This is a genomic window from Erwinia sp. V90_4, assembly GCF_029967685.1.
Taxonomy (GTDB): Bacteria; Pseudomonadota; Gammaproteobacteria; order Enterobacterales; family Enterobacteriaceae; genus Erwinia; species Erwinia aphidicola.
The window spans coordinates 172,830-217,592 of record NZ_JASCAQ010000041.1 but is presented as its reverse complement, the minus strand read 5'-3'; the positions used below and the strand labels follow the sequence as shown (position 1 = coordinate 217,592).

Here is a 44,763-nt window from a genome sequence, read left to right as displayed (position 1 = left end):
GGGCGGCCCGCTTCGACGATGCGTCACCCGCCACGGGCGGACCGAAACAAAGGGTCCGCCCCGACTAAATATTCAAAACTTTCCTCAAATATCCTGTGGTAACCACTCTTCCACTTCAATCAGCACCAGCAGCGCGGCATCGCCGCCAAATAGCTTGGGTGCCTGATGAAATGCCATTACGTGCGGATGCTGTGCCAGCCACAGCGGTGTCTGCTGCTTTAGAACGTGTTTACCGTGCCCGTGCATCACGCTGGCACAAAAAATATGCTCACGGCGACAGGCGGCAATCAGCGCGCCCAACTCCTGCTTAGCCTGATTCTGCGTTAAACCGTGCAGATCGAGGAAAATCTCCGGGCTGAAATCACCGCGGCGCAGCTGCTTCAGCTTGTAGTGGTCAACATCCGCACGCACATAGCGCACCGCGCCTTCGCTGGCCAGCAGTGGCTGAAACTCGTCGGAAAAATAGTGGCTGTTATCCATCTGTTCCGACAACAGGCGTTTCTGCGGGACTTCACTTATCTTTCTACGCAGCGGTTTATGAACAATGGTGTCCTGCGCCAGCTTGCGCGTGCCGCTCATCAACCCGCGAAACAGCGCCTCATCTTCCGCGCTCAGCTTCTCTTTTTTGCTCATCTCTGTAGGTCACTATTTTCCTGGCTGCTGTTTCGCAACCGCTTTAAAGGGGCGTTTCAGTCATTTTCTGTCGCCAGTCTACCTTTTCCGCGCCCGCGGCTGAAACAAATCTCAGCTTTTTCACCCCTGCGCGCTGAATTATCACCAGCTTCATGGCAAACTAACGCCCGGGTTTAACAGAACGGCCTGCGGAGGGCACTTTGGACAAAATTTTCGTCGAAGAAGCAGTCAATGAACTGCACACTATTCAGGATATGTTGCGCTGGTCGGTCAGCCGTTTTTCTGCCGCTGACATCTGGTATGGCCACGGCACCGACAATCCCTGGGACGAAGCCGTTCAGCTGGTGCTGCCAACGCTCTATCTGCCGCTGGATATTCCTGAAGATATGCGCACGGCGCGCCTCACTTCCAGCGAGCGTCACCGCATCGTTGAGCGCGTGATCCGCCGTATCAACGAGCGCATTCCGGTCTCCTACCTGACCAACAAAGCCTGGTTCTGCGGCCATGAATTCTACGTCGATGAGCGCGTGCTGGTGCCGCGTTCACCGATTGGCGAGTTGATCAATAATCGCTTTGCCGGTCTGATCGCTGACGAGCCGCAGCACATTCTTGATATGTGTACCGGCAGCGGCTGTATCGCGATTGCCTGTGCTTACGCCTTCCCGGATGCGGAAGTCGATGCGGTGGATATCTCTACGGATGCGCTGGCGGTGACTGAACAAAATATCAGCGCGCACGGCCTTGACCACCACGTCACGCCGATCCGCGCTGACCTGTTCCGCGAACTGCCTAAAACGCAGTACGATTTGATCGTCACTAACCCGCCCTACGTTGACGCCGACGATATGGACGACCTGCCGAACGAGTACCGTCACGAGCCGGAACTCGGCCTGGCTGCGGGTCGCGATGGGCTGAAGCTGGCGCGCCGTATTTTGGCCTGCGCACCGGATTATCTCAGCGAGCAGGGCGTGCTGATTTGCGAAGTGGGCAACAGCATGGTGCACATGATCGAGCAGTATCCGGATGTACCGTTTACCTGGCTGGAGTTTGATAACGGCGGTGACGGCGTGTTTATGCTGACCAAACAGCAGATTATCGACGCACAACATCATTTCAAAATCTATAAAGACTGATTTTTAAATTTTAGCGAGGAAGCCGTATGGCGGGTAATACCATTGGACAAGTATTTCGGGTCACAACGTTCGGCGAATCGCACGGCATCGCCCTCGGTTGTATCGTGGATGGCGTACCGCCGGGGATCCCGCTGACCGAAGCTGACCTTCAGCACGATCTCGATCGTCGCCGCCCGGGCACTTCACGCTACACTACCCAGCGCCGCGAGCCGGACCAGGTGAAAATTCTGTCGGGCGTGTTCGAAGGGCGCACCACCGGCACCAGCATCGGACTGCTGATCGAAAATACCGACCAGCGCTCGCAGGACTACGGCGCGATCAAAGATCTCTATCGCCCGGGTCATGCGGATTACACCTACGACCAGAAGTACGGCTTCCGCGACTACCGCGGCGGCGGGCGCTCTTCAGCGCGTGAAACCGCGATGCGCGTGGCGGCCGGTGCGATTGCTAAAAAATACCTCGAAATGAAGCACGGCATCAAAGTGCGCGGCTATCTGGCGCAGATTGGTGACGTCGCCTGCGAGCTGAAAGCGTGGGACCAGGTTGAACAGAATCCGTTCTTCTGCCCGGATCCGTCAAAGCTGGAAGCGCTGGACGAACTGATGCGCGCCCTGAAAAAAGAGGGCGACTCCATCGGGGCGAAAGTCACGGTGATGGCAGAGAATGTTCCGGCGGGTCTCGGCGAGCCGGTGTTTGACCGCCTGGACGCTGACCTGGCGCACGCGCTGATGAGCATCAATGCGGTGAAAGGCATTGAAATCGGTGATGGCTTTGCGGTCGTCGGCCAGCGCGGCAGCGAGCACCGCGACGAAATCCGCAGCAGCGGTTTCCAGAGCAACCACGCGGGCGGCATCTTAGGCGGGATCAGCAGCGGTCAGACCATTGTTGCCAACCTGGCGATGAAACCGACCTCCAGTATTACCGTGCCGGGCAAGACGCTGACGCGTAGCGGGGAAGAAGTGGAGATGATCACCAAGGGCCGTCACGATCCTTGCGTGGGGATCCGCGCCGTGCCCATTGCCGAAGCGATGATGGCGATTGTGCTGATGGACCACCTGCTGCGCCACCGCGCGCAGAACGCCGATGTTGAAACCACTTACCCACGCTGGTAATGCAATGAAAAAGACGCTAATCGCCCTGGGCGCGCTGCTGATGATCGGCGCCACAGTCCAGGCCGCCACCCCGTGGCAGACTATTCGCCAGCCGGTCAGCGGTGCGCCGCAGTCGATTGGCGGCTTCGCCAACGGCTGTATTATCGGCGCTCAGGCGCTACCGCTGGAGGCAGCGGGCTATCAGGTAATGCGGACCGATCAGCGGCGCTATTATGGCCACCCGGATCTGATCGCCTTTATCCAACGGCTGAGCACCCAGACCCGTCAGCTGGGCCTCGGCGAAGTGCTGGTCGGCGATATGGGCATGGCGGCCGGTGGGCGTTTCAGCAGCGGTCATGCCAGCCACCAGTCCGGTCTGGACGTGGACATCTGGCTGCAGCTGCCGAAACAGCGCTGGACGCAGCAGATGCTGCTCAAGCCTCAGCCGCTCGATCTGGTGGCTGCCGATGGCAAAAATGTCGTGGCGCGTCACTGGCAGCCTGAGATCGACAGCCTGATTAAACTGGCGGCGAAAGATAACGAGGTTACGCGCATTTTTGTCAATCCGGCGATTAAAAAGCAGCTGTGTGCCGATGCCGGTAGCGATCGCGACTGGCTGCGCAAGGTGCGACCGTGGTTCCAGCATCGTGCGCATATGCACGTGCGCCTGCGCTGCCCGGCGGGTAGCCTGGAGTGTCAGGACCAGCCGCCGCCGCCGCCGGGTGACGGCTGCGGAGCCGAGCTGCAGAGCTGGTTTGCTCCGCCAAAACCGGGCAGTACGCCACCGGTGAAGCGCGAGCCGCCGCCGTTGCCGCCGTCGTGTCAGGCTCTGCTGGATAAACACTTACTGTAAGGCGTTAAAATGGAATGGGTTAGCGTGGCGCCGTGGTTGCTCGGCGTGCTGTTTCTGGTGGCGTTACTGGCGGGTTTTATCGATTCTATTGCGGGCGGTGGCGGGCTGTTAACCGTTCCGGCGCTGCTGGCGGCGGGGCTGTCACCGGCCCAGGCGCTGGCGACCAATAAGCTGCAGTCGGTGGGGGGATCTTTTTCTGCCAGCCTCTATTTCATCCGCCGTAAAGCGGTCGATCTCAGCCAGCAGAAGCTGAATATTGCGCTGACTTTTCTCGGTTCAATCAGCGGTGCACTGCTGGTGCAGCACGTCAAGGGTGATATTTTGCGCCAGCTGCTGCCGCTGCTGGTGATTGCCATTGGTCTCTATTTCCTGCTGATGCCGAAGATTGGCGAGGAAGATCGCCAGCGTCGTCTGCACGGCTTGCCGTTTGCCCTGGTGACCGGGGGCTGCGTGGGCTTTTACGATGGCTTCTTTGGCCCTGGTGCCGGGTCATTCTACGCGCTGGCGTTTGTCACGCTGTGCGGCTACAACCTTGCGAAGTCCACCGCGCATGCCAAAGTGCTGAACTTTACCTCTAACCTCGGCGGCCTGATGCTGTTTATGATTGGCGGCAAAGTGGTATGGCTGGTGGGTTTGGTGATGCTGGTCGGCCAGGTGTGCGGCGCGCGTCTCGGGGCCAGGATGGTGCTGAGCAAAGGGCAAACGCTTATCCGCCCGATGATTGTGATTGTCTCCGCGGTGATGAGCGCCAAACTGCTGTATGACAGCCACGGCGCTGAAATTGCCGCCTGGCTGCACGCTTACTGGTGATAAAATCTCCTGCACCCTGTCAGGAGATCAGTTTTTTTAGCCGCTCGATATCCATGGGTTTGCTAATAAAGTAACCCTGCAGACTGTCGCACTGCAGCATACGCAGCTGCTCAACCTGGCGCTGCGTCTCAACCCCCTCTGCAGTGACCCCCAGAGAGTAAGCTTTACCGAGGCCAATCATATTTTCCACAATCTGCCGGGCGCGCGGCGAATCATTCATTGGGAAGATAAAGGATTTGTCCAGCTTGATGCCATCAAACGGAAATGCGCGCAGATAATTCAGTGAGGCAAAGCCAGTGCCGAAATCATCAATCAGGAATTTCACGCCCAGCGTTTTGATTTGCTGCATGGCAGTCTGCGTCTTGAGAGGGTCCTTTAAGGTGACGTTCTCAGTGACTTCAATCTCGAGTCGGGTGCTCTCCAGGCCGGTTAGCGTTAGCACATCTTTAATACGCTGATAGAGCCTGTTATCCTGGAGTTCGCTGGCAGAAATGTTGACGGAGACGGAAAGCCCGGGCATGGAGAGCAGCGTATCCCGGCACAGCATGCAAAACCCAGTCGCTGAGTGCATTAATAAGCCCGGTCTCTTCCGCCAGCGGGATAAACTGGTCGGGCATCAGCAGGCCAAGGCTTGGATGCTGCCACCGCACCAACGCTTCCACGGCGGTGATTTTTGAAGTGCGCATGTCTAAACGAGGCTGATAGACTATGCGTAGTTGCCCCGCGCGGATCCCTTCACGCAGCTCCTGCTCCAACTCGCGCCGCTGGACAATCTTTTCGTTCATATCCCTGTTAAAAAATACCCACTGATTGCGCCCTTCGTTTTTAGCTTTATATAGGGCGATATCGGCAAAGCGCAGCAGATCGCTGGCAACGCACGCATCCTGCGGTGACAGGGCAATACCCAGACTGGCCCCAATAAAGATTTCGCAACCGTTGATCAGGAATGGGCGGTTGATCTCAACAATGATCTGCGCACACAGTTCTTCGATCTGTGCCGGTGAGCCAAAATCAGGCAGGATGATAATAAATTCATCACCGCCGTGACGTGTGACCATGCCTGATTCTCTCAGGCAGGCGCGCATACGCATAGAGGCTTCGTGGAGCACCCGATCGCCAAACGCGTGGCCATAAACGTCGTTTACCGGCTTAAACTTATCCAGGTCAATCATGACGATCGCCAGCTTATGCCGCACAGTGCTGGTGTCAGTGAGCTTACCTTCCAGGAACTCTTTCATCTGTACGCGATTTGGCAGCCCGGTCAGTTCATCGAAATGGGAGAGATATCTTACGCGCTCCTGCGCCTCTGTCTCTTGAGTCACATCGGTGGCTGTGCCGCGAAAACCGGTTTTATCCACTGAGAAAAAGGCCCACTTAACAATCATATTGCAGTAACGCTGATGCTGTTGGGCGGAAGCATAGCGACAGCCGGTCAGGCTGATACGCCCGCCGGAATGGCACAGGCTATTCAGTTGATAAGCCACTTGACTGTCGTTTAGCAGAAACTCAGAGACTGGCCTGCCGATCCACTCTTCAATGCTATAGCCGGTAATGATCGGAAAGCGTTCTGAAATCCAGGTAAACCGCAGTTGCGCATCCGCTTCCCATATCCAGTCGGTGGTGGTTTCAGCCACGTCGCGGAAACGACATTCACTGTTGTAAAGCGCCTGCTTACTCTGCTCAAGCATAAAGGTACTTTCGTCGTTTAGACGCGCTTTACCGAGCGCATTGTGCATGAGTGTGAAGGCGACCATCAGGCTGATAACCATCAGCAGGATCAGTACCGGCAGCAGCGCGGTGAGCAGTGTATTGCCCGGGTTGTCCCCCTGCCAGGTTAATACGACGTTCCCTGCGGTGATGGGAAAGATGAGAAAATTGCTGGCATTACCGGGTAGCGGGTTTGAGGTGGTGACCAGCCTCGCGGACTTGACACCATATTCTAGTGCCATATGGCTAATTTTTTCCGGCGTCAGGCGCTCGGCAAAAACCAGCAGGGTAGGGGGGGTATTGTCGTTCGCTACGCTCTGGTCACTGCCGGGGGTTATCCAGGCCGCGCTGAGCAGCGTGAGCTGACCGTCAATAAACAGCGTGAGTGAAGCTGTTTTTTGCCCGGTGTTTTCCAGCTGGCGTTTGATGAGGGGCAGAGGATTTTCCCCCAACCACGTCTCAAGGGGCTGTAGCTTGTTTTCGCCATTCAATACACTGTAGCGCGTCTCGCCACTGGCAGAGACCACAAAAACGCCCTCGTAGCTGAATGAATGATAGAGCGAGCTACCCAGATTCTGACTGTCCCAAGCCCATTGGGTATTCATCGTAAGATGGAGATTTTTGTAGGCCTCACCCCAGTCGGCGTAATCAGCCATCCTGGATCGCATAATCCCCTGTCGGTTTTCCATCGTTTTGATTAACAGCAGACGGCTGTGATCGTCTTCATGAATATTTTGTTGATTGGCAATAAAAAACAGCGCTGCGACCGCCGCTATAAAAGGAACGGCAATTAATAACAGCATAACCAGCATCGGCTGTTTAATCAGCCCGCTGGCCTGACCGGCGGGGAGGAGGGTGCTATGATTTGCATTAAGTTTCATATTGCTCGTTTACCTGGGCTACTGAAAATTGAATCGGTAAATCGACATCCCTGTCGCATATTATATTTTGATAATGCCCTGGTGATGGATGTATACGTGCTTTATCTACTGCTGAAAGTATTTAATCATCAGTATTCATAATTTGGTGTGATCGAGATCGTGCTGACGTCATTATTTTATTTCAGCAGGTTTTCCAATGGTTTTTACCCTGTTAAGAATGCTTTATCGGCAGGGAGGTGTGAAACTTTACCGATTAGCGTTATTATTTTTTTTGCTAGTAAATTTTCATGTGCCCTGTCATCTTAAGGCTTCCTTAATATAAAGTAGGGTTAATTAGCGCTGGGTAATGTAAATGCGCGAAATGGCCGATAGATTATCTGAATAATAAATACCAACCTAATGGTTATCTATGTCATCCAACTCATTTTGAAGTAACTTTCACAGCTGTATCAGAGGTAATTATGAATATCACTAAGCGCCTGCTGCTGACTTTCTTCCTGCTTATCGTTAGTCTGATAGCGACCAATCTCATATCCGTTTATTCACTGCGAACGATTGCCAAAGATACGCAAGAGTTTCAACAGAATACTTTGCCAAGTCTGACGTCCATTAATGATGAGATCCTTAAACTGTACTCGGTACGAGGTCAGTTGTTCCAACATGGCCTGGCCACAGATATTCAACAGATGAACGCGATCAAAGATAAAACGGCTGGGTTTTATAATGAACTGCTACAACAGCATCAACGCTATATCAATGAGCTTATCTCTGACGAGCAGGATCGGGCGCTCTCTCAAAAGACTTTGGCCGACCTTCGTGGACTTAAAAGCGTTATGGCGCAATATTACACCCTGTCAGAAACCAATAACCATGATGCTATTGCTAATGCTATGCGCACAGGCGGTTTTGTTGCTGTGTCTATAGACAGGTTAGTGAGTGATTTACGGGCTCAGATTGACTATAACAATTCGCTGGTTCATCAAGCCAACAAGGTCAGCAGTAAACTGGTCAGCAATGCCATTACGCTGTCTGTCGTGGCAACCCTGGCAGCAACCCTGGTGCTGGGGACATTCGCTGTTATCACTATTGTGACTATCCGTCGTCGCCTTAACGCGATGAAAGAGGGGATTACCACTATCAGCGAATCGATGGATCTCAGCAGGAGTCTTGAAGCCGGGCGTCAGGATGAGATTGGGCTGACCGTGAGCGCCTTTAACCAGTTGGTCACACGCGTTGCCGATGCGTTGCAGATGGTAAGTGGCGCTTCGCGATCGGTTAGTCAGTCGGCGGAGGAGATTGGCAGGGGTAATGATGAGCTTTCTGCCCGCACTGAACAGCAGTCCGCAGCCGTCGTTGAAACGGCAGCCAGTATGGAACAGTTAAGTTCCACCGTGAAACAGAACGCTCACAACGCTAAGCTTGCCAGCGAACTTGCTGAGACAGCCTCGGATACGGCGGTAAAAGGCGGCACGGTCGTCAGCGCCGCTATCGTGCGCATGAAAGATATCAGCGAAAGTTCACGACGTATTGCGGATATCACCTCTGTGATCAACGGGATTGCTTTTCAGACCAATATCCTGGCGCTAAACGCCGCCGTTGAGGCGGCGCGGGCTGGCGATCAGGGGCGGGGCTTTGCCGTCGTTGCGGGAGAAGTCAGGTCACTGGCCCAGCGCAGTGCGCAGGCTGCTAAAGAAATTGAGCTGCTAATTGCCGATTCGGTAAGGCATGTGGACGAAGGGGTTCATCAGGTAGATCTTGCGGGAGAGAGCATGAGCGGCATAGTTAATTCGGTGACTCAGGTAAAAGTTCTGATGCAAGAGATAGCTTCTGCATCAGATGAGCAAAATCGTGGCATCTCGCAGATTGCTATGGCGATGACGGAAATGGATACCACAACGCAGCACAACGCTACGCTGGTACAGGCGTCGTCTGCCTCGGCGGGAAGCCTGGAACAGCTGTCAGGCAAGCTGCAGCAGATGGTGGATGTGTTCCGCCTGCCGGCCGCGCAAAGTTCAGCTATTGGTCAATTAAAATCACCGCTCAGAGCGTCCCGGCCTGCTGCTCCGGCCGCGGGGTGGGAATCTTTCTAATCTTCAGGTTCGTCATTCTTCTTCTGGCATGAGGGATGACGGCTCATCCTCTCTGCAGGCGATCCTCTTAGCCTGCAGTGAAAAATCCACGATAGTTCTCGAAACCTGACGGGCAAAATGTAAAAATTGCCTGTTTTTTTACTTTGACGACAAACAGCTATGAGCGCGCAACACCACTATCAGGACCTGATCGACATCTTCGATCGCTGCTTTATGGATGATTTTCAGACCCGCCTGATTAAAGGCGACGACGAACCGATCTATCTTCCTGCTGACGACAGCTCGCCGTGGAACCGGGTGGTTTTTGCCCACGGTTTCTACGCCAGCGGCATGCATGAAATTTCCCACTGGTGTATTGCCGGTCCCGAGCGCCGCAAGCGGGTGGATTTTGGCTACTGGTACTGCCCGGACGGTCGTGATGAAGCCACGCAGAGCCAGTTTGAATCAGTGGAGGTCAAACCGCAGGCGCTGGAGTGGATGTTTAGTGTTGCAGCGGGCTTTCCGTTCAATGTAAGTTGTGACAATCTTGAAGGTGATTGTGAGCCGGATCGCATTGCGTTTCAGCGCAAGGTCCATGCTCAGGTGATGGAATATCTGGAAAAAGGTATTCCCGCGCGCCCGGCACGACTGATTGCCGAACTTCGCTCGTTTTACTCAACTCCCCCGCTAACGGCGGCGCAGTTTCCCTGGCCGGAAGACTTGTGCTAACGGCCGCGCGAATTGCTTACAGAGGAAAGATATGATCGATGAATTTGAGGCGCGTATTCTTGGCCTGATTGATGACATGGTGGATCACGCCAGCGACGACGAGCTGTTTGCCGGCGGCTATCTGCGTGGTCACCTGACGCTGGCCGTGGCCGAGCTGGAGCTGAGCGGCGAACACACGCCGGAGGCATTGCAGATTCAGGTACAGAATAGCCTGCAAAATGCCATCCAGGCGGGTGAACTGTCGCCGCGTGACCAGGCGCTGGTGATTGGCATGTGGGACAACCTGTTCCTGCAGGCGCGCCAGCCGTCGTAACCTCCCGCTTACATGGGGCAGCAATCTTGCTGCCCTCAGCGCCCGTTTTTTACCCGCACAATATCCGCCATAATCGCCAGCGCAATCTCCGGTGGCGTTTTACTGCCAATTGGCAGGCCAACCGGGGCTGCGATACGCGCCAGCTGCTCCTTTGTTAAATCCCCGCACGCCGCCAGCCGTGCCAGCCTGTGCATGCTGTTGCGCGATGAACCCAGTGCGCCAATATAAAACGCCGCACCGCGACAGGCTTCCATCAGGGTGAGATCGTCGATGCGCGCATCGTGCGTCAGGCAGAGGATTGCCGTGTGTGCTGCGCACTGATGCTGTTCAAGATAACGCGCCGGGAACTGCTTTATCACGGTGACGCCATCGCTCAGCGCGCTGTTGGCGAGGAACGCTGCCAGTGGCTGCTCACGATGCTCACAGAGCACAACAGCGTAGCCCAGCATCTGCGCCAGATGAATGCAGTAGTCAGCGACCGGCGACAGTCCGGCTATCAATAGCGTGGTCGAGCCATTAAGTTTCAGGCTGACCTGCTGGTCATCAAAGCGAATTTCAGACTGCGGCGTGGCCTTTTCACAAGGAGTCAGCCGGGCAAACTGGCCTGTCACGACGCGTTTCTGTAATGAGCACTCCCCGCGCTGCGCGCTCAGCAGCTGGGCGAGATAACGCTCCGCTGCGGCCGAAGGGGGCAGGTACTCGATGAGCACCTCAAGGCTGCCGCCACAGGGCAGGCTGATATCGGGTTGCAGTCCACCTGCACCATAGCGCACGCGCTGGCTGGGCTGGCGAAATTCTCCTGCCGCCAGGCGGCGCAGGAAACTCTCTTCAATACAGCCGCCAGAGAGTGAGCCGCTTACCGCACCAGCATCAGAGGCCGCCAGCAGCGCGCCGGGCGCGCGCGGGGCCGACCCCCAGGTGTGCAGAACGGTACACAGCCAGATGCTGCGCTGCTTTTGCAGCCACCCCAGCGCACTTTCCAGCACCGTAATATCCAGTGAGCGCATGCTTAACTCCCGCTGTGCCAGTCGGCGGGCCTGTCAATATCACGCACGCAGCCGGGGTCATCGACATCCAGCAGCAGCGGCGGTGCAGGAGAGATGACGTGGCGCCCGCCGTCTTCCCCCTTCAACGCCAGCAGCTGCTCGCGCAGACTGGCGTTAAAACCTACCGGATGTCCTCTGCGCCCCTGCCATAGCGGGCGTACGACATCAGCTAACTGCAGCCCGGCATAAACCTGCTTAACGGTGCTGAGCTGGAGCCAGGGTAAATCAGCCAGCATCACCAGCCAGCCCGACCACTGGGGCTGTGCTGCTACACCGGCGGCAATTGACGACCCTAACCCATCACTTTCAATCAGGGTGGTGACGCAGCGATAACGCTGTGCCAGCTCAATAATTTGACGGTCTTCGGGGCGTGCCACAACGTTTACGCGTTTTCCACAGGCGGCGATAGCCAGCTGAAGGGTATAGGCCAGCAGCAGCAGATTGTGACAGGCGGGGTGACGGATCAGCAGCTTATGCTGACCGCTTTGCTCGATATAGCGCGAGCTGCGACCGGCAGCCATCACCAGAATTCCAGCTTTCATTGCGACTCCCTGGCGCTTTGCTTACGAATTTCTGCCACTTTATCCTGCAGCCCCTGCCACGGGGTCTGCCCGGCAAACTCCGTGCGTAGCCAGTTGAGCAGCATGGCAATCTGGCTGTCATTAAGCTGGTGACGAAAACCGGGCATGGTGCCGAGATTGTCACTGGCTGGATGGTCGATGCCATCGAGTACGATGCGGATAAGATTGTCCGGCTCGTCAAGATAGAGATTGCTGTTGAGCGCCAGCGACGGGCGAACTCCCGCGAGCTGCGGGCCTTTTTGTTGAGAATGGCAGGCCATACAGGAGCCGGAATATTGTCTGGCTCCAGGTGAGTCGAGTCGTTCACTGCGCTGGTCGGCCGCTGCCGTCAGCGCTGCCGCCTGCTGCGTTTTCGGCGGCTGAAAGCTGCTTAACCAGCTGGCAAGCGCTTGCAGATCCTCGTCTGGCAGCTGGGATAACCCCCCGGCTATTACAGGCCCCATCGGACCGGTTGCCACCCCGTGTTCGGCGGAAAAACCGTGGCGCAGATAGCGCATCAGCTGCGGTTTATCCCATGCAACCGGCGCCGGAGAGCTACCGTTGAGTGCCGGCGCGGTCCAGCCCTCGGCAACGCCGCCTGCCAGACGATCGCGCCCGGTTTTTTCGGCCGCCGCGAAGTTGCGCGGCGAGTGGCAGGCGCTGCAGTGTCCGAGGCTTTCGGCAAGGTAAGCGCCGCGATTCCACTGCGCATCCCGTTGAGGATTGGGCGGCAGCGCCCCCGGCTGCAGATAGAGCCAGTTCCAAGCCGCCATGCCCTGGCGAATATTAAACGGGAACCTGAGGCTGGTCTGCGGCGGCTGATAGCTGACGCGGGGCTGGCTCATCAGATAAGCATATAAATCCTGCAAATCCTGGTCGTTGGTGTGGGTGAAGGCGGTGTAAGGAAACGCCGGATAGAGATGATTCCCCTGGCGGTCAATGCCATGACGCATGGCGCGTTCAAACGCCGCATAGGACCAGGCGCCTATTCCGCTGTCCATGTCCGGGGTGATATTGCTGGTATAGATAGTGCCAAACGGACTTTCTATTGCCAGTCCACCACTGTTCGTTGCACCGCCTTTGCGGGTATGACAGACAGCACAGTCGCCAAGCGCGGCCAGCGTTTTGCCGCGTGCGATGCTCTGCGCGGAGAACGAAGGGGTTTGCAGTGGTGAAATCGGCGCTATCTCGGGCTGCATGCTGAGCAGTGCCGCAGCGCTGCCCGCCAGCAGCAGGAGCACGCCCAGTGCGATCGGCTTTTTTTTGCCATTTTTCATGCTTCACTTCCCTGTAGTTCACGTAATACCCGATCCGGAGTAAACGGTGGCGCACGGAAGCGCACGCCGGTTGCGTCAAACAGCGCATTGGCAATCGCAGCCGCGCCCGGTACCGAGGCAGACTCACCGGCCCCCATTGCCGGTTCGTCGGGATAATCCAGCAGATTGATCTCCACCTGCGGCAGTTCATCGAAGCGCAGCAGTGGGTAGCTGCCCCATTCGAGGGAGGTGGTGCCGCTGCCATCAAAAGTGGCGAACTCTTTCAGCACTCTGCTGGCGCACTGCACAATATTGCCGTGGACCTGGTGGCGTACCCCGGCCGGATTGACCATCTGCCCACAGTCGTGGCTGACAAAAATCTTCTCAAGTTTGATCTCACCGCTCAGGCGGTTCACCCGCAGGTCACACACCCAGGCAGCCCAGGCGGCACCGAAGCCGGGAAACTGACTGTGGATGTATCGTGCCCAGGCAAATCCACGCCCGTGCAGCCAGTCACCCTGCTGCTGCTGCTGGCGATGCGGCGGGCCAGGCTGCCAGCGCGCCATTTTTTTGACCGCATCAATCAGGGCCACGGCACGAGAATCAGTGAGATAGCCCAGCCGCAGATCGATCGGATCGCGCCCGGTGTGCCACGCGATTTCATCCATCCAGCTCTCATGCGCGAAAACGTTCGGCAGGGCCGAAACGCCGCGCATCCAGGAGGCGCGCACCAGCGGGGCGGCATCCTCACAGATCATACGCATGTGTGGGAAATGATAGGCCGGAACGGCCGTGCGGTCCCCCATCGACTGCACCACGGGCAGGTTAGGGACTTTACCGGTCAGCAGCAGCGGCAGCGAGGTCGCGTTGTTGGATGGATAGCAGGTGCGCAGCTCGTAGCTGGAGATATTCATCATGCGATCCAGCCCGCCGCGCACGCGGATCAGCTGACCGGTGCCTTTCGGCTCCCATGCTGCTTCCTGCTCGCGCATCAGCTGCACCCGCACCGGCACGCCCGTTGCCTGCGACAGCAGCGCAGCATCGGCGGCGACGTCATCGGCACAGTTGCGGCCATAACAGCCAGAGGCTTCCATACGCTTAATTTCAACTGCCGCGGCATCGCGCCCCAGCAGCAGGGCAATATCTTTGCGCAGGTCGTGCGGGTTCTGCGTGCCGGACCACACCCGTGCGCGGTCGTCAGTGATGTCGGCTACCGCGCAGGAGGGACCAATGGAGGCGTGCAGCTGATAGGGCCAGACGTAATCGGCATCCACGCTAATATGGCGCTGTTTCAGGGCAAGATCGGTTCCTGGATCGTCGCGCAGCACGCGCGCTGTTTTGGCACAGTTGCTCAGCGTCTGATGCAGCTGGTCCAGCCCGAGCTCCGGCAGCCCGGCCCAGGGTTGCCAGCGTACTTTCAGCGCGTACATCGCAGCGATAGCCTGCTCCTCTCGCTGGGCCACCACGCCGACAAAATCTCCGTTAACCACCACTTTGACGATGCCCGGCAGATGAGCAATCGAATGTTGATCCACCGCCAGCAGGCTATTTCCCAGTGGGGCGCTGCTGTCGGCGCCGCCGTAAGGCGGGCGGATAACGCGGCCGTGCAGCATGCCCGGTACGCGCAAATCGTGAATCCAGGTGAGCTGGCCGCTCACTTTGGCCGGGATATCCACGCGCGGCACCGATTTGCCCACGTAGCGAGGCTTGGCAGTATGTAGCGCAATGGAGGTATCCAGCGGCAGATGAGTGTCTTCGCGGCTGGCAAGCTGGCCATAGCTCAGGCGGCGTTGCGGATGGCTGCTGTCGAAAACCCAGCCGGCTTCGCTGCGCAGCTGGCCGGGCGCAACGTTTAACACTTTGGCTGCCAGCTGCATCAGCTGTTGACGCAGCTGGCTGGCGGCCTGGCGCAGCGGCACGGCCGTAACCTGTAGCGTGGCGCTGGCGATGGTGGGCCCCTGATCCGGCGTCAGTGCGGTATCGCCAAGGATCATGGTGACAGAGTGGAAGGGCACGTCGAGCGCATCGGCAACGTATTGGGCTAAGGCAGTGCGCACGCCGGTGCCGAGATCGACGTGGCCGTTAAAGGCGGTGACTTTGCCATCGGCAGCCAGCGCGATAAAGCTGTCCATGCGATTAAGCGGGCGCTCAGGGAGCGTTAACGATTGTGCCTGCGCGAATGTTGTCTGGGGTAATAGCGTGCTGACGCTGATGACGCCCCCGGCCTTTAACAGGCGGCGGCGGGTGAGATTAAACAGGTTCAAGGCTTTTGCTCCCCGCTGATAATGTCACGGGCTTTCTGCGCGGCGCGCAAAATTTCCAGATGCGTACCGCAGCGGCAGAGGTTAAACGCCAGCTCATTTTTTATTTGTTGTTCACAGGCCTGGGGTTCGCGCCTGAACAGCGCGACCAGCGTCATGATCATGCCATTGGTGCAGTAGCCGCACTGCGCAGCCTGTTCATCGATAAAGCTCTGCTGCACCGGGTGCAGCTTGTCGCCATCGGCCAGCCCTTCCAGAGTGGTGACCTGTTTTCCGGCCACGGTGTGGGCAGGTACGCTGCAGGAGCGCGCAGCGACGCCATCGATAGTGATAGTACATGCGCCGCATTCACCGATGCCGCAGCCGTATTTCGGGCCGTTAAGCTGGAAGTCGTTGCGCAGAAGATAGAGAAGCGGGGTGTCTGAGTGCGCGTCATCAAGAGTGACGTGCTGGCCGTTAAGTGTGAAATACATAGCTTGAATCATCCGTTGATTACCCCGGCGGGGGAGCGAATTGCCCCTGAAGAACTCAAGGGTAATTACGGATTTTATGCTATTTTTTGTGCTTTAGTTAAGCTGGTTTGCTGGCGATAGCACCTTAGCGCAAAGATAATTCTTACCCTATTCCACGGGGCGCCCTTTGAGAAGTCGCCGTACCCAGAAACGATTGGGGCTGGTGGCCGCCAGCGTGGCATTGTCGAGCGGGATAGGTTCATCACACAGCTGAGCCGCCAGCACTTCGGCCGCCAGCGGTCCGCTGCATAACCCGCGAGAGCCCAGCCCTCCCAGAATAAACAGCCCCTGATGGGCCGGTGCAGTGCCTGCCTGCTGCGGCTGCTGAGCAAGCGTGACATACTGCGCCAGGGTGGCGCTGTAGTCCGGCAGTGCGCCGATCATCGGCAGATGATCGCGCGTGGCGGCACGCACCCCGCAGCGGGCCTCTGCGCCACTGATATCAATCTCTTCAGGCCATTGTTCCCCGGGCAGGCAGCGCAGCAGGCGCTCGCGGTTTTCCTGCTGGTCCTCTGCGCGGTATTCGGCGTCAGTGGCGCCACGATGATAGCTGGCGCCAATACAGTGCTGTTGGTAGTGCGGGCTGACGGGGGTGAGATAACCGTCGTAGCACAGCACCTGCTGCAAAGAGGTCAGGGCAGGCGTGGTCGGCACGTGGCTGACCTGGCCACCGACGGCATTCACCGGCAGTTTTTCGCTCTGCGTGAACTGCGCCAGCCGGTGACCGGTCGCGAGCACCAGGTTACGGTGATGGCGTGCAGGCTGGGTGGCAAAGTGCAGCTGCCAGCCCTGTTCAGCTTCATTCAGCTGTGTGATTTCGTGCTGCCAGTTGAGCTGCGCCCCCTGCTGCTGCGCCAGCTGCCACAGCGCGGCGGTCAGTTCAGCGGGGGAGAGCCAGCCGCCGAGGGGATAGGTGATGCCACCACAGCCGGTCGGCACACCGCAGAGCGCTTCCGCTTCCGCCCGATCCACCGCGTGCGCGATGCTGTGCGGCAGGCCCATCTGCAGCATTTTTTCAATTTTCTGCGCGCTTTTCTCATCCCACGCCAGCTGCGTCACGCCGCACCAGTCGTGTTCGAAAGCGAGGTCCAGCTGGTCATACAGGCGCCGTGCAAAGGTAAAGGCGGCAGGGAACAGCTGCGCCAGCGCCGGGTCGTGGTCGTTGAGCAGCGGGTAGAGTGCGCCCTGACGATTGCCTGAAGCACCCTGTGCCGGCAGGGCATCGGCGCAGTAGAGCGTCACCCGTTTGCCGCGCCGCAGCAGCGCCAGCGCCAGCAGCGCACTGGCAATACCGCCTCCGGCGATCGCAATATCATCGCCATCGGCGGCAGGGCGGGCATACCACGGAGCCTGCGCGGTGGTGACTACCGCAGCGGGCAGATAGCCTGCCAGCATGTCGCGTTTTTCACCAAAGCCTTTGCATTTGCGCACCGCGAACCCGGCCTGATTCAGCCCACGGCGCACAAATCCGGCGGCGGTAAAGGTCGCCAGCGTGCAGCCAGGGCGCGCCAGCCTTGCCATGCAGTCGAACAGCTCCTGAGTCCACATATCGGGGTTTTTCGCCGGGGCGAAGCCGTCGAGGAACCAGGCATCAACTTGCTGATTCAGGGTGTCATCAAAAGTGTGAATAAGCTGGTTAATATCGCCAAACCACAGGTCAAGCGTGATACGGCCGCCGTCCAGCAGCAGGCGCTGACAGCCCGGCAGCGCTTCGGGCCACTGTGCCTGCAGCTGGCGTGCATAATTTTCCAGCTCCGGCCAGCTGGCATGGGCTGCCGCCAGGTCGCTGGCGCTTAACGGAAACTTCTCACAGCTTATAAAGTGCAAACGCTGTAGCGTAGCGTCTGGCTGCGCTTGCCGAAAGGCGTCAAAAGCCTGCCATAGGGTGAGAAAATTCAGACCGGTGCCAAAGCCGGTTTCCGCGGTGATGAATAAATCACGCGAATGATGAGCAAAACGCTCAGGCAGACCATTGTTGCCGAGAAATACATAACGCGTCTCTTTAAGACCATTCTGGTTAGAGAAGTAAACATCATCAAATACTCGGGATACAGGTGTACCCTGATCGTTCCAGCTTAGCTCAGCGTACTCTATTGGTGCGGTTTTCACGGCAAAGGCTCATTGCTCAGGCAGTGGCGCGATTTTAACGATGTGGTTGACCCTACGCAAATTTACACAAGGAATCTGCTGATCGGACTTGTTCGGCGTACAACTGTAAGCTAGAGTGCCAGTCGAATCCTAATTAGAAGTGGAAGAGGTATTGAATGAAACGTGCTGTGATTACTGGCTTAGGGATCGTTTCCAGTATTGGTAATAACCAAGAGGAAGTTCTGGCATCATTGCGTGAAGGACGCTCTGGTATTACCTTCTCGCAGGAGCTGAAAGATTCCGGCATGCGTAGTCACGTCTGGGGCAATGTTAAGTTGTCTAAAGAAGACATTGCGGCGCGTATTGACCGCAAAATGCTGCGTTTTATGAGCGATGCGTCAATTTATGCTTTCCTCTCCATGCAGGACGCGGTGAAAGATGCCGGCCTGACTGACGAGCAGTACCAGAACAACCCACGCGTGGGCCTGGTTGCCGGTTCCGGCGGCGGTTCTCCGTTCTATCAGGCTGCCAGCGTTGACGGTATGCGCGCTAAAGGCCTGCGCGGCGTTGGCCCTTACATGGTGACCAAAGCGATGGCATCCGGCGTGTCTGCCTGCCTGGCCACCCCGTTCAAAATCCACGGTGTTAACTACTCTATCAGCTCCGCCTGCGCCACCTCTGCACACTGCATCGGTAACGCGGTAGAGCAGATCCAGCTGGGCAAGCAGGACATCGTGTTTGCTGGCGGCGGCGAAGAGCTGTGCTGGGAAATGTCCTGTGAGTTTGATGCGATGGGCGCCCTGTCCACCAGGTACAACGACACGCCAGAAAAAGCATCCCGTACCTACGATCAGCAGCGTGACGGCTTCGTCATTGCTGGCGGCGGCGGTATGGTGGTGGTGGAAGAGCTGGAACATGCTCTGGCACGCGGCGCGCACATCTACGCTGAAATCGTCGGCTACGGCGCAACCTCTGACGGGGCTGATATGGTGGCTCCATCGGGTGAAGGCGCAATGCGCTGCATGCGTATGGCGATGGAAGGCGTGGATACCCCAATCGACTACCTGAACACCCACGGTACCTCTACCCCGGTCGGCGACGTGAAAGAGCTGGGCGCAATTCGCGCCGTGTTCCCGGACAAAACCCCGGCCATGTCAGCCACTAAAGCCATGACCGGCCACTCTCTGGGTGCCGCTGGCGTGCAGGAAGCTATCTATTCACTGCTGATGCTGGAGCACGGTTTCGTTGCGCCAAGCATCAACATTGATGAGCTGGACCCGGCGGCCGAAGGCCTGGACATCGTGATGAAGCCTACCGAGCGTAAGCTGACCACCGTGATGTCAAACAGCTTCGGTTTCGGTGGCACCAACGCCACTCTGGTGATGCGCAAACTGGCGTAATCTGCCGAAATAAAAAGGGGAGACTGTAAAGTCTCCCCTTTTTTTTCCCTCTCAGGTAAATCAGCGTTTTTCCATTGGCCGTAAGCGCTTCGGCAGCCCGGCAACCACCAGGTCGTATGACTCTTCCACCAGCTGTTTGATCAATCCTTCGCTTATCTGCTCTCCGGCATAAATCGAAATCCAGTGGCGCTTATTCATATGGTAGCCGGCGTGGATGCTGTCATAAATCACGCGATGCAGTTCGCCATCTTGCGGGCGGCATTTCAGGTTTACAACCCTCTCGCCGCGCACCTGTGCCATCAGAGCAAACATCTTGCCGCGGACCTTGAACACTTCATACTCCGGCCCGAACGGGTAGCACAGCTCAGCAGCGGGTAACGCCTGTGCGATGCGCATCGCGATTTTCTGTATCTGTTGTTCGTCCATTGCCAGCATCCGTCATCGTTGAATATCAGCAGGCTAGCACAGAGCAACCGCGCTTTCCTTTTTTGCGCACTTATTCAGCAGATATAAAGCGTGAGAGACGTACTATGCCTGCGGGTGCTTGAGGCTTTCTGCCTTAAGCATGCTGTTTGCAGACGGCAGAAAGAGAAAAGCCCCGAGTGATTTTTCAATCAACCCGAGGCCTATCCTATGCTTAGCAACATCAGGTTAGCCTCTTACCCGTCGAAAGACAAGGAGAGCAACCATGAAACAGCACAAGGCGATCTTTATCGCCCTTATCATCATCTGTATGACGGCGCTGGCCGCCGTTCTGGTGACGAGGAAGGACCTGTGTGAGGTGCGGATCCGCACCGGTATCGCAGAGGTGGCTGCGTTTATGGCCTGCGACCCGCAGAAGTAAGAGCAGCCGGAGGCGGGAGCAATCCCGCCTTTTCGGTGTGGCGATGCACTGTCCTTAAGCACCCTTTCTATTGCTCTTCGCGCAGGATCTTCCCGACATTGCCGCCCGGGTGCACCGCCAGCAGTGTTTGCCTGTCATAGCCGCTGTATTCCATCAGCACGGCAATCATCGCATCGAACACCGCCAGTACGCTGATGATGGAGGTGGTCGCCAGCATGTTTAGCGGGTCGATCTCCTGCGTTTTCGGCATGAGCAGCAGCAAATCTGCCGCGTGGGCAATCGCCGAATCAGCGTTTTCGGTCACGCTAATCAGCAGGGTGCCTTTGGCTTTAAGCGTCGGCAGCAGGCGCGTCAGCTCATCGGAATTGCCGCCGCGCGACAGCATAATCAGCACGTCATCGGCGCGCAGAAAACCGATGTCACCGTGCGCAGCATCGGCGGCGCTCAGCCAGATGGCAGGGTGCTCAACGCAGGCCAGCATATGGGCGATTTTACGCGCCGCGATACCGGAAGTGCCGATGCCGGTGACGGCGATTTTTCCGCGACAGTGGGCAAGGGCATCAAGCACCGCCTGCCACTGCTGACGGTCGAGCTGCTGCTCCAGCGCGCTCAGCGCTTGCCGATAACTTTGCCAGCCCGCGCAGGCCTGCTGCCAGCTCTGTTGGGCATCCATCAGGCCTCCTGCATCATCTGCTGATATTTCATATGGTCGTGATACATCTCACGGAACACGCGGTATTTACGATCGTAGTAGCGTTTAATTTCGTTGGTTTGCGGGGTCACGGTTTTGCCAATCCGGCTCATGGCATTCATGGCTTCCGGCAGTGAGTCATATACGCCTGCAGCCACCGTGCCCATCATCGCGCTGCCCAGCAGCATTGATTCGCTCTCTTCCGCCAGCAGCATCGTGCAGCCGGTGGCGTTGGCATGCTCCTGCACGAAAATTGGGTTTTTCGTGCCGCCACCGCTGGCCATAATGGTATCGATGCTGTAACCCGTCTGGTTCATGGTCTCAATAATGTGGCGCGTGCCGAGCGCAATCGCCTGAATGGTGGCCAGATAATGGAGCGCCATATCTTCCGGGGTACGCGACAGCTTCAATCCGGTCAACATTCCGGTCAGATTCGGATTCGCCCGCGGCGAACGGTTGCCGTGGAAATAGGGCAGCATATGGATATCCTGCGTGAGAAAGGCGATCTTATCTGCTTCACCCGCCATACTGCGCAGCAGGCCATTCAGCACTTCATAAATGGTTTTATCCTGAGTTTTTCCCTGTTCGCGCAGCGTGGCGTAGCAGGGATGCGATTGGATAACGTGGTCGATCAGCGCCCCGGTTGCTGACTGGCCGCCTTCATTCAACCAAAAGTCTGGCAGCACCGCCGAGAAGTAGGGCCCCCAAACACCTTTGATAAAGCGCGGCTCGCGGGAGATCGCCATATGACCGGTGGAGGTGCCGCCAATAAGCGCGATGCGGCGGTCAAAATCAGCCAGCTCGCCGGACGGCCCGGCGGCACCCAGGGTGCCAAGGCTGCCAGCGTGCGCATCAATGATCGAGGCGCTAACCGCCGTGCCGGGCAACAGGCCAAGCTCGCTGGCGGCGCGCTGGGTCAGCCCTCGCCCAAGCGGTTCGCCCATGCTTTTCACTTCACTGCCAATTTTAGCCGCGTCGCGCTCCAGCAGGTCATCCAGCCCAATCTGTTTAAAGTAGCTGGCATCCCAGCCGTCCTGGTGGGCAAGGTAGGTCCATTTACACACCAGCGAACAGAGCGAGCGGGTTTCGTCCGCCGTGGCGCGCCAGGTCAGGAAGTCGGGCAGGTCGAACAGATGGCCGATATTCTGCCAGCTGGCGGGCATATGCTGTTTCAGCCACAGCAGCTTCGGAGTCTGCATCTCCGGGGAGATTACGCCACCCACGTAATCGAGCACCGGATGTTTTAAGGCATTAATGCGCTCGGCCTGCACGATGGCGCGGTGGTCCATCCAGACGATGATGTTCTGCTCATTACGACCGGACGGACTGACCGTCAGCGGCTTGCCTTCTTTATCCAGTACCACTAGCGAACAGGTGGCATCAAAGCCCAGCCCTTTAATCTGCACCGGGTTAATATTGCTCTGGTTAATCGCATCGCGCACCGCCTGGCAAACCGCCTGCCAGATATTGTCGGAGGACTGCTCGACAAAATTGGCCTGTGGGCGATACATCTCAATTTCACGGCTGGCCTGGCCCATCATGCGCCCGGTGATATCGAAAATCCCCGCGCGTGCGCTGCCCGTTCCCACATCCACACCAATGTAATAGCTCGCCATTTTTATCCTCAGTCGTCAGGTTCTGCGATTTTGCAACGCAATAAACAGGATCAGTACGCCACCCCAAAGTGCCATGGTGAGGTAGCTACTCACCCCCAGCAGATTCAGTCCACTTTCAATCATCTGTAACACAATCAGTGCCAGCACCAGCCCGGGAATACGGCCAAAGCCGCCGTCAGGATTGATGCCGCCGAGCACGGAGGCGAGGATGGTGACCAGCAGCCATGACTCGCCATAACCTGCCTTGGCAGAGTTAAACATCGACATCATCAGCAGCGCGGCTCCCCAGCTCATCAACGCGGAGAGGACATACACGGTGATAATCACGCGGGTGGTGTTCACCCCGCTAAAGCGCGTGGCCTTCTCATTCGACCCGATCAGCAGAATGCTGCGCCCGAGCGTGGTGCGTTCCAGCAGCAGCCACACCAGCGCAGCGACCAGCAGGAAGATCAACAGCGAGAGCGGGATGCCGGCGATATCCCCGTTGCCGAGCATCTGGATCAGCGGCGGGAAGCCAGAGATTACCGCGCCGTTCGACAGCAGGATATTCAGCCCGGCAATCAACGTCATGGTGCCGAGCGTTGCCAGAATTGGCGAAACGCCCACCACTGCAATCAGCACACCGTTAAGCACGCCAATCGCCACGGCCGTCAGCAGGCCGGCCAGCAGCGCCAGGGCCAGCCACAGCGGCTGTTCCGGATGGGCGACAATCAGTGCCGCCATCACCAGCGAGCAGGCATTGGCACTGGCAATAATCGACAGATTGATGCCGCCGGTCAGCATGGTCACTGCCATGCCTAATGCCAGCAGCCCCAGCACCGGCAGCTGGCTGGCGATAGACTGAAAGTTGCCGTTGCTAAAGAAGCGTCCGCCAAGCGTCAGGGAAAACAGCGCCAGCACCACCACCATCATCAGCAGCTGCAGCCGGATGATGCGGTCGCCCGGCAGTTTATTCAGTAATGTCTGCATCTCAGTTCCCCTTCGCCAGCTGGTGTTTCTCGTTCCACGCCGTCGCGCTGACGCTCACCAGAATAATCACTCCGCTGAACACCATGTGCCAGTAGGATGACACCGCCATCAGCGTCAGGCCGTTTTGCAGAAAGGCCAGTAGTAATACGCCGAGCAGGGTACCAATCAGCGTTCCTCGCCCGCCGCTCATGCTGGCTCCTCCCAGCACGACCGCCGCCAGCACCGTCAGCTCGTAGCCGACCAGCGAGTTCGGTGCTACCGACTGCGTGGTCTGTGCCTGAACCACGGCCGCGACGCCCGCCAGCACGCCCATATATCCGTAAACCGCCAGATGCAGGCTGCGGAGGTTGATGCCCAGGCGCGAAGCGGATTCGCGGTTACCGCCCATCGCGTAAATCTGCCGCCCGAAGCGGGTAAAGTTCATCAGTACACCGGTCAGCACAAAGACGCCCAGCAGGCAGAGCAGCGGCAGCGTCAGGCCATATTCATAGCCGTCCGAAGCGGTAAAGGAGAGCCAGTTAATGCCGTTCATAAACCATTCCGGGAAGCCGTACAGCCAGGTGCCGTTGGTCATCCACACCAGCAGGCCATAGAACAGGTTGAGCGTGGCGATGGTGATAATAATTGCCGGCACCCTCAGCAGGTATACCAGCAGCCCGTTAACCATGCCGAGCAGCAGCCCGCAGCCGATGGCAATGGCAAAGGCGCTGAAGAAATTGCCGCCGTGCGCCAGCAGGGTGCTGGCCATCACGTACTGCGCGATGGCGGTCATCGCCGGGAAGGAGATATCGATGCCTCCGGCGATCAGCACCACAAACAGGCCGCAGGCGAGAATGCCGAGAATGGCATAGCTGGTGGCCACGTCGGTCAGGTTGCCGAGAGTGAGAAATTCGCTGGTGCGCAGGCTTAGTCCCAGCGCCAGCAGGACAATTAACAGACCCAGCCAGAACTCATGGTGGCTGATCAAGTGACGCAGCTTGTTATTCATTAACCACCCCGGCAATCTCCTCTTCGCTGCACTGATGGGGCGCGAAGCTGGCAACCAGCTCGCCTTTGCGCATCACCAGTACGCGATGACTGTTGTAGTAAGCTTCCGGGATCTCATCGCATATCATCAGCACCGCCATACCGGAATCGGCCAGCTCGCGGGCAATGCGATAGATCCCCTCTTTATTAGCAATATCGACGCCGACGGTCGGCGAGTCGAGGATCAGCACTTTGGGCTGCGTCGCCACCCATTTACCGATCGCCACGCGCTGGGCGTTGCCGCCGGAAAGCGTTTGAACCGGCAGCTGGCTGTCGGACACTTTGATATTGAGCTCGCGGATGAGTGAGGCCACCTGGTGGCGCGCCTGCGCGCGATCCATCAAGCCGAGTCGACCGCGCAGGCGGCCAAACACCGGCACCAGCAGGTTGTCGAAGATCGACTGCGGCATAATCAGCCCTTCGCTCTGACGATCTTCCGAAACGTAAGCAATGCCGTGGCGGATAGCGTCGCGATTATGGCGCAGCCTGACTGGCTTACCGTCTATCAGCATTTCGCCGCTGTCCGGGCGCGAAAGGCCAAACAGCGACAGGCACAGCTCGGTGCGCCCGGCACCCAGCAGGCCGACGATGGCGGTGATCTCGCCGCGTCTTAGCTGCAGGTTAATCTGCTGATACTGGTTGCGCCGCGAGAGGTTGCGCACTTCCAGCAGCGGGGTTTCGCTGCGGTCGGCCCGCTCCGGCAGGTGGCTGAAGCTGAAGCGCTGGCCGGTCATCAGGAACGCCAGTTCATCACCGTCCAGTTCACTGGCGGCATAGGTGCCGACCAGCTTGCCGTCGCGGATCACGCTGATGCGGTCCGAAACCTCCATCACCTCATCCAGCTTATGGCTGACGAACACCACGCAGATCCCGGCGGCCTTTAGCTCACGCACCACGCGCAGCAGGCCATTAACCTCATGGCGCGTCAGTGAGGCGGTGGGCTCATCCATGATCACCAGGCTGGCATCGGCGGCCAGCGCCCGGCAGATCGCCACCAGCTGCCGGTCGGCGATCGACAGTTTTTCTACTTTGCGCGCCGGGTCGAGACTAACGCCGATACGCTGCATGGTCTCCAGCGCCAGCTGGCGCATGGCACGGCGATTCACCCAGAAGCTGCCGCCCGGCAGATAGCGGTGGACCGCGATGTTCTCCATCACCGATAAATTGGGAAACAGCGACAGATCCTGGTAGATCACCTGCACGCCGTAATACGCCGACAGGGCAGGGCTGAGCTGGTTAAAGCGCTTGCCGTCAACGCTGATATGCGAGCCTTTGTCGGGGTGATATACCCCGGAAATGACTTTGATCAGGGTACTTTTGCCACAGCCGTTTTGCCCGGCCAGGCAGTGTACTTCGCCGCGGTTCAGCGTCAGCGTGACGTTATCCAGCGCACGCACGCCGGGAAACGATTTGCTGATTTTTTCCAACGATATAAAAGGAGTTTGTGTGGCCATCATTCATCGCCCTGGAGTGGGTGAGGGCCGACAGTCGCCGGCCCGAAACAATCAAAAACCGAGGGATTTAGCGTTATCTTTGGTCACTTCCAGAATGCGGTTGAAGCGGATAACGTGATGCTGCATATCAACATCCGCTTTGCCCAGGCCGTCGATGGTCAGGTCAGGCGTCACCTGTTTGCCATCCAGCAGCCGATCCGCCAGGCTGACCAGGGCGAAACCGGCATCTTTTGGATCCCACAGCAGGGCTTTTTTGATATCGCCGCTCATCAGGTAAGGCGCAGCCTGAGCTGGCATCGCGATACCCACCACGGCGATCTTGTTTTTCGCCCGTTTACTTTTCACCGCCTGTCCGGCACCGATTGGGCCAAGCGAGCCAAAACCGATGATGCCCTTGAGGTCAGGGTAGGTGCGCATCAGGTCGAGCGTAGTGGCATAGGATTTGTCGATGCTCTCCGCCACCGGCAGGCGCGCGGTCACTTCGTGCATTTCCGGGTATTTCTCTTTCTGGTATTTGATGGCCGCATCGGCCCAGGCATTGTGCAGCGGCACGGTCAGTGAGCCAACGTAAATGGCGTATCCGCCCTTGCCACCCATCGCGCTCGCCAGCTCATCCATATTCTTTTCGGCATATTTGGTGCTGTCGATGGTTTCAATATCCCACTGACCAATCTGCTGGTCCGGGGATTCATGGGTCAGCACTACGATGCCCTGGTCACGCGCTTTTTTCAGCACGGGCTCAAGGACTTTGGCGTCATTGGGCACCACGATGATTGCGTCGACTTTTTTGGCGATCAGGTCCTCAATCACCTTTACCTGCTGCGCCGGATCGGCCGTGGAGCCGCCAACCTGGTAAGCATTGACGTCGAGCTTTTTCGCCGCTTCGTCCACGCCCACCGCCATCCGGGTAAACCACGGAATGCCTGTGACTTTTGCCACGACGGCGATATCATGTTTTTCTGCTGCCAGCACGGGTGTTGCTAATAACATGCAGGCGGATACGACACATGCATTGAGTAACGCGAGGTTAAATTTCATAGCAGTACCTTGTTATCCAGATCGTTGTTTTCGTCAGGTATGAGGGTGGATTTCACCACCGGCTCACGATAGCAATAAGATTTTGGCGAAGAAGTGGGCAATGATGGAAAGTGTGATCGGTGACCTTTAAAGTTAAATTATGTAGTTAAATCTGTTAATAAGTTGTTATTTTTGGCGTGATTGTAGGAAGTTTACTGAGATCTTATTGTTTCATTATTGTTAATTTTTTTTCCTGTTATCATTTTGGTAACAATTACCCGCAGGGCGCATCCCGGTCTGAGTGAAAGTGGTACTCTAATCTCAAACAGCCGCTATTTTTGTCAGCGAAATGCGGCGCATATCGCGATTTTATGCCTGAGCCTGGTCTGGTTGTTTAGCTACCGCAGGTAATAAGGCACGTAACTGGGTTACATTCCAGCGCGGGCGGTTAATTGCGTTGACGATTTGAAACTATTTAGCCACTCTGGTTTCCTTTGAAAATAAAATTCCATAACCATCTGTGGCACAGGCCGTGCCCCGGTTCTCTCAGGAGGAGTTAACGATGTCCAGCCGTATCGACCAACGCCCGGCGCAGGCCACGACTGCGCTGGCGCGCATCTCATTTGCCGTATTTCTCACCTACCTGACGGCGGGCCTCGCGCTGCCGGTGATCCCGCTTTATGTTCACCAGGTGCTGGGGCTGAACAACTTTATGGTGGGCGTTGCGGTAGGCATCCAGTTTTTTGCCACGCTGCTAACGCGTGGCTATGCCGGAAGGCTGGCCGATCAGCGCGGGGCAAAACGCTCAACGCTACAGGGCATGCTGGCGCTGGCGTTGGTTGGGGTTGCCTATTTGCTGGCGGCACTGCTGCCGCTGCCGGTAATGGCTAAATTTGCCCTGCTGGTGGCCGGGCGCCTGCTGCTGGGCTTTGGTGAAAGCCAGCTGCTGACCGGCAATCTGACCTGGGGCATGGGGCTGGTGGGCGCGACGCGCGGCGGCCAGGTGATGTCGTGGAACGGCATGGCCATTTATGGCGCGCTGGCTGCAGGAGCACCGCTCGGGCTGCTGTTATACAGCCACGGCGGTTTTGCACTGCTGGGCATTGCCACTATTCTGCTGCCGCTGGCGGCGCTGCTGTTCAACCTTGGCGTGCGCGCCGTAGCGGTACACGGTGGTGAGCGACCGTCACTGTGGAAAGTGGTTAGGCAGATAGCACAGCCGGGCTCTGCGTTGGCACTTCAGGGGGCAGGCTTTGCGGTGATTGGCACCTTCACCTCGCTCTATTTCGCCGATCGCCAGTGGGGCAATGCCGGGTTTGCTTTAACCGCGTTTGGCGTAGCCTTTGTGCTGGTGCGCGTGCTGTTTGGCGGCCTGCCGGATCGGCTGGGTGGTACGCGCGTGGCGCTGATTTCATTGACGGTGGAAGCGCTTGGCCTGCTGCTGCTCGGCATGGCCCCGAACGGCTGGATAGCCCTGGCAGGGGCGGCTTTGACCGGCTGCGGCTGTTCGCTGGTGTTCCCGGCGCTGGGAGTTGAGGTGCTAAAACGGGTGGCGCCGCAGGTGCGTGGCACCGCGCTAGGCGGTTTTTCGGCGTTTCAGGATATCGCTTATGGCATCACCGGCCCGCTTACCGGGCTGCTGGCCACCGGTCTCGGCTACGGTTCGGTGTACATTGCCGGAGCGGTCTGCGCCGCGCTGGGTATTGCCGTCACCTTCAGCTTTGCCCGCGCGGGGCTGCCTGCGGCGTGAGTTGATTTTTGGCTGCGTGATAACTACCCGCCGCTGCCGCTCTAAGCAACTGCGGATGTTAAATGACTTTTGAATTTGTCGAAAACTGTGACGGAGTCTACACTTTTTGCGCGACTCACCGTTTAGCGCCTTTTTCACAATAAATGTGAGCGCCACAGACTTTTCTTCTTATTCAGGGATCATATGAACATAACCTCCCCAGACTCATCTGAAGCCGATGGGTCTTCGCGCGCGACGATTGTTAAACAGCGAATTTTCTTTGTGGTGCTGGTCGCCACAATGGGTGCGCTGGCCTTTGGTTACGACACCGGTATTATCTCCGGGGCTTTACCCTATATGTCCGCGCCTGCGGCACAGGGCGGGCTGGGCTTAAACTCGTTTACTGAAGGGCTGGTCGCCTCTTCACTGGTGTTTGGCGCAGCGCTCGGTTCCTTTCTCAGTGGTTTCTTCTCCGACAAGTTTGGCCGCCGCATCACTCTTCGCAGCCTCGCCGTGCTGTTTGTTGCCGGCTCCCTCGGTACCGCTCTTGCACCGTCGATTTCGGTGATGGTGGCGATGCGTTTTCTGCTCGGTATCGCCGTTGGCGGCGGGTCGGCCACCGTGCCGGTGTTTATTGCTGAGATCGCCGGTCCGAAATTAAGGGCTCCACTGGTGAGCCGTAATGAGCTGATGATTGTCACCGGCCAGCTGGTGGCCTACGTTGCCAGCACGCTGCTCAGCTATCTGCTGCATGACGAACACCTGTGGCGCTATATGCTGGCTATCGCCATGATCCCCGGCCTGCTGCTGTTTATCGGCACCTTCTTTGTTCCGGCATCCCCGCACTGGATGGTGGCCGAAGGGCGACTGCAGGAGGCAAAAAACATCCTGAAGTACCTGCGTGAAACTCCGCGAGAGGTGCGTAAGGAGATGCGCGAGATGAAAAAGCAGGCGCGTAAGGCCGAGCGTGGGCCGGACGTGATGACCCTGATTAAGGAAAAATGGGTGCTGCGCCTGTTGATGATCGGCATCGGGCTGGGTTTCGTTATCCAGTTCACCGGGGTCAATGCCTTTATGTACTACACGCCGATTATCCTGAAGTCGACCGGGCTGGGAACCAGCGCCTCTATCGCCGCCACGATTGGCAACGGTGTGGTTTCCGTGATTGCCACCTTCGTGGGTATTTGGGCGGTTAGCCGCTTCCCACGCCGTAAGATGCTGATGACCGGGCTGTTCTTTGTTATCGCCGCTCAGCTGCTGTTAGGGCTGGTGATGACGCTGGTGCCAGCCGGTCTAACCCAAAGCTATCTGGCGCTGGCCTTTATTCTGATGTTCCTGTTTTTTATGCAGATGTGCATTTCACCCGTCTACTGGCTGCTGATGTCCGAACTGTTCCCGATGCAGCTGCGCGGGGCGCTGACGGGCACCGCGGTGTCATTACAGTGGATTTTTAATGCGCTGGTCGCTTTCTGCTTCCCGCCGCTGATGGCGTTTGCCGGCAGCAAAACGTTCTTTATTTTCGCCATCATTAACATCGGCTCACTGGCCTTTGTGGCGCTGATGCTGCCGGAGACAAGAGGTAAGAGCCTGGAGGAGATCGAGCAGATTATGCGCGACCGCTTTGGCGGCAAGCCGGTAGAGGAAGTGGCCTGAGAAGAAGAGCTGGCGCCGCGTTGGCGCCAGCCCTGATAAGGCGCTAAATCAGAACAGCATCCACAGCACCAGAACCAGCAGGATCAGCATGGCAAAGGCGGTAAACACCGGACGATTCGCCAGCGGCTGCAACATCGGCGGCAGCGTACCCCAGATTGGCGCTGCAATCGGTTTTGGATTCAGCTCGCTGTCGGCCAGCGGCTGTTCCTGCAAACGCTCTGCGCGGCGGCTGAACAGCAGATTGAGCAGGTCCTGTGCCTGAGTCGGGCTGAGCACCGTTTGTGGCGCAATGCTGAAGCGCTGCTGGCTGTAATCCTCCAGCATACGCTGCTCGCCCACATCCGGCGGCTGCTTCAGGGTGGCAATCAGCTGCGTTAGCGTCGGTGCGCTATGCTGGCTAAGCGTCTGGCTGGCCTGCAGATACTGGTTGAGCAGCGGGAAGGCGCGCGAGGGGATAGGATCACCGCTGTGCAGGTTCATCACCTTCAGTACGGAAGCCCACAGTTTGACCGGCTGCTCGCCGGTGGCGGCGGCAAGGCGCGAAATCTGCTGGTTCAGCGTCTGATGCTCGGCTGGCAGCAGGCTGCGATCGCTGCTGCGCGTCTGCTGCGGCTGTGGGATCGCCATCTGCCCGTTCTGCAGCATGGTCAGCACCTGACGCAGCTGGTCAGGGTTGAGCGAGCTTAAGACCGTATGACCAAACTGCTGACGGATAAAGTCGCTCACCGCCTGGCGGTTATTCCCGGTGGGCAGCAGGTCGGTCAGCTGCTGTAACAGCTGGCGCGTGGCGTGGGTGTTTTGCACCTGTGACAAACGCGTATTGAGAAACTGTTCCGCCGGTGGAAAATGGCGCGCCAGCAGGCCAGCATCATTTTTTACTCCGACCTCATGGCGCAGGCCAGCCCACAGCTCGGGGGATTTCAGCGTGCTGAGCGACATGATCTTGACGATCAGGCGCTCCAGCGTGGTGCGCTGTGCAGGCGTAAGAGGTTGATCGCCAGGGCCGGGGCGCGATGTGCCCTTTTGGGCATCGATCGTCGGTCGATCGCCGGGAATCGGCGCACCAGGGCCACTCAAAGGTTGCATGGCGAAGTCCTTCAGTCAGAGTCATTATCCGGGGCGCGCCGGACCACAGAGGGTAATAGAGCATGATAACAATCCCGGCCGGGGATAGGTAGAGCAGGGCGGCTTAATCGTGTCGCTTTCCGACTTTTTTTTAACGTGCACCGTTTACAGATAGCTGATTGTCCAGGTGAGTATGCCGGTAGCCTTTCCGGGAGTAATGCCCGGTGTCAATTGGTAGTAGCGTGCAAGCAACGGCACTTCTATGGTACGGCGGGCAAGAGGATAACTGCCGATTTTCCAGCTGTTGCCAATATCTACCGGAAAGCCACTGGCAGCATGTAAGATTTGTATCGCGACGCCGCTGGCGCTGTGAGCCTGGCTGTTCAGGCTGATCAATCCCTGTTTTGCCCCACCTGTTGGGGTTTGACCATCGAGCCGCAGCATCACATTAAAATTGCCCGAAACATCCGTATCGCAAATAAAGTTAAGCGCGAATGTTTTACCCTCGCTAGTGGAACCGATAGCTGAACCGAAACCCCGGTCTTGTCTGATCCTGATGGTACCTAGCGAAACGCTAAAGGACGCAGGTCCCTGAACTTTACAGCTCTTTGCTTTGAAGCTCAGCCACTTTTCGGCATCCAGCATCTGATAGTTCGCTTTTTTTCCGCCGTTGTCGGAGCCAATATCAAATAGTGAAATGCGTGAGTTAATTGGCGTTACCTGCTCAGGGCGTTCCGGCGTTTGCCCGGTTTTAACAATTTCAACGGTGACGCCAAAGCTGGCTCGTTGCCAGGTACTATGCGGGAGACCAGCCGCAGCATTATGATTGGTAATCATCACGCCGGTACTGACTACGCCATCATCGCTACCCCGATCGCCATTTAGCGTGGTGATCAGCGTTAAGCCGTTACCGAGTATTTTACTGCCGTTACGGCGAATGAATAAGGCCAGTTCATTTCCCTGCTGCTGAGGATCGCTGATACTGCACCAGGCGGTGATAGTGTAGCTCTGGTTAAACACCCTAGCTCCCATTGGCAGTGAAGAGGATAATTTCAGCGCGTTGCCGGCGTTGAACACCACCAGCGGGAAAGCACCTCGCCGCTCTGTGACACATTTCAGCGAGCCGGCTTGGGTCGGCAAACTGAACGGTGCGAGCGCAACGGCGGCAAACAGCAGTAAATAGTATCGATAATTCATCAATTTCATCTCGTTACGATCGGGCGTTAGCAGGCAGGCAGGGTGTGTTAAACCGTTCAAAGCCGTTTTCCAGCTGCTGGTGCGGGGGAAGAGTAACGCTCAGCGTGCAGACGGTTGTTTCGCCGGATTTGACCACCAGACGAGAACGTCCCTCTGGTAGACGGACATAGATCATATCGCCCTGAGCAACCAATCCGAGGTTATTCCCCCGTTCATCAGTAACGGTGGCACCCAACGGCAGGCTCTGACCATCGGAGTGGCTAGAATGGATTAACACAGCCCGACCGCGCGTGGTGGCAAACTTAACTTTAACCAGCGCACCTGCATATGGTGCGCTCTGCTGACGGGTGCTCTTTAGCTCCACATCTGGCGGTAACCCTTGTGGGTCGAGGACGATCTCATTGAGGTGGTAGGCAATCATATAGGGAACGAGTGCACGTCCCTGATCATTGAGCTTCAGGCCAGAGTGACCTTCCACCGTGGCGCCCTTAGCGTAAGGCGCATCGACCAGCGCCATGGTTTCGCTGTACCAGGGACTGAAAATTACGCCATCAGGCAGTGCTACCAGCGCCCCGCTGAGACCACCGGACCATGAGTGGCTATGGTTGCCAGCTTCAAAGCTGCCTTGCAAGGTGCTCCAGGCTGAGTGCCAGCTGGCGACCGTATTGGCGCTGGCTCCCTGCTGGCGATCCTGGCTTATTCCAACGTTGTAATCAAACTGCTGTTCTGCTCCCAGTGAACTGCTGAGATTAACCTGGCTGGATAATCCCTGGGCGTCGTGGTTAACGTTCAGGTTCATGCTGGTATCCTGCATGTCGCTGCCCAGCGGCAGTGAGAAGCCGAGAGAAAATTGAGTCTCTCCCCCATCGCGTGAACTCAAGCGGTTTACCGAGAGTGACCAACTCAGCGAGCGAAACGCATTGCTGTATCCCGCCTGAAGCTGGTTGTCATTGCCATTATTGCGCCAGTAATTCTGCCTGATTGCAGTCAGATACATTTGCCCCCAGCTTTCAGGCAGAGTCTGTGAAAGGCTGATGGAGAGACGGCTACGCTGCGCCTGCTTTGCATCATCGCAGGAAGAGGGGACGTTACGCCGCCGGTTATCTATCCAGTGCATCGCATCATTCAGGCCCAGATAACCGGAAGATGAGAAGCGCCAGGCGGCGACAGATACGCTACTGCTGCTCTGATTAAACTCTTTGCTGTAGGTCATTCGATAGCTTTGACCTGAGAGGCGCCTACTGCGGCTGACCGTTTGTGCCTGGCTGACATCCAGCGCCAGCGCCCCCATTGAGGTGCCGACAGCGCCGCCCAGCAGGAAAGCGTGGTAATTACGCGTGGCTAAGACACCGCCATAGTGGGTGAGATGGTTACTCACCCCCCGTTGCAGCGTGGCCTGGGCGACAGTTTCCGTATTGGAAAGCTTCATATCACGTAGCGTACCGGCGGTAATGCTAAACAGTGTTGTTCCCTGACGCACCAGCTGGGGAATAGAAGCGTAAGGCACTATGAATTGCGTTATCTGGCCATCGGATTCCCGTATGGTGACCACCAGGTCGCCGCCGTAGCCGATAGGATAAAGGTCGTCGAAGCTAAAGGGGCCCGGAGGGACCGTGGTTTCATACAGCAGCGCGTTATTCTGCCGCACGCTAACGCGGGCATGGGTCTGAGCCACGCCTCTAATCGCTGGAGCATAGCCACGCCGCGAATCTGGCAACATGGCGTCGACGCTGCGCAGCGTTAAGCCGCGGAATGAAAAGCTATCAAAAAGATTGCCGCTGGTATCGGCGTCTCCCACAGTAATGCGCGACCGGATTGAACTGATATCACGCTCAACATAATTGCGCAGGTTTTGATAGTGCGTGCTGCTCTCAGTTTGCCAGTTCAGTGAACCCAGATGGCGGAAATTAAAACCATGGATATTCAGGCCAATATTATTGCTGTTATAAAAGGAGTTAAACGCGCTACCATCCTGCTTTGACTGATAGTAATTAACGTTATAGTTTAAAATAAGAGCATTAACCCCTCGTTCCCACAAAGAAGGATCAACTTCATTTTGTGCCTGATGCTGTAATGCCGCTTGCGGAATAGCGATTACCATGCTCAAGGTGCTGATGTCGATATGGGCACTTGCGGCAGGAATAAGCTGTTCCAGACTCAAACAGCTTTCAGTCGTATCGAGTTTTTTTAGCTGCTGGTCGTCAATGTAACTGCTTTTAATATGTAATAAATTAAGCAGCGGGCGCGTGATACAGATAACAGTGTGGTTTGAAACTTTTTTAACCGTCACTTTTAATCGTTTAATCGATCTTTCATTCAGCACAACATTGACATCATAGCGACCGGGCTGTAACGCATGACCGCGACTAAACTGTGAAACATCAATGCTTTCACCAGAAGTATTACGTAAAAAATTAGCATCAAATACAGCGATTCCTGCATCCGTTGCGGCAAAAAGTCTTTGATGAGTTTCTATGCTCAGTAATCCAAGAAGTAACAGACTACGCGAGAAGAAATTGAAAAGCCGGAGAAGCCAGACAAGAGCGGCAGTGAAAATTATCCTGAGCATCTATTCTCTCCATATTTAACTCAATCAGGCGTGATGTGGCTTGGATCTATTTTTTTTTGTTATCGGCTTTCACCGTCGTAATGCTGCCGTAGTCATTAAATATTTCGTAGCGCAACGTGGTGTTATCTATTTTTTCCGGAAGTTGCGTGAATTTGAATTCTGCTGAGCCGCGTGGTGCAATCATCTCCCCGTTTAAGCTTGTTATCTCCTTGCCATAGTGGGCAATAATTATACTTGCAATGTTAATATAATAGCCTGATGGATTATAAATAGTCAGCATGGTGCCCGGGGATGCAGATGCGCGCTGCCAGCGCAGTGACTGAAATGCCCCTGTTGCACCTTTTTCATCGAAAGAGGGTGGGCGAAAGAAAATTTTGATCCGGCTGCGGATCGCCATCTGCAAAATATTACTATCCGTTGAGTCAGATTTTTTGGGTGGAATATCGAGGATATTAAGCCAAAAAATCGATTCTCTGTCCTGCGGTAAACTTCCTCCGGTCCAGGTCAGCCTTAACGTTTGACCACTCTGTGGCTCAATACGAACGATGGGAGGAGTCAATATAAAAGGTACGGAGATCTGGTTAAAATTTGCATTTGGGTCACCGTTGTCAATCCATGCCTGTATCAGTGAAGGTTGGGGGCTGTCATTGCTTAACTGAATACTCACTTCATGCTGATTTTGCGGGTAAATCACGCGCGTACTATTAATGATGACATTAGCATGGCTCATCAGAGTTTGTGTGGCTAACAGCATACAGATACAATATTTCAATGCTGAACAAGGAAGGTTTTTTACAACTGGCATAATTGATGCTCTATATTCTGGATGCACGATGAAGTGCAGGGGGCTCCTCCTGCACTTTAAAACGGAGTGGTTGAGTTAGAAATAGTTTAATGAATAATGGACCAGCGTATCGACTTTACCTCCAGTGACTTCGCCAGTAGCATAATAGCGCGCAAAATAGTCCAGAGTAGCTGTGTTCTCAATAATTTTGAACGAGGCTCCATCGGACTGTGAACCATCGCCCAGTCTGATTGGCTGATGAGTTTTATCCAGCAGTTGTACCTGAACGTTGGCTGCATCCCCATTATTGATCAGGTTACCTGTGCGGTAATCCGTTTGCGGGCTTTCAAATAATGCGCGGACATAGTTGGTGGCATTCTTACAGTTATCTAATACCAGGGTGAAAGGCATTTCGTTGGCAACTGCCCCTTTTTTTGGAAGGGCGTTTTCTGATATAGGATTAAATTTTATCGTCGTGTTGCTGCCGCGCCCGTTGATATTGATGTTACAAGTGGTGTTGGAGATTAAACCAACAAACTTGATTGTTCCGTCATAAGCCATTGCTGATGGGATAGAAAGTGCTATCGCTGAAATCAGCGCGGTGGTCCGTAATGTCTTTTTCATGCTTAATTCCTTTTGACTTGAAAATACCACTTATTTATTAAACATTTATAATCATAAGCAATGCTTTATTTTTAAATCTGAATTTTTGTTAAATTTTTCTTGGCTGAATTAAATCAAGTAAAATAAAACCTTGATGAAATCACCTACAACCCTCGAGAATAAAAATACGAGGGAATTTCCGGATTTTAGATATATCGATAGTGAACGACTCCTCAGCTCGGCTATGCTTGTATCGCTAAGAAGATTAGTCGCTATGTGAAAATGGTAAATAGTAAATGCTCCAAAATAACATAAATATTTATATTTTCTTTGAGTTGGTATGTTTTTATTAAAAATAATTGCGTTTATTTTAGCAATATTTATTTAAATATCAGAATGATCTTAGTGATTCATGGAAGCAGCTGCAGGAAAGAAATCCTGCAGCTACATAATCTTAAGGAGTTTTATTTTTTGCAAAATATCAATGGGATACGTAAGCGCTGAGCCAGAGCAACGCCTACAATTGTTATCCCACCGCCGATATAGTGATAGGCATGCAGCTGCTCATGCAGGAACAGTACGGCAATAATTGCGGTAAAAATCGGCACCAGATTCATAAAGATGCTGGTGGTGCTGGCTCCGAGTCGTGCCACGCCCTGGATCCACAAAAACGGTGCAATGACCGAAGCAGGAATGCCGGCAAACAGTACCAGCGGAATATTGTGCGCATTGAGCGAGACGTCCGGCGCCATTAGAAAACCCGGCGTCAGGAGTAGCACGCCAAAGAAGATTTGTACCCACAGGCTCTGCCAGTTGGGCAGCGGCAGCGCCCAGCGTTTGGTGAGCACGCCGTACAGCGCGTAAGAACCTGATGCGGCGAACATCATCAGCTCACCTTTACCCAGCCCGTGCGACAGCAGCTGCGCAGGGTTACCCTGGCTGACCAGCCACACCAGCCCGCAAAAGGAGAGCAGGCTGCCGAGCAGAATGCCGACGGTCGGAGCCAGGCGCAGCAGCAGCAGGCTTAACAGCACCGTCAGCAGCGGGATCAGCGCATTGAGGATCCCCATAAACAGCGCGCTGACGCTGTGAGCGGCATAATAGGCCAGGCTCTGATACAGCACCATGCCGAGTAACCCGAGCACCAGTAACTTCCAGCCATTTTGTTTCACCTGCTGACGATGGCGCCAGACGCCGGGCAGGGCAAACGGTGCCAGCACCAGCAGGGCCAGCAGCCAGCGGTAGAAGGAGATGGCGGCGGGATCGATTGCCGTGGCAGACATCTTGCTGACCACGGCGTTGATCGACCAGATCAGCACCGCAAACAGGGGAAACAGAAAATTCATCGGGGTTCTCTTATGTTCAGGGAAAGCGCAGCAGTGTAATCTTGTCGGTTTTGAAACAGATAATCATAATCAGACAAAAGTATGACGCAATCGGACAAGATGATTCGGCAGTTAACCTACAGCGCACCGGCGGATGCTGAAGCGCTGCGGTTGTTTTTCCGCTATGAACAGGCCAATGCGCGTACCGAATATCTGCCGCATCAGCACCGCTGGGGCCAGGTGATTTTCGTCAAGTGTAACGTGCTGGAGATGCAGGTGGAGGGCGAGCGTCTGCTGACGCCACCCGATCTGCCGATCTGGATCCCCCCTTTGCAGCAGCATGCCAGCTATAACCACAAGCAGGCGCATTTTCGCACGCTGAATATCGCCGCAGAGGATTGTGCGTCGCTGCCGCCGCGTGCCTGCCTGCTGCGCGTCAGTCCGGTGGTACATGCCATTATCGATGCGTGTGCTGCTCGCCAGCTGCTGGTGCCGGAAAGTGCTGAAGATCGTCGGCTGTGCGCGGTGCTGCTCGACCAGCTGCGGCAGGCGGAAAGCCAGCAGAGCTATCTGCCCTCTACCCAGGATAAAGCGCTGGCGCCGGTATTGCAGGCGCTGGAGCGTAACCCGGCGGACAACACCACGCTGGCACAGTGGGCCCAGCGGGTTTACACCACGGAGCGCACTCTGTCGCGGCGCTGCCAGGCGCTGCTTGGCATGTCATTCAGTGAATGGCGGCAGCGGCTGCGTTTTTTGCACGCTATTTCGCTGCTGGAGCAGGGTAAAAGCGTGCAGGAGGTAGCGCTGGACCTGGGGTACAGCTCGGCGTCAGCGCTGATTGTGATGTTTCAGCAGCAGTCGGGCACCACCCCGGAGCGCTATCGCAACCGCGCCTGATGTTAGCGGGCACGGCAAGCCGCGCCCTTCACCAGTCTGAGGATGCCTCCCGGCTGTGCTTGTGGCAGAATAATGCCCCTCACCCAGCCGACTGGAATCAGACTGTGAAAATCCTCGTTGATGAAAATATGCCGTACGCCCGCGAACTGTTTAGCCGCACCGGTGATGTGGTTGCCGTGCCGGGTCGCCCCATCCCGCAGGCCGAACTGGACGATGCGGACGGTTTGATGGTGCGTTCGGTAACCAAAGTGAATGCTGAACTACTGAAGGGCAAGTCGGTGAAGTTTGTTGGCACCGCCACGGCGGGCACCGACCATATTGACGAAGAGTTCCTGGGCGAGCAGGGCATCGCGTTCTCCGCCGCGCCCGGCTGTAATGCCATCGCCGTGGTCGAATATGTCTTCTCCGCACTGCTGCTGCTGGCCGAGCGTGATGGTTTCCAGCTGGCGGACCGCACCGTGGGTATCGTCGGCGTGGGCAATGTCGGTGGTCGCTTGCAGGCGCGGCTGGCAGCGCTGGGCATTCGTACGCTGCTGTGCGATCCACCGCGGGCCGATCGCGGTGATGAAGGTGATTTCCTTGCGCTCTCTGAGCTGGTAGAGCAGGCCGATATCCTGACCTTCCATACTCCGCTGTTCAAGCAGGGACCCTATCAGACCCTGCATATGGCCGATGAAGCCCTGCTGCTGGCGCTGAAGCCGAATACTATTTTGATCAACGCCTGCCGTGGCCCGGTAGTGGATAACGCGGCGCTGCTGAAAGTGCTGGGGCAGCGCGACGACCTGAGCGTGGTGCTCGACGTCTGGGAGCCGGAGCCGGAACTGTCGCTGCCGCTGCTGGATAAGGTGGATATCGCCACCGCCCACATTGCCGGGTATACGCTGGAAGGCAAAGCGCGCGGCACCACGCAGGTATTTGAAGCCTGGACGCAGTTTATCGGCCAGCCGCAGCAGGTGGCGCTGGATACGCTGCTGCCGGCGCCGGAATTTGGCCGCATCACGCTACATGGCCCGCTCGATCAGGCAACGCTAAAACGTCTGGTGCATCTGGTGTATGATGTGCGCCGCGATGACGCACCGCTGCGCCACGTCGCGGCGATAGCCGGTGAATTCGACCGTCTGCGTAAGAATTATCAGGAGCGCCGCGAATGGTCTTCACTGCAGGTTGAGTGTGATAACGCCGAGGCCGCAGCGCTGCTCAACCGGCTGGGCTTCAACGCCTTTAGCCATTAAGTCTTTATTAATTCATCTCATTTAAAATCTCGGTTTCATGAAGGGATTTTTCTGAATCTTAAGGCGATGAAGTCATCGTCTTCTACTTTTGTGTCATTGTCTGGAGTAAACCAACATGTCTGACGGCTGGAATATCGCGCTTTTAGGTGCGACAGGCGCAGTAGGGGCAGCTTTACTGGAATTGCTGGCGGAACGCCAGTTCCCGGTTGGTGAGTTATACGCGCTGGCAAGCGAGCGTAGCGCGGGTGAAGTACTGCGCTATGAAGGCAAATCGGTTCAGGTCACCGATGCGGCTGACTTCGACTGGTCACAGGCGCAGCTGGCCTTCTTTGTCGCCGGGCGTGACGCCTCGGCACGTTACGCGGAAGATGCGGCCAACGCCGGCTGCCTGGTGATCGACAGCAGCGACCTGTTCGCGCTGGAGCCGGACGTTCCGCTGGTGGTGCCTGACGTCAATCCCCAGGTGCTGGGCGACTATCGCAACCGCAACATTATCAGCGTGGCCGATGCATTAACCAGCCAGCTGCTGTGCGCCATCAAACCGCTGGTGGATAACGCCGGTCTCGGGCGTTTGCAGGTGACCAACCTGCTGGCCGCCTCTTCACACGGCAAAGCGGCGGTGGATTCGCTGGCCGGTGAAAGTGCGCGTCTGCTGAACGGTTTGCCGGCCGAAGAGGGGTATTTCGGCCGCCAGCTGGCGTTCAACATGCTGCCGCTGGTCGCTGATGCGGAAGGCAGCGTCGCGCAGGAGCGCCGCCTGGTGGATCAGGTGCGTAAAGTGCTGCAGGACGACGGTTTGCCTATCGCGGTCAGCACCGTGCAGGCGCCGGTGTTCTACGGTAACGCGCAGATTGTGCATATTGAAAACCTGCGTCCGGTCTCGGCCGAAGAGGCGCGTGAAGCGCTGCAGCAGGCGGAAGATATCAACCTGACCGATGAAGATGACTTCCCGACTCAGGTCGGTGATGCCTCCGGCAGCGCGCATCTCAGCATTGGCTGCGTGCGCAACGATTACGGTATCGCCGAGCTGTTACAGTTCTGGTCGGTGGCCGATAACGTACGCTTTGGCGGCGCGCTGATGGCGATCAAAACCGCTGAAAAACTGGTGCAGGAGTATCTGTACTGATGTCCGACAGCACTGTGCCACAGCCGCTGACCAAGCTGGCGCTGGGCATTGAATATGACGGCAGCCGCTATTACGGCTGGCAAAAACAGAACGAAGTTCGCAGCGTGCAGGAAAAACTGGAAAAGGCGCTGACGAAAGTGGCCGATCATCCGGTGGTGGTGTTCTGCGCCGGGCGCACCGATGCCGGGGTCCACGGCACCGGACAGGTGGTGCATTTCGAGACCAGCGCGCAGCGTAAAGATGCCGCATGGACGCTGGGCGCTAACGCCAACTTACCGGCGGATATTGCGGTGCGTTGGGTTAAAACGGTGGCGGACGATTTTCACGCCCGCTTCAGCGCCACGGCGCGCCGTTACCGCTATGTGATCTACAACCAGCGGCTGCGCCCGGCGATCCTGTCGGGGGGCGTCACGCACTTCTACCATCCGCTGGATGTGGAAAAAATGCAGCGTGCCGGACAGTGCCTGCTGGGCGAGAACGACTTCACCTCGTTCCGCGCCGTGCAGTGCCAGTCGCGCACGCCAATGCGCTACGTGATGCACCTCAACGTCAGCCGCTTTGGCGCTTACGTGGTGGTGGATATTAAAGCTAACGCCTTTGTGCACCATATGGTGCGCAATATCGTGGGCAGCCTGATGGAAATTGGCTGCGGGAATCAGCCCGAAGGCTGGATGGCTAAGCTACTGGCGGCGAAAGATCGAACGCTGGCAGCAGCGACCGCGCGTGCCGAGGGTCTTTATCTGGTCGCCGTGGATTATCCCGCACGCTTTGAATTACCCCGTCCACCGATGGGACCACTGTTCCTCGGGGATTAACCCTGGCCTGGAGTATTAAAGGAAGCCTGTATGGAATTGATTCGTTTTGTTGTCGACTTCATTCTGCATATCGACGTCCACCTTGCGGAACTGGTGGCACAGTATGGTATCTGGATTTACGCCATTCTGTTCCTGATCCTGTTCTGCGAAACCGGGCTGGTGGTGACACCGTTCCTGCCGGGGGATTCCCTGCTGTTTGTTGCCGGTGCGCTGGCCGCACTGCCGGGCAATGACCTGAACGTGCACACCATGGTGGCGCTGATGGTGGTGGCGGCGATCCTCGGCGATGCGGTTAACTACACCATTGGCAGATTGTTTGGCGATAAGCTGTTCAGCAACCCGAACTCAAAAATCTTCCGTCGCAGCTATCTCAATAAAACCCATGAATTTTACGAGCGCCACGGCGGTAAAACGATTATTCTGGCGCGCTTCGTGCCGATCGTTCGTACTTTCGCGCCATTCGTGGCTGGAATGGGCAAAATGTCCTATCGTCATTTTGCGCTGTACAACGTCGCGGGCGGGCTACTGTGGGTGCTGCTGTTTACCTATGCGGGTTACTTCTTCGGAAACCTGCCTGCGGTGCAGGAGAACCTTAAGTTATTGATTGTGGCGATTATCCTGCTGTCCATTATGCCGGGTGTTATCGAAGTATGGCGTCATCGCCGTGCGGCACGTCAGCAAAAACAGTAATATGAGAGATCATCAGACTGTCACCCCCTTACCAGATTTTTATCCACAGTGACGGGCGGTTATGGTTTAATGAGCGACAATTTATGGTTTGCGTTGCCGCCCGGCGTGGCAACGTAGAAAAGAAAAACTGGCACTTCCCAAGAGAAGGCCAGGTTCAAACAGAAAGGTCATCAATGAGCTGGATTGAACGAATTCTCAACAAGAGCACAACTGCCCCATCGCGTAAAGCAAGCATTCCTGAAGGGGTTTGGACCAAGTGTGATAGCTGCGGGCAGGTTCTTTACCGTGCCGAGCTGGAGCGCAATCTCGAAGTCTGCCCGAAATGCGACCACCACATGCGTATGCACGGTCGCGACCGTCTGCACAGTGTGCTGGATGAAGGTTCAATGACTGAACTGGGCAGCGAGCTGGAACCGAAAGATCTGCTCAAGTTCAAGGATTCAAAAAAATACAAAGATCGCTTAGTCGCTGCTCAGAAAGAGACCGACGAAAAAGACGCGCTGATCGTGATGAAAGGCACCCTGCACGGGATGCCGGTTGTTGCTGCGGCGTTTGAGTTCTCCTTTATGGGCGGCTCAATGGGTTCCGTGGTCGGCGCGCGCTTTGTGCGTGCCGTTGAGCAGGCGCTGGAAGATGGTTGCCCGATGATCTGCTTCTCGGCCTCAGGCGGTGCGCGTATGCAGGAAGCGCTGATGTCGCTGATGCAGATGGCGAAAACCAGTGCAGCCCTGGCGAAGATGCAGGAGCGTGGTTTGCCCTATATCTCCGTGCTGACTGACCCGACCATGGGCGGGGTTTCTGCCAGCTTCGCGATGCTGGGCGACCTCAACATCGCTGAACCAAAAGCGCTGATCGGCTTTGCCGGCCCACGCGTGATTGAGCAGACCGTGCGTGAAAAACTGCCGCCGGGCTTCCAGCGCAGTGAGTTCCTGATCGAGAAGGGTGCGATCGACATGATCGTGCGCCGTCCGGTGATGCGCTTCAAGCTGGCCTGCTTGCTGGCTAAGTTCATGAATCTGCCTGCACCGCAGGAAGAAGAGATCGCTGAAGCCGCTGCTGTTCCACAGAGCCCCGAGGCCTGATCGATGATGAGAAAGGGACCACGGGTCCCTTTCACCAATGAACCGTAACTTTGTGAACGGGACACATGGATAATCTTCCTCAAGCCACGTCGCCTCTTGCCACGTGGCTTTATTATCTTGAGCACTTACACTCTCAGGCTATCGAACTTGGGCTGGATCGTGTCCAGCGCGTTGCCACCTCACTCGACCTGCTCAAACCTGCCCCCATGGTCTTCACCGTTGCCGGAACGAATGGCAAAGGCACCACCTGCCGAACTCTGGAAACTGTGCTGATGGCCGCAGGCTTTCGCGTGGGCGTATACAGCTCCCCGCACCTGGTGCGCTACACCGAACGCGTGCGCATTCAGGGGGCAGAACTGGCCGAGTCGGCACACACCGCTTCGTTTGCGGCAATTGAAGCCGGGCGTGGCGCAACCTCGTTAACCTATTTTGAATACGGCACCCTGTCGGCACTGTGGCTGTTTAAGCAGGCGCAGCTGGACGTCGCGATCCTCGAAGTTGGCCTCGGCGGGCGCCTTGACGCCACCAACATCGTGGATGCTGATGTCGCCGTGATCACCAGCATTGCGCTGGATCATACCGACTGGCTGGGGCCGAACCGTGAAAGCATTGGTCGCGAAAAAGCGGGCGTGTTCCGCGGCGGCAAACCGGCCATTGTCGGTGAACCGGATATGCCGCATACCATTGCAGATGTGGCGACGGAGAAGGGCGCACTGCTGAGCCAGCGCGATCGTGACTGGTCATATCAGGCAAGCGCACAAGGCTGGTCTTTCCAGGATGCTCAGGGCCGCGTCGACCAGTTACCGCTGCCGCAGGTGCCGTTGCCCAATGCCGCCACCGCGCTGGCCGCGCTGCGTGCCTCCGGGCTGAAGGTCGATGAAACGGTGATCCGCACGCATCTGCATCAGGCCATTTTGCCGGGCCGTTTTCAGACGGTGGCAGAGTCACCGCGGGTGATCCTCGATGTGGCGCACAATCCCCATGCGGCGGCCTATCTGGCTGGCCGACTGGCAGAATTAGCGCACGTCGGGAAGGTC

General features: G+C 56.7%; 40 protein-coding genes (1 of these 40 cut by a window edge). 18 read left to right on the top strand and 22 right to left on the bottom strand.

Going from position 1 to position 44,763, the window contains the following annotated elements; genetic code table 11:
- Nucleotides 1-84: 84 nt before the first annotated feature.
- On the bottom strand, nucleotides 85-633 hold the full coding sequence (gene smrB / locus QLG07_RS08625; RefSeq protein WP_282469013.1) for an endonuclease SmrB: 549 nt from the start codon (nucleotides 631-633) through the stop codon (nucleotides 85-87).
- Between the two features lie 200 nt (nucleotides 634-833).
- Between smrB and prmB the strand changes: the two genes are divergently transcribed.
- From prmB to QLG07_RS08605, 4 genes are read left to right on the top strand one after another with little or no spacing between them, the layout of a single operon-like run.
- The gene (prmB, locus tag QLG07_RS08620) at nucleotides 834-1,766 is read left to right on the top strand and encodes a 50S ribosomal protein L3 N(5)-glutamine methyltransferase (RefSeq protein WP_048915386.1); all 933 of its coding nucleotides are present in this window, start codon (nucleotides 834-836) and stop codon (nucleotides 1,764-1,766) included.
- Between the two features lie 26 nt (nucleotides 1,767-1,792).
- On the top strand, nucleotides 1,793-2,878 hold the full coding sequence (gene aroC, locus QLG07_RS08615) for a chorismate synthase (protein ID WP_062818151.1): 1,086 nt from the start codon (nucleotides 1,793-1,795) through the stop codon (nucleotides 2,876-2,878).
- Nucleotides 2,879-2,882: 4 nt separating this feature from the next.
- Nucleotides 2,883-3,710 (top strand): penicillin-insensitive murein endopeptidase, encoded by an 828-nt coding sequence (gene mepA, locus QLG07_RS08610; RefSeq protein WP_282469012.1) that lies wholly within the window; start codon nucleotides 2,883-2,885, stop codon nucleotides 3,708-3,710.
- A 9-nt stretch (nucleotides 3,711-3,719) separates the two neighbouring features.
- A complete protein-coding gene (locus tag QLG07_RS08605; protein WP_282469011.1) occupies nucleotides 3,720-4,520 on the top strand; it encodes a sulfite exporter TauE/SafE family protein in 801 nt (266 codons plus the stop codon).
- Nucleotides 4,521-4,539: 19 nt separating this feature from the next.
- Here QLG07_RS08605 and QLG07_RS08600 read toward each other — a convergent pair whose 3' ends face one another.
- Nucleotides 4,540-5,040, bottom strand: coding sequence for an EAL domain-containing protein (locus QLG07_RS08600; protein WP_282469010.1), 501 nt, complete (start codon nucleotides 5,038-5,040; stop codon nucleotides 4,540-4,542).
- A complete protein-coding gene (locus QLG07_RS08595; protein WP_282469009.1) occupies nucleotides 4,988-7,108 on the bottom strand; it encodes a diguanylate cyclase in 2,121 nt (706 codons plus the stop codon). The genes QLG07_RS08600 and QLG07_RS08595 overlap by 53 nt, the downstream gene beginning before the upstream one ends.
- A gap of 461 nt (nucleotides 7,109-7,569) precedes the next feature.
- Between QLG07_RS08595 and QLG07_RS08590 the strand changes: the two genes are divergently transcribed.
- The 3 genes from QLG07_RS08590 (at nucleotide 7,570) to QLG07_RS08580 (ending at nucleotide 10,219) form a co-directional block, all read left to right on the top strand.
- Nucleotides 7,570-9,198, top strand: a complete 1,629-nt coding sequence (locus QLG07_RS08590; RefSeq protein WP_282469008.1) for a methyl-accepting chemotaxis protein — start codon at nucleotides 7,570-7,572, stop codon at nucleotides 9,196-9,198.
- Between the two features lie 159 nt (nucleotides 9,199-9,357).
- Nucleotides 9,358-9,906 (top strand): elongation factor P hydroxylase, encoded by a 549-nt coding sequence (locus tag QLG07_RS08585; RefSeq protein WP_282469007.1) that lies wholly within the window; start codon nucleotides 9,358-9,360, stop codon nucleotides 9,904-9,906.
- Nucleotides 9,907-9,937: 31 nt separating this feature from the next.
- A complete protein-coding gene (locus tag QLG07_RS08580) occupies nucleotides 9,938-10,219 on the top strand; it encodes a YfcL family protein (protein ID WP_048915392.1) in 282 nt (93 codons plus the stop codon).
- Nucleotides 10,220-10,254: 35 nt separating this feature from the next.
- On the opposite strand, the gene QLG07_RS08575 is transcribed toward QLG07_RS08580, so the two are convergent.
- The 6 genes from QLG07_RS08575 to mnmC all read right to left on the bottom strand — a co-directional run bounded on the left by QLG07_RS08575 (nucleotide 10,255) and on the right by mnmC (nucleotide 17,963).
- On the bottom strand, nucleotides 10,255-11,226 hold the full coding sequence (locus QLG07_RS08575; protein WP_282469006.1) for an XdhC family protein: 972 nt from the start codon (nucleotides 11,224-11,226) through the stop codon (nucleotides 10,255-10,257).
- Nucleotides 11,227-11,228: 2 nt separating this feature from the next.
- On the bottom strand, nucleotides 11,229-11,807 hold the full coding sequence (locus QLG07_RS08570) for a nucleotidyltransferase family protein (RefSeq protein WP_282469005.1): 579 nt from the start codon (nucleotides 11,805-11,807) through the stop codon (nucleotides 11,229-11,231).
- Entirely contained in the window at nucleotides 11,804-13,102 is a 1,299-nt protein-coding gene (locus tag QLG07_RS08565) for a cytochrome c (RefSeq protein WP_282469004.1), read from the bottom strand. The genes QLG07_RS08570 and QLG07_RS08565 overlap by 4 nt, the downstream gene beginning before the upstream one ends.
- The gene (locus QLG07_RS08560) at nucleotides 13,099-15,345 is read right to left on the bottom strand and encodes a molybdopterin cofactor-binding domain-containing protein (protein ID WP_282469003.1); all 2,247 of its coding nucleotides are present in this window, start codon (nucleotides 15,343-15,345) and stop codon (nucleotides 13,099-13,101) included. Before QLG07_RS08560 ends, QLG07_RS08565 begins: the two co-directional genes overlap by 4 nt.
- Nucleotides 15,342-15,815 carry a (2Fe-2S)-binding protein gene (locus tag QLG07_RS08555; protein WP_282469002.1) on the bottom strand — a complete coding sequence of 158 codons (474 nt, stop codon included), beginning with the start codon at nucleotides 15,813-15,815 and terminating at the stop codon, nucleotides 15,342-15,344. Before QLG07_RS08555 ends, QLG07_RS08560 begins: the two co-directional genes overlap by 4 nt.
- A 147-nt stretch (nucleotides 15,816-15,962) precedes the next feature.
- Nucleotides 15,963-17,963, bottom strand: coding sequence for a bifunctional tRNA (5-methylaminomethyl-2-thiouridine)(34)-methyltransferase MnmD/FAD-dependent 5-carboxymethylaminomethyl-2-thiouridine(34) oxidoreductase MnmC (gene mnmC / locus QLG07_RS08550; protein ID WP_282469001.1), 2,001 nt, complete (start codon nucleotides 17,961-17,963; stop codon nucleotides 15,963-15,965).
- Between the two features lie 155 nt (nucleotides 17,964-18,118).
- Here mnmC and fabB point away from each other — a divergent pair, with 155 nt between their 5' ends.
- Nucleotides 18,119-19,342 carry a beta-ketoacyl-ACP synthase I gene (gene fabB, locus QLG07_RS08545; protein ID WP_048915398.1) on the top strand — a complete coding sequence of 408 codons (1,224 nt, stop codon included), beginning with the start codon at nucleotides 18,119-18,121 and terminating at the stop codon, nucleotides 19,340-19,342.
- Nucleotides 19,343-19,402: 60 nt separating this feature from the next.
- On the opposite strand, the gene QLG07_RS08540 is transcribed toward fabB, so the two are convergent.
- Nucleotides 19,403-19,768 carry an MmcQ/YjbR family DNA-binding protein gene (locus tag QLG07_RS08540; protein ID WP_282469000.1) on the bottom strand — a complete coding sequence of 122 codons (366 nt, stop codon included), beginning with the start codon at nucleotides 19,766-19,768 and terminating at the stop codon, nucleotides 19,403-19,405.
- Nucleotides 19,769-20,030: 262 nt separating this feature from the next.
- Here QLG07_RS08540 and QLG07_RS08535 point away from each other — a divergent pair, with 262 nt between their 5' ends.
- A complete protein-coding gene (locus QLG07_RS08535; RefSeq protein ID WP_282468999.1) occupies nucleotides 20,031-20,186 on the top strand; it encodes a Hok/Gef family protein in 156 nt (51 codons plus the stop codon).
- 67 nt (nucleotides 20,187-20,253) lie between these two features.
- Here QLG07_RS08535 and QLG07_RS08530 read toward each other — a convergent pair whose 3' ends face one another.
- Genes QLG07_RS08530 through QLG07_RS08505 form a run of 6 tightly spaced genes read right to left on the bottom strand, consistent with a single transcriptional unit; the run spans nucleotide 20,254 to nucleotide 26,980 of the window.
- Nucleotides 20,254-20,859 carry an SIS domain-containing protein gene (locus tag QLG07_RS08530; protein ID WP_048915403.1) on the bottom strand — a complete coding sequence of 202 codons (606 nt, stop codon included), beginning with the start codon at nucleotides 20,857-20,859 and terminating at the stop codon, nucleotides 20,254-20,256.
- Entirely contained in the window at nucleotides 20,859-22,493 is a 1,635-nt protein-coding gene (locus QLG07_RS08525; RefSeq protein WP_048915404.1) for an FGGY-family carbohydrate kinase, read from the bottom strand. Before QLG07_RS08525 ends, QLG07_RS08530 begins: the two co-directional genes overlap by 1 nt.
- 15 nt (nucleotides 22,494-22,508) lie before the next feature.
- A complete protein-coding gene (locus QLG07_RS08520) occupies nucleotides 22,509-23,462 on the bottom strand; it encodes an ABC transporter permease (protein WP_048915405.1) in 954 nt (317 codons plus the stop codon).
- Between the two features lies 1 nt (nucleotide 23,463).
- On the bottom strand, nucleotides 23,464-24,450 hold the full coding sequence (locus QLG07_RS08515; RefSeq protein WP_133623175.1) for an ABC transporter permease: 987 nt from the start codon (nucleotides 24,448-24,450) through the stop codon (nucleotides 23,464-23,466).
- The gene (locus QLG07_RS08510) at nucleotides 24,443-25,942 is read right to left on the bottom strand and encodes a sugar ABC transporter ATP-binding protein (RefSeq protein WP_133625036.1); all 1,500 of its coding nucleotides are present in this window, start codon (nucleotides 25,940-25,942) and stop codon (nucleotides 24,443-24,445) included. Before QLG07_RS08510 ends, QLG07_RS08515 begins: the two co-directional genes overlap by 8 nt.
- A 51-nt stretch (nucleotides 25,943-25,993) precedes the next feature.
- Nucleotides 25,994-26,980: an autoinducer 2 ABC transporter substrate-binding protein gene (locus QLG07_RS08505; RefSeq protein ID WP_187498311.1), complete on the bottom strand. Its 987-nt coding sequence runs from the start codon at nucleotides 26,978-26,980 to the stop codon at nucleotides 25,994-25,996.
- 541 nt (nucleotides 26,981-27,521) lie between these two features.
- Here QLG07_RS08505 and QLG07_RS08500 point away from each other — a divergent pair.
- Nucleotides 27,522-28,709, top strand: coding sequence for an MFS transporter (locus QLG07_RS08500; RefSeq protein WP_282468998.1), 1,188 nt, complete (start codon nucleotides 27,522-27,524; stop codon nucleotides 28,707-28,709).
- Nucleotides 28,710-28,892: 183 nt separating this feature from the next.
- The gene (locus QLG07_RS08495; RefSeq protein WP_048915410.1) at nucleotides 28,893-30,341 is read left to right on the top strand and encodes a sugar porter family MFS transporter; all 1,449 of its coding nucleotides are present in this window, start codon (nucleotides 28,893-28,895) and stop codon (nucleotides 30,339-30,341) included.
- Between the two features lie 48 nt (nucleotides 30,342-30,389).
- Here QLG07_RS08495 and flk read toward each other — a convergent pair whose 3' ends face one another.
- The 6 genes from flk to QLG07_RS08465 all read right to left on the bottom strand — a co-directional run bounded on the left by flk (nucleotide 30,390) and on the right by QLG07_RS08465 (nucleotide 37,905).
- On the bottom strand, nucleotides 30,390-31,427 hold the full coding sequence (flk, locus tag QLG07_RS08490) for a flagella biosynthesis regulator Flk (protein WP_048915411.1): 1,038 nt from the start codon (nucleotides 31,425-31,427) through the stop codon (nucleotides 30,390-30,392).
- 144 nt (nucleotides 31,428-31,571) lie between these two features.
- Nucleotides 31,572-32,612, bottom strand: a complete 1,041-nt coding sequence (locus tag QLG07_RS08485) for a fimbrial protein (RefSeq protein WP_282468997.1) — start codon at nucleotides 32,610-32,612, stop codon at nucleotides 31,572-31,574.
- 4 nt (nucleotides 32,613-32,616) lie between these two features.
- Nucleotides 32,617-35,172, bottom strand: coding sequence for a fimbria/pilus outer membrane usher protein (locus QLG07_RS08480; protein WP_282468996.1), 2,556 nt, complete (start codon nucleotides 35,170-35,172; stop codon nucleotides 32,617-32,619).
- 46 nt (nucleotides 35,173-35,218) lie between these two features.
- Nucleotides 35,219-35,977 (bottom strand): fimbria/pilus periplasmic chaperone, encoded by a 759-nt coding sequence (locus QLG07_RS08475; RefSeq protein ID WP_282468995.1) that lies wholly within the window; start codon nucleotides 35,975-35,977, stop codon nucleotides 35,219-35,221.
- A gap of 75 nt (nucleotides 35,978-36,052) precedes the next feature.
- Nucleotides 36,053-36,580, bottom strand: a complete 528-nt coding sequence (locus QLG07_RS08470; protein WP_282468994.1) for a fimbrial protein — start codon at nucleotides 36,578-36,580, stop codon at nucleotides 36,053-36,055.
- 443 nt (nucleotides 36,581-37,023) lie between these two features.
- On the bottom strand, nucleotides 37,024-37,905 hold the full coding sequence (locus QLG07_RS08465) for a DMT family transporter (protein WP_282468993.1): 882 nt from the start codon (nucleotides 37,903-37,905) through the stop codon (nucleotides 37,024-37,026).
- A 99-nt stretch (nucleotides 37,906-38,004) separates the two neighbouring features.
- Between QLG07_RS08465 and QLG07_RS08460 the strand changes: the two genes are divergently transcribed.
- The 7 genes from QLG07_RS08460 to folC all read left to right on the top strand — a co-directional run.
- Nucleotides 38,005-38,781, top strand: coding sequence for a helix-turn-helix transcriptional regulator (locus QLG07_RS08460; RefSeq protein WP_282469015.1), 777 nt, complete (start codon nucleotides 38,005-38,007; stop codon nucleotides 38,779-38,781).
- 104 nt (nucleotides 38,782-38,885) lie between these two features.
- Nucleotides 38,886-40,013: a 4-phosphoerythronate dehydrogenase PdxB gene (gene pdxB / locus QLG07_RS08455; protein WP_282468992.1), complete on the top strand. Its 1,128-nt coding sequence runs from the start codon at nucleotides 38,886-38,888 to the stop codon at nucleotides 40,011-40,013.
- Nucleotides 40,014-40,128: 115 nt separating this feature from the next.
- Nucleotides 40,129-41,139: an aspartate-semialdehyde dehydrogenase gene (locus QLG07_RS08450; RefSeq protein ID WP_099753362.1), complete on the top strand. Its 1,011-nt coding sequence runs from the start codon at nucleotides 40,129-40,131 to the stop codon at nucleotides 41,137-41,139.
- Nucleotides 41,139-41,954 (top strand): tRNA pseudouridine(38-40) synthase TruA, encoded by an 816-nt coding sequence (gene truA, locus QLG07_RS08445; RefSeq protein ID WP_282468991.1) that lies wholly within the window; start codon nucleotides 41,139-41,141, stop codon nucleotides 41,952-41,954. Before QLG07_RS08450 ends, truA begins: the two co-directional genes overlap by 1 nt.
- A gap of 30 nt (nucleotides 41,955-41,984) precedes the next feature.
- Complete coding sequence (locus tag QLG07_RS08440) at nucleotides 41,985-42,644, top strand: DedA family protein (RefSeq protein WP_048915419.1); 660 nt, start codon at nucleotides 41,985-41,987, stop codon at nucleotides 42,642-42,644.
- 173 nt (nucleotides 42,645-42,817) lie between these two features.
- Nucleotides 42,818-43,726, top strand: coding sequence for an acetyl-CoA carboxylase, carboxyltransferase subunit beta (accD, locus tag QLG07_RS08435; RefSeq protein ID WP_048915420.1), 909 nt, complete (start codon nucleotides 42,818-42,820; stop codon nucleotides 43,724-43,726).
- Nucleotides 43,727-43,791: 65 nt separating this feature from the next.
- Nucleotides 43,792-44,763, top strand: the 5' portion of a protein-coding gene (gene folC, locus QLG07_RS08430; protein ID WP_282468990.1) for a bifunctional tetrahydrofolate synthase/dihydrofolate synthase. It continues 291 nt past the right edge of the window; the window shows 972 of its 1,263 coding nt (coding positions 1-972); the start codon lies at nucleotides 43,792-43,794; its stop codon lies beyond the right edge, outside the window.

What these genes read in the sequence shown, in the direction of transcription:
- smrB (WP_282469013.1), bottom strand. Translation starts at nt 633, where the DNA reads ATGAGCAAAAAAGAGAAGCTGAGCGCGGAAGATGAGGCGCTGTTTCGC.
- aroC (WP_062818151.1), top strand. Translation starts at nt 1,793, where the DNA reads ATGGCGGGTAATACCATTGGACAAGTATTTCGGGTCACAACGTTCGGC.
- mepA (WP_282469012.1), top strand. Translation starts at nt 2,883, where the DNA reads ATGAAAAAGACGCTAATCGCCCTGGGCGCGCTGCTGATGATCGGCGCC.
- QLG07_RS08605 (WP_282469011.1), top strand. Translation starts at nt 3,720, where the DNA reads ATGGAATGGGTTAGCGTGGCGCCGTGGTTGCTCGGCGTGCTGTTTCTG.
- QLG07_RS08600 (WP_282469010.1), bottom strand. Translation starts at nt 5,040, where the DNA reads ATGCCCGGGCTTTCCGTCTCCGTCAACATTTCTGCCAGCGAACTCCAG.
- QLG07_RS08595 (WP_282469009.1), bottom strand. Translation starts at nt 7,108, where the DNA reads ATGAAACTTAATGCAAATCATAGCACCCTCCTCCCCGCCGGTCAGGCC.
- QLG07_RS08590 (WP_282469008.1), top strand. Translation starts at nt 7,570, where the DNA reads ATGAATATCACTAAGCGCCTGCTGCTGACTTTCTTCCTGCTTATCGTT.
- QLG07_RS08585 (WP_282469007.1), top strand. Translation starts at nt 9,358, where the DNA reads ATGAGCGCGCAACACCACTATCAGGACCTGATCGACATCTTCGATCGC.
- QLG07_RS08580 (WP_048915392.1), top strand. Translation starts at nt 9,938, where the DNA reads ATGATCGATGAATTTGAGGCGCGTATTCTTGGCCTGATTGATGACATG.
- QLG07_RS08575 (WP_282469006.1), bottom strand. Translation starts at nt 11,226, where the DNA reads ATGCGCTCACTGGATATTACGGTGCTGGAAAGTGCGCTGGGGTGGCTG.
- QLG07_RS08570 (WP_282469005.1), bottom strand. Translation starts at nt 11,807, where the DNA reads ATGAAAGCTGGAATTCTGGTGATGGCTGCCGGTCGCAGCTCGCGCTAT.
- QLG07_RS08565 (WP_282469004.1), bottom strand. Translation starts at nt 13,102, where the DNA reads ATGAAAAATGGCAAAAAAAAGCCGATCGCACTGGGCGTGCTCCTGCTG.
- QLG07_RS08555 (WP_282469002.1), bottom strand. Translation starts at nt 15,815, where the DNA reads ATGTATTTCACACTTAACGGCCAGCACGTCACTCTTGATGACGCGCAC.
- fabB (WP_048915398.1), top strand. Translation starts at nt 18,119, where the DNA reads ATGAAACGTGCTGTGATTACTGGCTTAGGGATCGTTTCCAGTATTGGT.
- QLG07_RS08540 (WP_282469000.1), bottom strand. Translation starts at nt 19,768, where the DNA reads ATGGACGAACAACAGATACAGAAAATCGCGATGCGCATCGCACAGGCG.
- QLG07_RS08535 (WP_282468999.1), top strand. Translation starts at nt 20,031, where the DNA reads ATGAAACAGCACAAGGCGATCTTTATCGCCCTTATCATCATCTGTATG.
- QLG07_RS08530 (WP_048915403.1), bottom strand. Translation starts at nt 20,859, where the DNA reads ATGGATGCCCAACAGAGCTGGCAGCAGGCCTGCGCGGGCTGGCAAAGT.
- QLG07_RS08525 (WP_048915404.1), bottom strand. Translation starts at nt 22,493, where the DNA reads ATGGCGAGCTATTACATTGGTGTGGATGTGGGAACGGGCAGCGCACGC.
- QLG07_RS08520 (WP_048915405.1), bottom strand. Translation starts at nt 23,462, where the DNA reads ATGCAGACATTACTGAATAAACTGCCGGGCGACCGCATCATCCGGCTG.
- QLG07_RS08515 (WP_133623175.1), bottom strand. Translation starts at nt 24,450, where the DNA reads ATGAATAACAAGCTGCGTCACTTGATCAGCCACCATGAGTTCTGGCTG.
- QLG07_RS08510 (WP_133625036.1), bottom strand. Translation starts at nt 25,942, where the DNA reads ATGGCCACACAAACTCCTTTTATATCGTTGGAAAAAATCAGCAAATCG.
- QLG07_RS08505 (WP_187498311.1), bottom strand. Translation starts at nt 26,980, where the DNA reads ATGAAATTTAACCTCGCGTTACTCAATGCATGTGTCGTATCCGCCTGC.
- QLG07_RS08500 (WP_282468998.1), top strand. Translation starts at nt 27,522, where the DNA reads ATGTCCAGCCGTATCGACCAACGCCCGGCGCAGGCCACGACTGCGCTG.
- QLG07_RS08495 (WP_048915410.1), top strand. Translation starts at nt 28,893, where the DNA reads ATGAACATAACCTCCCCAGACTCATCTGAAGCCGATGGGTCTTCGCGC.
- flk (WP_048915411.1), bottom strand. Translation starts at nt 31,427, where the DNA reads ATGCAACCTTTGAGTGGCCCTGGTGCGCCGATTCCCGGCGATCGACCG.
- QLG07_RS08485 (WP_282468997.1), bottom strand. Translation starts at nt 32,612, where the DNA reads ATGAAATTGATGAATTATCGATACTATTTACTGCTGTTTGCCGCCGTT.
- QLG07_RS08480 (WP_282468996.1), bottom strand. Translation starts at nt 35,172, where the DNA reads ATGCTCAGGATAATTTTCACTGCCGCTCTTGTCTGGCTTCTCCGGCTT.
- QLG07_RS08475 (WP_282468995.1), bottom strand. Translation starts at nt 35,977, where the DNA reads ATGCCAGTTGTAAAAAACCTTCCTTGTTCAGCATTGAAATATTGTATC.
- QLG07_RS08470 (WP_282468994.1), bottom strand. Translation starts at nt 36,580, where the DNA reads ATGAAAAAGACATTACGGACCACCGCGCTGATTTCAGCGATAGCACTT.
- QLG07_RS08465 (WP_282468993.1), bottom strand. Translation starts at nt 37,905, where the DNA reads ATGAATTTTCTGTTTCCCCTGTTTGCGGTGCTGATCTGGTCGATCAAC.
- QLG07_RS08460 (WP_282469015.1), top strand. Translation starts at nt 38,005, where the DNA reads ATGATTCGGCAGTTAACCTACAGCGCACCGGCGGATGCTGAAGCGCTG.
- QLG07_RS08450 (WP_099753362.1), top strand. Translation starts at nt 40,129, where the DNA reads ATGTCTGACGGCTGGAATATCGCGCTTTTAGGTGCGACAGGCGCAGTA.
- truA (WP_282468991.1), top strand. Translation starts at nt 41,139, where the DNA reads ATGTCCGACAGCACTGTGCCACAGCCGCTGACCAAGCTGGCGCTGGGC.
- QLG07_RS08440 (WP_048915419.1), top strand. Translation starts at nt 41,985, where the DNA reads ATGGAATTGATTCGTTTTGTTGTCGACTTCATTCTGCATATCGACGTC.
- accD (WP_048915420.1), top strand. Translation starts at nt 42,818, where the DNA reads ATGAGCTGGATTGAACGAATTCTCAACAAGAGCACAACTGCCCCATCG.